37 protein-coding genes and 5 pseudogenes (1 of these 42 cut by a window edge) are annotated in these 57,671 nt (G+C 70.7%); 23 read left to right on the forward strand and 19 right to left on the reverse strand.

Features of this window, described 5'->3' with window-relative positions; all coding sequences use genetic code 11:
• Positions 1–294: 294 nt before the first annotated feature.
• Positions 295–1,206, reverse strand: coding sequence for a hypothetical protein (locus tag ACWCYO_RS09870; protein WP_449783905.1), 912 nt, complete (start codon positions 1,204–1,206; stop codon positions 295–297).
• A gap of 1 nt (position 1,207) precedes the next feature.
• On the opposite strand from ACWCYO_RS09870, the gene ACWCYO_RS09875 reads away from it, so the two are divergent.
• Both ACWCYO_RS09875 and ACWCYO_RS09880 read left to right on the forward strand, forming a co-directional pair.
• Positions 1,208–1,519, forward strand: coding sequence for a CAP domain-containing protein (locus tag ACWCYO_RS09875; protein WP_270142923.1), 312 nt, complete (start codon positions 1,208–1,210; stop codon positions 1,517–1,519).
• 109 nt (positions 1,520–1,628) lie between these two features.
• Positions 1,629–3,152 (forward strand): sigma-70 family RNA polymerase sigma factor, encoded by a 1,524-nt coding sequence (locus ACWCYO_RS09880; RefSeq protein ID WP_449783906.1) that lies wholly within the window; start codon positions 1,629–1,631, stop codon positions 3,150–3,152.
• Between the two features lie 1,853 nt (positions 3,153–5,005).
• Here ACWCYO_RS09880 and ACWCYO_RS09885 read toward each other — a convergent pair.
• A complete protein-coding gene (locus ACWCYO_RS09885) occupies positions 5,006–7,819 on the reverse strand; it encodes an ATP-binding protein (protein WP_449783907.1) in 2,814 nt (937 codons plus the stop codon).
• Between the two features lie 632 nt (positions 7,820–8,451).
• Positions 8,452–10,995 (reverse strand): class III lanthionine synthetase LanKC, encoded by a 2,544-nt coding sequence (gene lanKC, locus ACWCYO_RS09890; protein ID WP_449783908.1) that lies wholly within the window; start codon positions 10,993–10,995, stop codon positions 8,452–8,454.
• 330 nt (positions 10,996–11,325) lie between these two features.
• Here lanKC and ACWCYO_RS09895 point away from each other — a divergent pair, with 330 nt between their 5' ends.
• The 3 genes from ACWCYO_RS09895 to ACWCYO_RS09905 all read left to right on the forward strand — a co-directional run bounded on the left by ACWCYO_RS09895 (position 11,326) and on the right by ACWCYO_RS09905 (position 15,258).
• Positions 11,326–11,754 carry a DUF4258 domain-containing protein gene (locus ACWCYO_RS09895; RefSeq protein WP_449783909.1) on the forward strand — a complete coding sequence of 143 codons (429 nt, stop codon included), beginning with the start codon at positions 11,326–11,328 and terminating at the stop codon, positions 11,752–11,754.
• A 12-nt stretch (positions 11,755–11,766) separates the two neighbouring features.
• The gene (locus ACWCYO_RS09900; RefSeq protein ID WP_449783910.1) at positions 11,767–13,284 is read left to right on the forward strand and encodes an AfsR/SARP family transcriptional regulator; all 1,518 of its coding nucleotides are present in this window, start codon (positions 11,767–11,769) and stop codon (positions 13,282–13,284) included.
• A 741-nt stretch (positions 13,285–14,025) separates the two neighbouring features.
• Positions 14,026–15,258 (forward strand): IS110 family transposase, encoded by a 1,233-nt coding sequence (locus tag ACWCYO_RS09905; RefSeq protein ID WP_449783938.1) that lies wholly within the window; start codon positions 14,026–14,028, stop codon positions 15,256–15,258.
• A gap of 739 nt (positions 15,259–15,997) precedes the next feature.
• Here the strand turns inward: ACWCYO_RS09905 and ACWCYO_RS09910 are convergent.
• Together ACWCYO_RS09910 and ACWCYO_RS09915 are read right to left on the reverse strand one after the other, a co-directional pair.
• Positions 15,998–16,345, reverse strand: a complete 348-nt coding sequence (locus ACWCYO_RS09910) for a hypothetical protein (RefSeq protein WP_449783911.1) — start codon at positions 16,343–16,345, stop codon at positions 15,998–16,000.
• Positions 16,346–16,897: 552 nt separating this feature from the next.
• Positions 16,898–17,812 (reverse strand): ribosome-inactivating family protein, encoded by a 915-nt coding sequence (locus tag ACWCYO_RS09915; protein ID WP_270142935.1) that lies wholly within the window; start codon positions 17,810–17,812, stop codon positions 16,898–16,900.
• A 498-nt stretch (positions 17,813–18,310) separates the two neighbouring features.
• Between ACWCYO_RS09915 and ACWCYO_RS09920 the strand changes: the two genes are divergently transcribed.
• Positions 18,311–19,389 (forward strand): IS630 family transposase gene (locus ACWCYO_RS09920; RefSeq protein WP_449783912.1). Its coding sequence is split into 2 segments (ribosomal slippage): positions 18,311–18,812 and positions 18,812–19,389, totalling 1,080 coding nucleotides; the frame shifts between segments, so codons are not numbered across the junction.
• 360 nt (positions 19,390–19,749) lie between these two features.
• Here the strand turns inward: ACWCYO_RS09920 and ACWCYO_RS09925 are convergent.
• The gene (locus ACWCYO_RS09925; RefSeq protein ID WP_449783913.1) at positions 19,750–22,452 is read right to left on the reverse strand and encodes a glycosyl hydrolase; all 2,703 of its coding nucleotides are present in this window, start codon (positions 22,450–22,452) and stop codon (positions 19,750–19,752) included.
• Positions 22,453–22,767: 315 nt separating this feature from the next.
• On the opposite strand from ACWCYO_RS09925, the gene ACWCYO_RS09930 reads away from it, so the two are divergent.
• Both ACWCYO_RS09930 and ACWCYO_RS09935 read left to right on the forward strand, forming a co-directional pair.
• Positions 22,768–25,284 (forward strand): WD40/YVTN/BNR-like repeat-containing protein, encoded by a 2,517-nt coding sequence (locus tag ACWCYO_RS09930; protein ID WP_270142937.1) that lies wholly within the window; start codon positions 22,768–22,770, stop codon positions 25,282–25,284.
• A gap of 128 nt (positions 25,285–25,412) precedes the next feature.
• On the forward strand, positions 25,413–25,823 hold the full coding sequence (locus ACWCYO_RS09935; RefSeq protein WP_449783914.1) for a hypothetical protein: 411 nt from the start codon (positions 25,413–25,415) through the stop codon (positions 25,821–25,823).
• A gap of 43 nt (positions 25,824–25,866) precedes the next feature.
• On the opposite strand, the gene ACWCYO_RS09940 is transcribed toward ACWCYO_RS09935, so the two are convergent.
• The 5 genes from ACWCYO_RS09940 to ACWCYO_RS09960 all read right to left on the reverse strand — a co-directional run bounded on the left by ACWCYO_RS09940 (position 25,867) and on the right by ACWCYO_RS09960 (position 33,060).
• Complete coding sequence (locus ACWCYO_RS09940; protein WP_449783915.1) at positions 25,867–27,789, reverse strand: sialidase family protein; 1,923 nt, start codon at positions 27,787–27,789, stop codon at positions 25,867–25,869.
• A gap of 101 nt (positions 27,790–27,890) precedes the next feature.
• Complete coding sequence (locus ACWCYO_RS09945; RefSeq protein WP_449783916.1) at positions 27,891–30,170, reverse strand: hypothetical protein; 2,280 nt, start codon at positions 30,168–30,170, stop codon at positions 27,891–27,893.
• 264 nt (positions 30,171–30,434) lie between these two features.
• Positions 30,435–31,334 (reverse strand): M56 family metallopeptidase, encoded by a 900-nt coding sequence (locus tag ACWCYO_RS09950; protein WP_449783917.1) that lies wholly within the window; start codon positions 31,332–31,334, stop codon positions 30,435–30,437.
• A 23-nt stretch (positions 31,335–31,357) separates the two neighbouring features.
• A complete protein-coding gene (locus tag ACWCYO_RS09955) occupies positions 31,358–31,720 on the reverse strand; it encodes a BlaI/MecI/CopY family transcriptional regulator (RefSeq protein ID WP_449783918.1) in 363 nt (120 codons plus the stop codon).
• A 74-nt stretch (positions 31,721–31,794) separates the two neighbouring features.
• Entirely contained in the window at positions 31,795–33,060 is a 1,266-nt protein-coding gene (locus ACWCYO_RS09960; RefSeq protein WP_449783919.1) for an MFS transporter, read from the reverse strand.
• A gap of 249 nt (positions 33,061–33,309) precedes the next feature.
• Here ACWCYO_RS09960 and ACWCYO_RS09965 point away from each other — a divergent pair, with 249 nt between their 5' ends.
• The 6 genes from ACWCYO_RS09965 to ACWCYO_RS09990 all read left to right on the forward strand — a co-directional run bounded on the left by ACWCYO_RS09965 (position 33,310) and on the right by ACWCYO_RS09990 (position 42,061).
• Positions 33,310–33,849, forward strand: a complete 540-nt coding sequence (locus tag ACWCYO_RS09965) for a Chromate resistance protein ChrB (RefSeq protein ID WP_380420278.1) — start codon at positions 33,310–33,312, stop codon at positions 33,847–33,849.
• 161 nt (positions 33,850–34,010) lie between these two features.
• The gene (locus tag ACWCYO_RS09970) at positions 34,011–35,300 is read left to right on the forward strand and encodes a tyrosine-type recombinase/integrase (RefSeq protein WP_449783920.1); all 1,290 of its coding nucleotides are present in this window, start codon (positions 34,011–34,013) and stop codon (positions 35,298–35,300) included.
• A 1,182-nt stretch (positions 35,301–36,482) separates the two neighbouring features.
• Positions 36,483–37,727 carry a PP2C family protein-serine/threonine phosphatase gene (locus tag ACWCYO_RS09975; RefSeq protein WP_449783939.1) on the forward strand — a complete coding sequence of 415 codons (1,245 nt, stop codon included), beginning with the start codon at positions 36,483–36,485 and terminating at the stop codon, positions 37,725–37,727.
• Positions 37,728–38,029: 302 nt separating this feature from the next.
• Positions 38,030–38,506, forward strand: coding sequence for a DUF5994 family protein (locus ACWCYO_RS09980; RefSeq protein WP_449783921.1), 477 nt, complete (start codon positions 38,030–38,032; stop codon positions 38,504–38,506).
• 1,236 nt (positions 38,507–39,742) lie between these two features.
• Positions 39,743–41,611 (forward strand): APC family permease, encoded by a 1,869-nt coding sequence (locus ACWCYO_RS09985; protein ID WP_449783940.1) that lies wholly within the window; start codon positions 39,743–39,745, stop codon positions 41,609–41,611.
• A 237-nt stretch (positions 41,612–41,848) separates the two neighbouring features.
• Positions 41,849–42,061, forward strand: a complete 213-nt coding sequence (locus ACWCYO_RS09990) for a hypothetical protein (RefSeq protein ID WP_449783922.1) — start codon at positions 41,849–41,851, stop codon at positions 42,059–42,061.
• Between the two features lie 154 nt (positions 42,062–42,215).
• Here ACWCYO_RS09990 and dnaK read toward each other — a convergent pair.
• A pseudogene (dnaK, locus tag ACWCYO_RS09995) lies at positions 42,216–44,071 on the reverse strand (molecular chaperone DnaK).
• Positions 44,072–44,303: 232 nt separating this feature from the next.
• Here dnaK and ACWCYO_RS10000 point away from each other — a divergent pair.
• From ACWCYO_RS10000 to ACWCYO_RS10010, 3 genes and pseudogenes are all read left to right on the forward strand, one after another.
• Positions 44,304–44,432, forward strand: a pseudogene (locus tag ACWCYO_RS10000) (serine/threonine-protein phosphatase); the annotation flags it as partial.
• A gap of 155 nt (positions 44,433–44,587) precedes the next feature.
• Complete coding sequence (locus ACWCYO_RS10005) at positions 44,588–45,079, forward strand: DUF5994 family protein (protein WP_449783923.1); 492 nt, start codon at positions 44,588–44,590, stop codon at positions 45,077–45,079.
• Positions 45,080–45,132: 53 nt separating this feature from the next.
• Entirely contained in the window at positions 45,133–45,381 is a 249-nt protein-coding gene (locus ACWCYO_RS10010) for a hypothetical protein (protein ID WP_449783924.1), read from the forward strand.
• On the opposite strand, the gene ACWCYO_RS10015 is transcribed toward ACWCYO_RS10010, so the two are convergent.
• The 3 genes and pseudogenes from ACWCYO_RS10015 to ACWCYO_RS10025 all read right to left on the reverse strand — a co-directional run bounded on the left by ACWCYO_RS10015 (position 45,354) and on the right by ACWCYO_RS10025 (position 46,129).
• Positions 45,354–45,890, reverse strand: coding sequence for a DDE-type integrase/transposase/recombinase (locus tag ACWCYO_RS10015; protein WP_449783925.1), 537 nt, complete (start codon positions 45,888–45,890; stop codon positions 45,354–45,356). The two genes, ACWCYO_RS10010 and ACWCYO_RS10015, sit on opposite strands and share 28 nt — an antisense overlap.
• 21 nt (positions 45,891–45,911) lie before the next feature.
• A pseudogene (locus tag ACWCYO_RS10020) lies at positions 45,912–46,010 on the reverse strand (hypothetical protein); the annotation flags it as partial.
• Complete coding sequence (locus ACWCYO_RS10025; RefSeq protein WP_449783926.1) at positions 46,007–46,129, reverse strand: hypothetical protein; 123 nt, start codon at positions 46,127–46,129, stop codon at positions 46,007–46,009. The pseudogene ACWCYO_RS10020 and the gene ACWCYO_RS10025, both read right to left, overlap by 4 nt.
• 161 nt (positions 46,130–46,290) lie before the next feature.
• Here ACWCYO_RS10025 and ACWCYO_RS10030 point away from each other — a divergent pair.
• Both ACWCYO_RS10030 and ACWCYO_RS10035 read left to right on the forward strand, forming a co-directional pair.
• Positions 46,291–46,573 (forward strand): annotated as a pseudogene (locus ACWCYO_RS10030) (integrase core domain-containing protein); the annotation flags it as partial.
• Positions 46,574–47,663: 1,090 nt separating this feature from the next.
• A complete protein-coding gene (locus ACWCYO_RS10035; protein ID WP_449783927.1) occupies positions 47,664–48,920 on the forward strand; it encodes a tyrosine-type recombinase/integrase in 1,257 nt (418 codons plus the stop codon).
• Between the two features lie 147 nt (positions 48,921–49,067).
• Here the strand turns inward: ACWCYO_RS10035 and ACWCYO_RS10040 are convergent, their stop codons facing one another.
• Both ACWCYO_RS10040 and ACWCYO_RS10045 read right to left on the reverse strand, forming a co-directional pair.
• Entirely contained in the window at positions 49,068–49,367 is a 300-nt protein-coding gene (locus ACWCYO_RS10040; protein WP_449783928.1) for a DUF4193 domain-containing protein, read from the reverse strand.
• A gap of 793 nt (positions 49,368–50,160) precedes the next feature.
• Positions 50,161–50,364: a cold-shock protein gene (locus ACWCYO_RS10045; RefSeq protein WP_224277403.1), complete on the reverse strand. Its 204-nt coding sequence runs from the start codon at positions 50,362–50,364 to the stop codon at positions 50,161–50,163.
• A 341-nt stretch (positions 50,365–50,705) separates the two neighbouring features.
• Between ACWCYO_RS10045 and ACWCYO_RS10050 the strand changes: the two genes are divergently transcribed.
• Positions 50,706–51,116 carry a hypothetical protein gene (locus ACWCYO_RS10050; protein WP_449783929.1) on the forward strand — a complete coding sequence of 137 codons (411 nt, stop codon included), beginning with the start codon at positions 50,706–50,708 and terminating at the stop codon, positions 51,114–51,116.
• 595 nt (positions 51,117–51,711) lie between these two features.
• Here ACWCYO_RS10050 and ACWCYO_RS10055 read toward each other — a convergent pair.
• Positions 51,712–53,283: an IS1182 family transposase gene (locus ACWCYO_RS10055; RefSeq protein ID WP_449783930.1), complete on the reverse strand. Its 1,572-nt coding sequence runs from the start codon at positions 53,281–53,283 to the stop codon at positions 51,712–51,714.
• A 363-nt stretch (positions 53,284–53,646) separates the two neighbouring features.
• Here ACWCYO_RS10055 and ACWCYO_RS10060 point away from each other — a divergent pair, with 363 nt between their 5' ends.
• Positions 53,647–53,838: a hypothetical protein gene (locus ACWCYO_RS10060; RefSeq protein WP_449783931.1), complete on the forward strand. Its 192-nt coding sequence runs from the start codon at positions 53,647–53,649 to the stop codon at positions 53,836–53,838.
• A gap of 972 nt (positions 53,839–54,810) precedes the next feature.
• Here ACWCYO_RS10060 and ACWCYO_RS10065 read toward each other — a convergent pair.
• Positions 54,811–54,961, reverse strand: a pseudogene (locus ACWCYO_RS10065) (transposase); the annotation flags it as partial.
• Positions 54,962–55,225: 264 nt separating this feature from the next.
• Between ACWCYO_RS10065 and ACWCYO_RS10070 the strand changes: the two are divergent.
• Both ACWCYO_RS10070 and ACWCYO_RS10075 read left to right on the forward strand, forming a co-directional pair.
• Positions 55,226–56,383, forward strand: coding sequence for a hypothetical protein (locus tag ACWCYO_RS10070; RefSeq protein WP_449783932.1), 1,158 nt, complete (start codon positions 55,226–55,228; stop codon positions 56,381–56,383).
• Positions 56,384–56,599: 216 nt separating this feature from the next.
• Positions 56,600–57,671, forward strand: a protein-coding gene (locus tag ACWCYO_RS10075; protein WP_449783941.1) for an IS630 family transposase whose coding sequence is annotated in 2 segments (ribosomal slippage) — positions 56,600–57,101 and positions 57,101–57,671 — 1,080 coding nt in all; it runs 7 nt beyond the window's last position. Because the reading frame shifts where the segments join, the coding sequence is not laid out codon by codon here.

Below are 57,671 nucleotides of genomic sequence, written 5' to 3' on the forward strand. Positions count from 1 at the left end.
CTCGGCACGGACACCCGCCCGGCGACCACCGCGTGGCTGGTCCGGGCCCGACGACCAGGTACCTTCCACGTGCGAGCTGTGGCGCGGGCGGTGGCCGGCACCGACAGCGTGCTGCCGGGCGTTGACTCGCAACCAGCAGGTCGTTCTGACCGTGGGCAGCGAGCGCTGGTCCGCCGACACTGCGTCTTGTCCCGCTGCGCAACGCGGCCGCCACCGGGACCGGCCGTGTCGGCGCAACCACGGCCGCGAAGTCCATCTGCGGGGCCGAGGACCCGGTTCAGCCGGTCCAGCAGCTCACCCGTCGAGCCACCGTCCCGCCAGGAGATCCCCACCCACCGCCACGGCGTCCGCCCGACCACTGCCACGAGGTGTGACCGGGCAGACCGTGCGCCTCCATTCCGCGGTCCGCTCCTCGTCGCCCTGGCCGGGTGCGTCATCGCGGATCTGCCGGCGAAACAGGGGCCTGGCGGACGGGGCGGAGTTGGAGTGCGAAAACCGCTTTTCGGATTTTGTTATCGAGGCCCGGTTCGTCGGTCTCCTGGGGGTCGGCGTGAACGACGCGTCGACGAGGAGCGAAGGCGGATCCATGAGCAGTGAGTTCGAGACCGTGGTGATCGATGCGGTGGCGTCCGAGCCGGACGCTGCGGGAGGTGGCCGCTCGGGGATGGCGCGGCACGAGCGCGGGCGTGGTCGGCGGAGGGCTGCGCGGCCACGTGGGAAGGCGGCGGTTGCCGGAGCGGTGGGGCTGGTCGCGGTCACGGGTGGGGTGCTCGCTGCCGCGGCGTCCTCCGGGGGTGGAGCCGCTTCGCCGTCCGCCGCGGCCGGGGTGTTGTCGCCGGGGCCCGGTGTCACGTTCGTTTCCTCGGCCCAGCCGACCAGTACGCCGAGCTGGGCGGTCACTGCGACCGCGACCGCGAGTGCCACGGCGACCCCGACAGCGAATCCGTCGACGCCCCCGCCGACGACCAGCATGCCGAGCGCTACGCCTACCGTTCGGAAGGCGCAGGCGAGGCCGACGAGCGGTGCTCCGGCGATCCCGGCGAGCAGTGCCCCGGCGGTCCCGACGGCCCCCAAGCCCACCAGTCCCGCCACGCACAGCGCGCCGGTCGCGGGAACACCGGCGACCGGTACCGCTGCCCAGTTCGCCCAGCAGATCGTCGACGCGGTCAACGCCGAACGCGCCAAGGCCGGCTGCAAGCCGCTCACCGTGAACGCGAAGCTGCAGGCCGTGGCGCAGGAGCACTCCGACGACATGGCCGCCCGCAACTACTACGAGCACGACACCCCGGAAGGCGTCGACCCCGGCACCCGGATAACCAACGCCGGGTACGGCTGGCAGAACTGGGGCGAGAACATCTACGAGAGCCCGAAGGACCCCGCCACGGCCATGGACGGCTGGATGAAGAGTCCCGCACACCGCGACAACATCCTGGACTGCGTCTTCACGGAGACCGGTGTCGGCGTGAACCTCAGCGCCAACGGGCCCTGGTGGACCGAGGACTTCGCCCGTCCCCAGTGAGCGGACGGTGAGCCCCACCGCCGGCTCGATTTCTGTCATTCCCACCCTCTCGCCGGGGTCTCACATGGCGCGGGAGGAACGATCACCCAGTTGAGGACGACGGACGCTGATGAACAGTGAAAGCGGCAGCAAGACGGTCGCCGCGGCGCAGGCAGGGAACGCGGCGGCCCGGGAACGGTTGATAGCCGACCACCTTCCGCTGATCTACAACATCGTCGGCCGCGCGCTGGACGGCCATGCCGACGTGGACGACGTGGTGCAGGAAACCATGCTCCGCGTCGTCAACTCCCTGGACACGCTGCGCGAGCCGTCCTCCTTCCGGTCCTGGCTGGTGGCGGTGGCGATGAACGAGGTCCGTCGGCGCTGGACGGCACGGAAGGCGGCACCCGTGCCGGGCCTGCAGGAACTGACGCAGGTCGTCGATCCAGCCGCCGACTTCGTGGACCTGACCATCCTGCGGCTCGGCCTGACGGGCCAGCGCAGGGAGGTCGCCGAAGCCACCCGCTGGCTGGACGAGCGCGAGCGCGACCTGCTCTCCCTCTGGTGGCTGGAGACCGGCGGTGAGCTCACCCGGGCCGAACTGGCGACAGCCCTCAACCTCACACCGCAGCACACCGCCGTACGGGTCCAGCGGATGAAGGAACAACTGGAGATCGGCCGCCTGGTGGTGCGAGTACTCGCCGCCGACCCGCCGTGCGCCGAACTGTCGGCGCTCACCACGGCCTGGGACGGGAAGCCGGCCGTACTGTGGCGCAAACGCATCGCCAGGCACGCCCGGAACTGTCCGCACTGCGCGGGGCACCAGCACAGTCTGGTACCGGTCGAGGGACTGCTCGCCGGCCTCCCGCTGCTGCTCCCCGCACCGCACCTGGCCGCCTCACCGCACCTGGCCGCGTTCGCCACCACGGCCGCGCAGCAGGCACTCTCCCGCACAGCGCGCGCGACGACACGCTCGGCCGCCCCGACACGCAGGCTCCACCCGCGCCATGGGCGGGCGGTCAGGACTGCCAAGGCAGCCACGGGAGTCGCAGCCGCCTTGACCGTCCTCGCCGGAGTGCAGATCCTCCGACCCGGCCCCGACCACACCACGCCCGCTCCCGCGGTCGCGGTCACGCCCGCATCCCCGGCGCCGGCCCCCACCAGGCCATCTCCCGCACCAACCGTCACCGAACCCCAGTCCCCGCCCGCCACCACCACTCCTCCTCGCCAGGCCACGCCCACCCCGACCCCCTCCACGCCCACACCCCAGAAGACACTCGAACAGCAACTCGTCGACCTGATCAACATCCGACGGGCGAAGAACGGCTGCAGGCCGCTGCGCGTCAACCAGCGCCTGCACACGGCCGCCCAAGGGCATTCCGACGACATGGCCGTCGCCGGCTACTTCGACCACGTCGACCCGCGCGGCAACCACGCCGACGGCCGCATGACCGCCTCCGGCTACCAGTGGAGTGTGTGGGCCGAGAACCTCGACCGGGACACGAACTCGCCGAACACCGTGCTGAAGGACTGGTCGGACGGCGCGATCCACCAGCAGAACATGCTCGACTGCCAGTACACCGACGCCGGCGTCGGCACCGCCCCCACCCCGAACGGCCTGCTCTGGACCCTCGACCTGGGCAGCCCAGGCTGACAGCCCTACCAGTCCGCCATTCGCATGCCACTCTCAGCGGGCCAGGAACGTCCGTCGAGCCGTCAGCATGCGCGAAGACGCACTCGTACGGGGTGCCGCGGAACTCAGTCCACAACTCGCGCCCGGACGCCCGGTCCGAGGCGAGCAGTTGGAAGAAGTCGTTGCGGCCGCCGCGCCTGGCCGTGTGCCAGTCAACAGCTTGAGTCCGACCGCTCGGACGTCGCTCCTCCGGTCCCGGTCCGGGACGTCGTGGTAGGCGAGGCGCAGGAGCTCGGCGCAGCTCGCCTCCATCGGCGCGGGAGATGGCGATGGATTCCTGGCGCTACGTCAGGAATTCTCGCCTGCCCCCTACGTCGCCTACATCTTCAACGAAGGCGGCTGCGGCTGCGGCTGCGGCTGCGGCTGCGGCTGCGGCTGCGGCTGCCTCATCGTCGCTCGACCCACCCGGCCCTCGGGCAGCAACTGGACCTGTCGGCGCGCACTTGACCGACGGCAGATACGTCAAGTGCGAAGCCTCCGGCCAGAAGGTTCGATCACGGCGAGCAACCATCGCACCCATAGCAGTGATCGATAAATCCGACATAGAACCCGAAGCGGCGCATATGATCGCCAGCTAACGGCTCGCGCAGCCCGCAGCGCCACCAATGAACCGTGGAAACCGTGAGACGAATGTGAGAGGCAGGCTCCACAACACACCAAAGGCCGCTCCCTCACGAAGGAGGAAACGGCCTCTGACCTGCGACAACGGGGCGAACCCCAGTCGGGACGACAGGATTTGAACCTGCGACCCCTTGACCCCCAGGGGGTTCAACTAGTGTCGACAGCCGAGGCCTCACGGCCTCGGCTTTCTTGTTGCTCAAGTGCACTGAAAACCAGGGAAGTTGAAACTCGTCATGGAGATCCACGATCGGCAGAGCCAGAACCCGTCGGATGCCCAGGCTGGTTTTAAGTTCGTACATAGATGCCCGCTATCGCCTACGGGCGCTCATGGGCGCTCATGGGCGCTCATGGGCGCTCACCAGGCGCAGTCCCAAACTGGTCCCCAAATGGTCCCCAGGCCCCCGACCCGCCTTTGTCACCGCGAGTGACAGTAATCTGTCGACCCTTCAGCAGGCCCCCTCTGCCGACCGCCGCAGCCCGTCCTGCATTGCCCCTGGCCAGACGAGGCGGTCCGGTCGGATCAGGGTCGACCACCCACTGGATTCGGATAGTGATCTTTCGGACGGCGTGTCGTCTTGAGCGTCTCCTCGCCATGCGGTTCTGACGTGCTTCGCGCACCGCCCGACGCGCTCTGCCGCCACACCCGACACAGCAGCCACTCTTGCCTCAGATTCACCACCCAGTCCGGGAGAAGGGGAAGTTCGTGGAACAGCGTGCGCAGCGAGGCAGGGTGTATCGGCGGTGTGGGTGCCGGGAGGAGGGCGGGCGGCAGTTGGGTGCGTGGTGTGTGCGGTTGTTGGAGGAGGCCGAGGTCGCGGCCTATCTCGCCGGGATCCGGCCGGAGTTGCTGACGCCGACCCGTCCGGTCGCGGCCAGGGGTCACGCCGCCCGCGCTGGAAGTTCTCCGCCTGCTGCGCGGCTTCGGCCGCAGCCGCCGCGAGCGCGCTGCCGCCCGGGGGCTGACGAACGCGTCGATCGGTCTGCTGCCGCCCTGGGCCCGGGCCGAACTCGCTGTCCGGCGGACCTCGTTGGTCCGTATGGTCTGGGACCGCCCGCCGGCGCGGGCCGGCGGCCGGGTCATGGTCCGGGCCTGCGGTCCCTCACCGATCCGCGCCGCCACCCACGCCCGGGCCGCCGCCGCGCCCCGGGCAGCGGGGACCTGACGCACCCCCGGGGCCCGCGCGGCCGCGCCGTCACAGTCCGGCCAGGATCTCCTTGGCCTGGGCGGACTCCGGCAGGCCGATCGAGGTCAGGAGTTCCACCGCCTCCGTCAGCCGTTGCCGCGCCAGGTCCCGTTCACCTGCCGCCTCGAACGCGGTGCCCACCAGGCGGAGCGCACGGGCCTCCGCTGCCCGCCAACCGAGCCGGCGGGCAACGGCCACGGCTCGCTCGCCGCACTCCGCGGCGTCCGAGGCCCGGTTCGCGGCCAGGAGGGCGGCGGTCTCCGACACCCCGTTCAGGACCTCGAACGCGGGGTACCCGTTGCGGGCCCCGAGTTCCGCACTCTGCCGGTGCCGGGCGACGGCCTCCTCGAACTCCCCGAGGTGCCGGGTCACCACTCCCAGCTGGTACAGGGCGTGGGCGTGCCCGAAGTGGTCCTTCGACGCCCGGACGCTCTCCAGGGCGGCCCGACAGGTCGTCGCCGCGTCGTCCAGCCGGCCCAGCCGCAGCAGCGAACTAACGCTGTTCAGCAGCGAGTTGCCGACTCCCCAGGCGTTGCCGCAGTCCTCGCCGACGGCGATCGCCCGGCGGAATCCGGCCTCGGCCCGTTCCCAGTCGCCCTGGCACTGCCACACCAGGGCCTGCCGGGTGAGCGTCTCGGTGCGCACGGCCTCGTCCCCGACCATGAGCATCGCCTGTTCCGCCTGGTGGAGCGTCTTCTCGGCCTCGTCGAAGCGGCCCACCATGGTCAGGGCGCTTCCGAGCGCGTGCCCGATGCGTCCCGCCGCCCGCAGGTGCCCCTGCTCCTCGGCGACGTCCAGGATCCTGCGGGCCGGGGAGACCAGGCAGTCCCACCGGAACGAGCGGTCCAGGAGCGGTTCGAGGGCGAGCACCAGATTGGCGACCGGACCGATGGCCGCGGGCGCGGCTTCCAGCACCTGTTCGGCGACGGCGAGCAGGGTCGAGGGCTCGGGCAGGCCCCGGGGCGGTCCGTCGTCGGGGGCGGTGTGCGACGGGCCGGGCGGCGCGGCGGGCAGCAGCAGGCCGACGAGCGGATGGCCCGGACGGTGCCGGGCGTAGGCGGCGCAGGCCAGGGTCAGGAAGTGGTCCAGCAGCCGGGTGAGGGCCGCCGCCCGTTCCTCGGGCCGGTCCTGCTCCTCCGACCGCGCCGCCGCGAACTCCCGGAGCAGGTCGTGGAAGCGGTAGGTATCGGGGACCGGTGTTTCGAGCAGTCCGAGGTCGGCCAGCCGCTCCAGACATCGCCCGGTCTCGGCCGGCGGCAGCCCGGCGAGCGCTGCCGCGCCTTCGGTGTCGGTGGTCGGCTGCCGCGGTATCGCCATGAGCCGGAACAGCCGGGCCTCCTCGTCGCCGAGCAGGTCGTAGCTGTGCCGGAAGCAGGTGGCCAGCCCGTCCGCGCCGCCGGCGGGCGCGTCCATGGCCCAGCGGGACCCGTCGAGCAGGCGGACCATGTCGGACAGCGACCACGCGGGCCGGGCCACCAGGCGGGATCCGGCGAGCCGCAGCGCCAGCGGCAGCCCTCCGCACCGGGTGGCCAGTGCCGCGGCCGCTTCCGGCTCCGCCGCGACACGTTCGAGTCCGGCGATCCGGCGGAACAGGGCCAGCGCCTTGTTGGTGGGCAGCACGTCGAGCCGCAGCTGCGGTGCGGCCGGCAGTTCCGGGATCGTGGTGCGGCTGGTCACCACCACCGCACAGTCCGGTGTGCCCGGCAGCAGCGCCTCGATCTGGGGGTAGTTCCGGGCGTCGTCGAGCACCACCAGGATCCGGCGCCCCGCCAGCCTGGTCCGATAGAGCGCCGCACGCCCCTCCTGGTCGTCGGGGATCACGGAGTCCGCCACACCGAGCGCCCGAAGGAAGCCGGCCAGGACCACGGCGGGGTCGGCCGGGTCCTCCCGCATGCCCCGGAGGTTGGCGTAAAGCTGTCCGTCGGGAAAGTGCCCGCGCAGCCGCTGGGCCGCGTGGACGGCGAGCGTGGTCTTTCCGACGCCTCCCATGCCGCTGACGGCAGCGATCATCAGGCCCTCGGCGCTGGTCGGCGTCAGCGCCTCCACCAGCGTCCGCATCTCCTCGTCGCGTCCGGTGAAGTCACCTGGCACGTAGGGAAGTTGCGCCGGAGGTGGCAGTGCCGCAGCGAGCCCGTCAGCCTTCTCCGGTGCTCGCCGCGAAGGCGGGGAGTCGGCCACGGTCCGTACGGTTCCGTTCCGGCCGCTGTGCGCCCGCGCGGTGTCGAGCAGCAGGTCCAGCCGGCCGTCGCCAGGGTGTTCCTCGCACAGCGCGGTCAGCTCGGGGATCAGCCGGGCGTGGTGCCCCAGTTGCAGGTCGAGTTCGATCCGCTCCAGCAGAACGGCCAGGCGCAGCTCGGACAGGCGCTCGCGGTGGATGCGGGCGTGCGGGCCCGGCAGCCCCGCCAGGGGGACGCCCCGCCACCAGGTCAGCGCGCGTGCCAGCAGTTCTGCCGCGGCGCCCGGCCCGTCGGTGGTGAGCCGGGCGCGGGCCCGGGCCACCTGCTCCTCGAACGCGTCGAGGTCCAGGGCGCCGGGTGCGACGCGCAAGGCGTAGGACTTTCCATGGGTGGCGATCTCGGGCCCGAGCGCGTGGCGCAGCCGGTGGACGTAGAGCCGTACCGTGCCCGCCGCGGCGCGGGGCGGCTCCTCGCCCCACAGGCCGTCGATCAGTTCGTCGAGCCCCACCGTCGTGTTGCGCCGCAGCAGCAACATGGCCAGCAGCGCGCGCTGTTGGGGGGGCCCGACGGGAAGCGGATTCTCACCCCGCAGCACCCCGACCGTTCCCAGCACGGTGTAGCACGGCCCGGACGGCATGCCGGTCATCGGCGTCGACTCCCTCGTTCCCCCGTACCCGGCGATGGCGGACGGCCGGGACGGAAACCTTAACAAGTCGCCGTTCCGGATCAGGACCGTGTGCGATCGGGAGCTGACGGAAAGTCGGGATTCCGGAGGGAGCGTGCGGTGCCCCAAGTCGGCCTGCCGGTGGCCGGAATGGGAAGAACAGGCCGCGGGGCTGGACCCCGCGGCCTGTGGTACTTCGTGACCGATCTCACCGTCTCCGGTGAGTACGGTGCGTCAGCCCACGAAGCTGGTGTTGTGGCACTGGAAGCTGGCGGTGCTCGCGAGCAGCACCTCGTTGTCCTCGTGGGCGTCGAGCTGCTGGAGGCTGAGGATCGACATGGGTACAACTCCTTCTGTTGGTCGGGGATTTCGCCGGGCCTGGTGAGGCCGACGGACTCCTGGGGGCCGGCGGTCCGCGGTGTCGGACCGCCGGCGAGGGGTGCGCAGGTCACCCGCTCAGATGGTGGTGCCGTGGCACGCCCAGCTGAGGGCGCTGGCCAGGAACGGCTCGTTGTCCTCGGAACCCTGGAGCTGCTGGAGGTTGAGGATGGACATGGTGGTCACCTCCTTCGGGTGGGTGGGGGTTGCGCCGCGCCGGTCGAGGCGCAGCGGGCTCAGGAGGCGGCGGAGGCCGGGGCCGTTCCGCCGAGCAGGGGAAGAAGAAGGTCGGTGCGGCGGTGGGCGGCGTCCATCGCCAGGAGCACGCCGGCCGACCCGGTGGCGAGGTCCATCGACAGCCGGACCAGGTGGTCCCCGGGGAAACCGAGGCCTTCGCCGTGGGGGACGGAGTGCCGCCACAGCTCGCGCAGGTGGCCCTGGAGCGCGGTGTCGTCCGCGCCGTCCTGCCCGGCGGCCGCCAGGAAGTACAGCAGGCCGGCACGGCCGTTGAGGAGGCCGGGGAAGACGGTGAACCCGCAGTGCGCCGCCTTGCGGATCGCCCGGAGGGCATCGGTGAAGCCGGGATCGGCGCGGTGCTCGAGGTAGGCGGAGAGGGCGAGCCCGATGCCGGTGGTGCCGGTGCCGAGGTAGATGACGGACCGCCAGCCGTCGTTGACCTGGAGGGATCCGCCGACGTCCTCGCACTGCACGAGGTCGAGGCGCAGCGCCTTCTCGGCCAGGTCGAGGTAGCCCGGTTCGCCGGTGCGTTCGTGCAGGCGGACGAGGAACAGGGCGGATCCGGCCGCCCCGGTCGTGAGGCCCGCGCCCGGGCGGGCGCCGCCCGGGCGGGCGAGGGCGGCTTCGATCCGGGCGGCGATCCGGGCGGCGTGGTCGAGGTGGCCGCCGTCACCGCTGCGGCGGTGGAACCCGAGGACGGTCAGGCCGGTGCCGGGCAGGCCGGTCAGCAGGCCGAGGCCGGTCGGCTCGACGGTGCGGTCGAGGATCCGGCCCATGATGTCCGCGGCTTCGTCGCGCCGTCCGAGGAGGTCCAGGACGGTGGCCGCCCCACAGGAGCCGTTGAACAGGCCGACCGGTGCGGTGGCGAGGTTGCGCAGGGTCGCGGCCGTGAGCCAGTCGGTCCAGGCCGGGTCGACGGCGTGGCCCGTCGCGTGGAGGGCGTACAGGACGCCCGCGGCTCCGTGGGACAGGCTGGTGCCGCCGCCCTCCTGCGACCCCTCGGGGGCGTTGGGGAAGAGCCGGTCGGTCCGCTCCGGGGTGGCCGAGGCGACGAGCGCCGCGACGAGCCGTGCCCGGTTCTCCTCCCCGTCCGCGTCGGCGGGACCGGCCGCGCGGACCGCTGCCGGTACGGTGGTCCCGGCGATGGCCGCCATGGCCGCCGCGGCGTCCCGGGCGTGGCCGACGGGCAACGGGAAGCGTTCGTGCGCCCACCGTGCGAGCTGGGCGGGCTTGGCCGGATCGAGGCCTGCCAGCGCTCCCAGCGGGACGAACTGCCCCAACCGCAGGGCGGCCAGTCCGTAGGCGTCGACGTCGGTGCCGGTGACATGGGCGGGTGCGGCGAACCCGGGTGCGCCCAGCAGGCCCGTGCGCGGCTCGCCCACCCGGTGGGCGGCCTCCAGGTCGATGAAGGTGACGGAGCCGTCCGGGCGCACGATGACGTTGTTGGGGTGGAGGTCGCCGAAGACGATCCCGGCCCGGTGGACGACGGCCGTCGCCGCGGCGACCCTGTCGAGGACGTCCAGCGCCCAGCGGGTGTACTCCTCGTACGCGGCCGGATCGGCGTCCGGACGCACCAGCGGCTGGCGCAGCACCCCGGCCTTCGCCAGCGGCTCGCCGTCGATGTACTCCTGGATCAGGAAGTGGTGCTCCCAGTAGGTCCGGTAGCCCAGCACGCGCGGTACGAGGCCGGTGCCGGCCAGCGCGGTGAGCATCCGGTGTTCCCGCTGGAGCCGGGCCACCGCGTCGAGCCCCTCCGCGTCGAGTCCGGCCAGCGGCCGGGCCTCCTTCAGGACGACCAGGTCGCCGCCGGCCCGGTCCTTGGCCAGGTAGACCCCGCCTCCGTTGGAGAAGTGCAGCGGCCGGACGATCTCGTACGGCAGGTCCACGTGGCTGATCTCGGCGAACCGGTCGATGCGTTCCCGGACGAAGTCGGGCACCGGTGCCCAGTCGGGCGGGGTGAACGCGGCGGTGCGCGGATCGTGCACCGGCGTGCCGTCCGGCCGGGCGATGGCCGGTACCGGGGCGTCGCCCCCGACGGGGGCCCACCGCGCGGCGAAGGCCCCGTAGCGCACGAACACCGGGCTGCGCTCGCTCCAGCGCAGGTCGGACAGGATGTAGGGGCCCTGCTGTCCGTCCAGCGCGGCCGTGAGCTCGTCCAGCAGGGCCTTCAACTCGCCGTCGTCCGCGGGGTAGACGGTGATGAACTTCCCCGAGGAACCCCGGTGGGAGTACTTGGAATTGAACGCCGACAGCAGCTGGGCGCTGCGCAGGTACTTGAAGGCGGCGCGGCGGGCGGTGCAGACGGCGGCGGCCGCGTCCAGGACCTGCTGGGCGGCGGGCACAGCGGCCGACACGTGAATCTTCCACCCCTGTAAGGGCAACGGCCGGCCGAAGGAGACCCGTGTCCACACGTCCTCGTCGGTCTCCCGGCGGGTGCCATCGCCGACCGGCGGCGGTGTCCAGCGGGAGCCCCCGTCCCGGAGGCGCTGCGGTGCCTCGAAGAACACCGGGTCGGCGAGGCAGTAGGCGTGTATCTCTTCCATGTTCATCGTCTTCCCCCTCCCCGGGAGTGCGGTTCGGCCGCACGTGCGGTCCGGCGTGGAGCGCGGTCCGGCCGCAGGTGCGGTCGGGCCTGTAGCGCGGTCCGGCCTGGAGTGCGTAGGGCCGCCGTCGGCGGTCCCCGGAGGAGGACCACCGGAGCGCCGGGCTCGGACACCACCTTGCGACGGCCCGATCCATCGCCGATGAGCGCCCGGTTAGCGTCGGCCGCGGACCCCGTTAACCGCCCGCTGATCGCCCGTGGACCGGCGCCGGTCACCTTGATCACGGCGGCCGATGGGCCGTGCATGCACCGAACGGACAGTGGAGTCATCGTGAACAGTTCGAAGCGTCTTCGCCTCATGGCCGTCAGCGCCGTCACCGCCGCGGTTGCGGCGGTCGCCGGGCCGGCACTGGCCGTACCGGCGTTCGCGGCTCAGCCCACCGGGCAGGTCGCGCTCGTGAACCCGCCCACCCGGGGCGGGCACGAGCCCACCTTCGCCGACTGCGGCTCCGACCACGCTCCCGGCTCGTTCGACCGGATCAGCCAGCACGCCGAGCAGCGGATGAAGGATCGCGACGTGAGCGAGGACGAGCTCCGGAACGCCGTCCGCATCAACGCCAAGGACGCCTGGTGCCAGACGAATGGCAACTGGCACTACTCGCTCGGCATGGCCGGTGGTCAACTGGAGGTCATCATCGGCGCCAACAGGGGACAGTGGGTCGTCGTCACCGTCTTCTGGAAGGGTGAGCCGAACATCTAGCGACGGGGAGCGATGAAGCCCGGATTCCGGCTGCTGGGGGCCACGGGCGTACGGCTGGGAGACCAGCCGGTACGCCCGGGCCCGCCGCAGCAACAGGCACTGCTCGCCATGCTGCTGCTGCGCGGCGGACGGACCGTCACCGCGCGCGAACTGGTCGCCGGCGTCTGGGGGCAGGACGCCCCGGCCCGTGCGCTGCGCTCCGTACGCACCTACGCCTGGGCGCTGCGCGCACTGCTGGAGCCGGACCGTTCACCGCGGGAGCCGAGCACCCTCCTGCGCTCGGACGGGGACGGCTACGCACTCCGGGTGCCGGACGACGCGCTGGACGTCACGGTCTTCGAACGGCTGCTGGGCGTCGCCCGCGAAGCCCGCGCCCACGGCGACCTCGCCTCGGCCCACCGCTCCCTGGGCGAGGCCCTCGCCCTGTGGGGCGGGGAGCCGTTCACCGGCGTGCCCGGCCCCCACGCCGAGCGCGAGCGGACCAGGCTCGTCCGCCTGCGGTTGGAGGCCCAGGAGCAGTACTTCGATTGCGCCCTCGACCTGGGCATGCACGGCCGGGTCCTGCCGGAGCTGTCCGCGCTCGCCCGGGAGCACCCCCTCGACGAGCACCTCCAGGGCCTGCTGATGCGCGCCCTCGACAGCTGCGGGCGGCAGGCCGAGGCCCTGAAGGTGTACGGCGACACCCGCCGGCTGCTCGCCGCGGAACTCGGCGTCCCGCCCGGGCGCGAACTCACCGGCGTCCGCGACGGGTTGGCCACCGACGGGCGAGCGGCCAGTTCCGGCCCGCCCGCCACGCCCCGGTCACCGGCCGCGGGCGGAGGGCCCACCGGCCGGGAGGGGGCGACGGTCGAGCTGGAACGGACGCTCACCGACCCCCGACGCCACCGGGTGCCGGTCGCCGTGATCACCGGAGCCGGCGGAACCGGCAAGACGACGCTGGCGACGCGGGTGGCGCACCGGGTCGCCGCCCACTTCCCCGACGGACGGCTGTCCGTCGACCTGCGCGGGTCGCACCCCACACGGCTCCCCGAGGGCGACGTCCTAGCCCGACTCCTCCGCTCCCTCGGGGTCCCGCCCGAGGACGTCCCCGTCGAGACGGAGCAACGGGCCGCCCTGTACCGGTCCATGCTCGGCGGACGGCGCATCCTGATCATCCTGGACGACGCCGCGGACGCGGCGCAGGTCGCCCCCTTGCTGCCCGGCTCGCCCGGCTGCGCCGCCGTGGTCACGGCCCGCAGCCGGGCCTTCGTCCTGCCCGGCGCCACCCAGCTGGCACTCCCGGCACGGCCCGGGCCGGCGACCGATCGCCGCCGGCAGCTGCCGCCCCGCCTCGCCCTCGCCCTGGACTCGCTCGCCGGCAGCGGAGCGCCGACCCTCCCGATCGAGCTGGTCGGCAGGCTGCTGGGCACCGACCGGGAGGAGGCGGAGCACATCGCCGAGTCCCTGGTGGACGCCGGGCTACTGGACAGCCCCGGCTACCGCATGTACCGCATCGCTTGCCCCGATGCGCCGTCGCCGGACGGCAGTTGACCCGGTGGCGGCCACCCGGCGAGCGGCCGAGCACGCCGCCGCGGACGGCGGCGCTCAGGCCGCGGGGGTGTCGAACAGGTACGCGCGGGAGGCCGGGACCTCGGCGCGCAGGGCGGGCAGGTCCCGGCACCCGCTACCGGTGATGCGCTCGCCCGCGACGTTGTTGTCGAACAGGTTGCGCCCCAGACCGCCAACGCCACGCGTGGCGTTGGCGGTCTCCGCGACTCCCTCGTAACAGTTGCGATCCTCAGCCGCCCCGCAGGAAGACCGCCATCACTCATGAGGAGGCCGACGCCTCCATCGAGATGATGCTGCGATCCTCGGTCCCCCTGAAAGGCAGCCGCCACACCAGCGCCAGTGAGCACGCGTGTCATTTGGGTCTCGTTACGATCCTCGGCCGCCCGGGAGGGCGACCGCCACCAGTGCCTGGCCGCACAACTGGTTGTAGAGCTGGCTGTTGCGATCCTCGGCCGCCCGGGAGGGCGACCGCCACGCCGCCTAATGGGAGCTACCGGGTTGTAGAAGACTCGGTGCCGTAGCCGCCAGCAGGTGAGCACTCTCGCCGCCGGAGCCGTTCGAGCTCTGAGGTCAGACCGTGCCCCGGCTGGTCGGCCGGGAGGCCAGACCGCTGATGGGGTGGCGTGCCCGCCCGCGAGGGCGTGAGCACTGGATCCATTAGGCCGCGCGCCGTGCCTTCCGCAGGCTGCTCGACGAAGTGAACGACCTGACAGGGAGGGCATGTTGCTGCTGATCGGCGATGACTGGGCCGAAGATCATCACGATGTCGAGATCCAGGACGAGTCCGGCCGCCGGCTCGCCGCCGCGCGGCTGCCGGAGGGCGTGGAGGGCATCGCGAAACTCCACGAACTCCTCGCCCGCCATGGCGGCGAGAACCTGGACGCGGCCAGGGTGGTCGTCGGGATCGAGACCGACCGCGGCTCGTGGGTGCAGGCCCTGATCGCCTCCGGCTACCAGGTATACGCAATCAACCCGCGACAGGTCGCCCGGTTCAAAGAGCGGTACGCCACGTCCGGGGCCAAGAGCGACAAGGGCGACGCGCACGCACTGGCCGACATGGTCCGCATCGACCGCGACCAGCTGCGGCCCATCGCCGGCGACAGCGGCCAGGCCCAAGCCGTCAAGGTCGTCGCCCGCGCCCACCAAACTCTGATCTGGGAACGCACCCGCACCTTCCAGCGACTGCGGAGCACGCTGCGCGAGTACTTCCCCGCAGCCCTCACGGCCTACGCCGAACTGGCGCTGACCAGCACGGACGCGCTCGAACTGCTCATCAAGGCGCCCACCCCCGCGACGGCCGCGAAGCTGACCCGTCCCCAGATCATCTCGGTCCTGGCCCGGGCCCGGCGCCGGAACCGGGATGCGAAAGCGGCGGCGATCCAGGCCGCGCTGCGCGAGCCGCAGCTCGGCCTGCCCGAGCCGGTCACCGCCGCCTACGCGGCGGCCGCCGCCGCCCACGCGCGCCTACTGATCACGCTGAACGAGCAGATCACCGAGATGGAAGGGCAGGTGAAGGCCCATTTTCTCGCGCACCCGGACGCTGAGATCTACCTGTCGATGCCCGGCATCGCGGAGATCACCGGTGCCCGGGTGCTCGCCGAGTTCGGAGACGACGCCACCCGCTACGCGTCCGCCAAGGCCCGCAAGAACTACGCCGGCACCAGCCCCGTCACCAGGGCCTCCGGCAAGAGCCACACCGTCCAAGCCCGCTACGTCCGCAACAACCGGCTCGCCGACGCGTTGCAGACGCAGGCGTTCTCCGCCCTGAGGGCTTCGCCCGGCGCCCGCGCCTACTACGACAAGCAGCGCGCCCGTGAGGCCGGCTACAACCCGGCCCTCAGGCAGGTCGGCAACCGCCTGGTCGGCATACTCCACGGCTGCCTCAAGACCCGCACCCTCTACGACGAGGCGACCGCCTGGTCACACCACGCCCACGACCAACCCATTGCCGCTTGACACCCAACGACATGGGGTGTCTGACCAGCGATAACTGGTGCTCCACCGCACGGCCATGAGGTACTCCAAGGACCCGAATGCACTTGATCCGGGCATTCGCTTCGGTGCGAAGCGCGTGTCGACTTCGGGTTCCGAACCGTGTCCGTTGCCTGTCGGCCGACGGCCGCGTGGTCCGGCCATGGGGAATCTGATCGGCATGAAGGACTCAAGTAGCAGTGTGACGCCGCTGTGGGCGCACAGCCGGAACCTATCAGGCCGGCGACACGCTCTGGAGGAGCACCTGCGCGGATCCGCCGTGCTGGCAGGGCAGTTCGCAACTACCTTCGGCGCCGGCGAGCTAGCCGAGTGCCTGGCATTGGTGCACACGTCGGCAAGGGATCCTGTCCCTGGCAGCACGGTCTGCACACCACCGAGGCCCGCGGCCGGAAGGTCGGCATTCCGCACAAGGAGGCGCGTGGCTGGCCGCGTCGCACGCCGGGCGTCCGTTCGCCGCCGTCGTACAAGGGCACCACGGCGGCCTGCCCGGATACCGGGACCTGCAGACGCTCATCGACTCGGCGAAGGCGCGAACTCACAAGGACCAGGTGGTGGGGACGCGATCTCGGGCCCGGATCCGGGAGGGCTACGATCTCGATGGCCCGCGTGCCTTCTACACCCACGACTTCTCCTTAGTACTGGTCACGTGCTCCCGATAGCGGCTCCCTTCGACGGCTTCGGACCGAACGAAGCCGCGACCGCCCTACGCAAGAACGTGAACCAGCTTGCGGACTTCATCAGCCAGCGAGCCTTCGACCGGGTCGTTCGGCACGGTCAGCACCCCGATGACCTGCCGCTCAGCGCCCGCATACGCCGACACCACCCGCTCGCCCGCAGGCGGCTGTCCGGCATTGATCGTCACCGCGGGCATCTCCGACGTCATCTCCGCGAGCACCTCGGCGACCGTCTTCCGCGCGATCCGCAGACGCTCCGGCCTCTCCCGGGCCAGCTCCAACTTGGCGGACACCGACGCGAGTTCGGCCGAGAACTCCTCCACCCGCACCCGGGCAGCCGCCTCGCGGGCTTCCAGCTCCTCGATCAACGAACCCACCAGCCGCCCTCCTCGCCACCACGGTAGAGACGAACAGCCCCGGGTACAGCCCCGATCAGCGTTCTCCCAGCTCAGCCGTTCCCTTTCAGAAGAACCGCACCCTTATGGGATCTCGAAGGTGGGCGGGTGCGGCTTTCAGGAGATTTGCATCCAACTCCCTTGGGTACAGCCCGGATCAAGGAACTGCTCCCGACCGCGCGGGCCTGCGCTTGCTGTCCGCAATCAACCGGCCTCTTCAGTATGGTGGCGCTGTGACGCAGGCTTTTGATGATGACCTGATTGGCGGTCGATATCGGCTTGTGCGCCAGGTGGGGCGGGGCGGGATGGGTACCGTCTGGCAGGCGCAGGACGAGCTGCTCGACCGGACCGTGGCGACTTCACGGCCGCCGCGGCGGCCGCGGTCCCCCTCACCCTGCTGGCCGTGACCGCGCGGGCCCGGTACACACCGCCGGAGGCGTGAGGGGGCGCCGTCGTCCTTCGCCAGTAGTCCGTTCGCCCTGCTGCACGCGCCGCCCGGACGGTGTTCCGAGCGGCGCGTGCGGAGGGGCGGGGTCAGAGCTCCTGGTGCCCGGGGTTGAACGAGGTGCCGACCACCGGAGTCAGCACTGTCCTGACGTAACGCCGGACGTCGCTCGCGTTGTTGATGCGAATGCCACCGATGGTCAGAGGCGCCGGGTGGGGGTTGTTGCCGAAACCGAGGTCGTTCCAGAAGAAGTTGGAGAGGGTGCCCCAGTTGTTCTCCATCTGCTGGAGCCAGGAGGGAATGCCGCTGCCCGAGTTGCCCCAGTCGGCCAGGACGTTGCGGAAGACACCCTCGAGGTCGTTGAAGCGGGCGGCTTCGGAGGTGAACTGGATGAGCAGCAGGAGGGCGCGGGCGGTCGTCTGCTGGTTGCTGCCGGCCGACCGCTGGTTGGCCAGGTCGAGGACGGCCTGGCGGATGCTCGAGAACGAGATGGGGGTGTTGGAACGGTCGCGGTGAGCCGCGCCGACCAGGGAGTTGTAGTTCCCGCCGAACGGCAGGTTCTGCCGTGCGGTGGGGATGGCCGCGCTGGCATGGATGTCGTTGAAGATGTAGGAAACGCCGGGCGTCGCCTGGGGTGAGTATCCCACCAGGTAGAGGTTGTCCGGGTTGATCCACAGGTCGACCGCCCGCTCGGTCCCGTGGTCGTCGACGGCGCTCAGTGAGACTCGGACGACCCCTTCGTTCTGCGAGGCGGCCTGGGCGACCTCCACCCCCTGCAGGGAGTTGCCGACCGCGGCGCGCAGGCTCGCCAGGAAGGTCGAGTAGGAGATGCGGAGGTTCGGGCTGGGAGCGTGGCCCAGGTTCAGCCAGACGTGGCTCACGGAGCCGTCGCCGGTCGACGCCGAGGCCGTTCCAGCGGGGCACAGCAGGCCGGCCGTGACCGCCAGTGCCAGAACCAGGCCCCCCACTGCCTGGCGCAGCGTCCGGCGGAGTCTCCCCAACATGTGCATGTCTGTCCGATCGTCAGCGTGAGCGCACCGGGCGGGCCCGGAGCGACGGAGGAAGCGGGCGAGCCGACCGGTGCTCCCCGCAACCCGCCGACGGGGTTGGGCGACCGGGCGGCGGTCGCCCTCGCACATGACGCTATGTCAGCAGGCCCATCGGACTTGATCGAGACGGAACGATCGTTCGCCGCACCGCGCACCGTTGGCAGGGCGCTACCGGGTGCCGCCGGGCGGCCCTCCCGGGCGCTGTTCATCAACTCGGCTGACCTGCACGGACCTCATGCTCCGTGAAGCCGGGGCCGCCGGTGGATCCTGTACCGCCGAGATCGGCGAGTTCGGTCGAACGTCCGCCGTCACACAGGGTGGCACAGCTCCCCCAGAGTGGCCCGGGCGACCGAGCCGAGCGCTCCGGTCTCGTCGGTACTGACTTCGGCGCGTCAGGGTGAATGGCCCCGAATTGCCTGACGGGCTCGGTGCGGTGGCTGTATCCGATGGTGTGTGAGATATGCGGATGGGGGCGGGCTGACCGCCGCGGGACGGCTGCGCCGGGAGTCAGTGCGGATGCAGGCAGCCGAGCTGTTCGAGCAGGACGTCAAGCCGCCGGAGGTGGCTCGACGTCTGCGGGTGAGCCCGAAGTCGGCTTACCAGTGGCACCAATTGTGGTGTGAGGGCGGTGTGCAGGCTCTGGCTTCTCGCGGCCCGAGCGGGTCGCGGTGTCGTCTGTCACCGCGCTGCCTGGAGAAACTGGCCGCGTATCTGGAGCAGGGTCCGGCTGCGCACGGCTGGGTGGAGGACCAGGTGTGGACCGCCGCGAGGGTGGCCACGCTGATCGGGAGGAAGTTCCACGTCTCCTACAGCGTCTCGGGTGCCACGAGGCTGATGCACCGGCTCGGCTTCAGCCCGCAGGTCCCCGCGCGCCGGGTGGCCGAGCGCGACGAGCAGGCCGTCACCGCGTGGAAGGAGGCGACCTGGGCGGAGGTAAAAGAGCGCGGGCGGCCTGCGGGGGCTACATCTGCTTCGAGGACGAGGCAGGATTCACCCGCAGACCGCCCAAAGGACGCACCTGGGGCCGACGAGGCCGCACGCCGGTTGTGACCGTCAGCGGCCGCCGCTCGGGACGCCTATCCGTGGCCGGGGTAATCGCCATGCGGCCGGGCTCGCGCACCCGACTGTGCCACCGCCTACGCACCCACCCCGCAGGCAGAGGCAAGCGCCGGAGCATGGGCGAGCGCGACTTCATCGCACTGATCGACGGCGTCCACCAGCTGGTCAAGGCACCGATCGTGCTGGTCTGGGACCGCCTGAACACCCACATTTCCCATGCCATGCGCGACTTGATCGCCGAGCGTGCCTGGCTGACGGTGTTCCTGCTCCCCGCCTATTCACCCGACCTCAACCCCGTCGAATGGGTCTGGGCCCACGTCGAACGCAGCCTCGCCAACCTCGCCGTGGTCGCCCTCGACCGACTCGAAGCCCTCGTGCGAAACCGGCTCAAACGCCTGCAGTACCGGCCCGACACCCTCGACGGCTTCATAGCCGGCACCGGCCTGACCCTCGACACCCCCGCCTCACCCTGACAAGCCGAAGTCACGTTCGTTTGGACGTCGAGGTCGCCCCGGCGTACGAGAAGGTGCTGGACGCGCTACAGGCGCGGGCCACCACCGTGGCCGAGGGCGGCGGGCAGTGAGCGGGGAAGCTCTGCGGTCGGGACAGGTCGCGACGACCTGACCACCATCCGCGAAGCCGTCGCGGCCGGCGTTCAGCTGGCGGACGGCGTCTCCTGCGACCCGACCTGTCACGTCATCGGCCCCGACGGCCGTGCGCTGGAGGGCATCGTCGCCGCCGGTGACGTCGCCGCCATAACGGACCGCCGGTGTGCGGACCGGTCATTCGACCAGTCCGCACACCGGCGGTGTCACTCGGGTCAGCGAGAAGGATCAGTCGTCCGTCTCGTCGTACCGACCGTGGCCGAGGCGGCGCAGGTCGAAGGACCAGATGCCGCGGCCGAAGGTGGCGGCGTAGAGCTTGCCGTCGGGGCCGATCTTGAGCTGCTGCACCGAGGTGGTGGGCAGGTTGCGGCCGAGCACCCTGAAGTCGGTGGCACCGGGCGCGCGGTAGAACGCGGCGAGGTCGGTACCGAGGGCGAGGCCGCCGTTCGGCAACAGCTTGATCGAGGTGGCGGGGACGTCTGGCAGGTTGGCCGAGACGTCCGTCCAGCTCGCACCGCCGTCACGGGTCTCGAAGAGGTGGCCGATCCCGGCGCCCGGGCCCTCGGTCCAGCTGCGGGAGAAGCCGCTGAACGCGACGAAGACGTGCTGGGCGTCGTTCTCGTCGACCGCGAAGGAGGAGACGTACCGGTTGGGCAGGGTGCCGTCGACGGGCAGGTTGAGCTGGTGCCAGCCGGTGCCGTCGGTGTTGCCGACAGCGATGCCGCGGGTGAAGCCCTGGTTGTTGCAGGGGCCGCACCAGCCCGCGTACACCGTGCCGTTGACGGTGGCCACGGCCGTGGCGACGTGGCCGGCGCCCAGGTCGTAGGCGGAGGTCCACTCGCTGCCGCTGCGGATCGCGTAGCCCTTGTGCTGCACCCAGACGTGCTGGCCGCCCGCGATCCAGGTATTGGTGTCCTTGGGGTCGGTGGTGATCGGGGCGATGAAGCGGGCGGCGCTGGTGGCCTTGTCGGGCGGTGCGACCTCGTAGGAGGTGGCCTTGCTCGGGTCCTTCGTCCAACTTCCGTCGTTCACCGCGCAGTTCTGGGTGACCCACATGTCCAGGTAGACGTACTCCTCGGCGATGTTGCAGCCGTTGGCCGGGTCGACCAGGGTGTCTCCGCCGTCGCCGCCGAAGTTGGAGCCCATCACCTTGTCGTGGGCGCGCAGGATCGATTCGCCGTTGTCCTGGAGCCCGCCGCTGACGATCACGCCCCGGCCGGAGCGGTCCGCCAGGTCCTTGCCGATGCCCACCGAGTAGTACTGCAGGGTGTCGATCGTCCCGTCGTTGAGGGACTTCCAGTCCTTGGCGTGACCGCCCGCGTCCAACTGCCCGTTGACCGGGCGGGTGTAGATGCCGCCGTCGTTGCCGACGTAGACGCTCGTCTTGCCCTGGTAGCTGCCGATGGCGACGGCGTGCTGGTCCGAGTGCGTCGTCGGCGAGCAGTCGCCGGTCTGCTTGGCGGGGTCGATGCTCCAGCACGGGAACGGGTTGTTCCAGTACGGGGCGATAGTGGCCCACTTGGCGCCGCCGTCGGTGGTCTCGAAGACCTCTTCCAGGCCCGCCCAGACGTGGTCCGGGTTGGCCGGGTCGACCTGGAGGAACTGGTTGTACCAGGACTGGATGCCCGGCTGGTAGCCCGCGTCCTGGAGCGCCGAGCCGGAGCCCTTGAGCTTGTCCTTGTCCGCGATCAGGGCCCACGGGCCGGCCGGGGAACCGGACTTGGAGACGTAGATCCCCTTGAGGCCGGTGTCCGGGTTGTGCGCCATGACGTCCGGCGACTGGTCGATCGCGTAGTAGCGCGAGCCGTCCGCCGAGCGCGCGAAGGTCACGTTGCCGACGTTGGCAGCGTCCGTCGGCAGGTCACCCAGCGAGGCCACCCGCTGCCAACTGCCGTCGGCCGCCTTGCTGTAGAAGCCGTTGTAGGTGTCGCCGCCACGCCAGCCGACCGCCAGGATCACCTTGGACGGGTCCTTGGAGTCGATGGCGATGTCGTTGGCGATGTTCTTGTACGGCGCGCTCGGGTCGCTCGCCTTCGCACCGCCGGGCAGGTAATCGGGGTTGGGCGCGAACTCCATGGTCCACGGGCCGGACAGATCGGTGGTGGAGTGGCTCCACACGCCCCGGTTGGTTGCCGCCCACACCTTGTCCCCGGCGAAGCGCAGCTGGTGGATCGTGGTGGACTCCAGCTCGGCGCCGCCGACCCGGTTCCCGGGCTGGAACTTGCCGTGCTTCGGGTCGGACAGCACGTACACACCGGTGCCGACGTACGAGGTCGCGCCGGTGTTGGACTCACCGGTGGCGTACCAGAGCCGCCCGCCGCCGTCCAGGTTCAGGGTACCGGTGGACAGCGTGGGCAACTTGTCGGCGATCGGCTCCCAGTGGCCGCCGCCGGTGCGGGAGCGGAACACGCCGCCGTTGGCGCCGCCCGCGTAGACGTAGCCGTCGGAGTCGGCCGCGATGCCGGTGATCCGGCCCGTGACGAAGCCGGCGCCGCCGCTGGAGTTGGAGTTGACGTCGCGGTAGCGCGGGTCGTCGCCGTTGTACGGCTTGTTCGTCACGTGGTCCCAGGAACCGCCGGTGTGCGGCAGCGACTGGAGCTGGGCCCAGGCCGCGCCGTACGCGCCCGGCGCGACGACGCCGGGGGCGGTGCGGGCCTCGGTGTACTGCGCGGTGCCCTCGGCTGAGTTCTCCGCCTCGTCGCTGCCGCCGTCGCCACCGGTCTCGGCCTTGGCGGAGAAGGTGTGGCCGCCCGCCGGCTTGCCCGTGACCTTCTGGGCGTGCCTCTGGCCGGCCTCGGTCAGGCGCTGCACCGGGTTCGGCTGGGTTCCGGGCTGTGCGACGGGTGCGGCCATGGCCTGAGTGGCGGTCAGGCCGAGCGCGGTGAGCGTGACGGCGCTCAGCAGCAGCCGTCGTCGTTGCCTGTTCGGCACGGTGCGTCCTCCCCTGGGCGGCCGGGGCGCGCGGTCGCACTCCCGGCGGATCAGTGCGAAGCCTGGCTGGTGCAATGGCACTGCGTGAAGGGGGTTCGCGTAACGAATGATTAAAACTCAATTCTGTGAAATCGGTTAAAAGCAACGGAATACCCCGAGGTCGCAACCGGTCCTCAACCGGCTGGGGTTCAAACTCGCGCATCGTTCGCATCCGATATCTAACGCATCTGCAAATACTCCTGCACAGCTCTTCCTTGACATGATCAAAGACGGCAGGTTAGGGCCGCACTTCCGCGTCATCCGTGAGGAGCCCCGATGAGTTCAGCCAGGCGCCGCGCAACCCGCGTAGCCCTGAGCGCGGCCCTGCCCGCTCTGCTGCTGTTCAACGCGATACCCGGCCACGCCGCCCCGGCCGACCCCACCCCCGGCGCCGTCATCACCGACGGCTCCGCCCTGCCGCCGTTCGGCCCCGAGGCGTTCGGCGACGAGGACGGCGGCGAAGGGGGCAGTGAGAGCGCCGACATCCTGGCCGCCGATGCCGCGTACAGCGCCGTCCGCACCGCCCCCGGTACGACGGTCAGTTCGGAGGCCCTCGCCGCCGGCCGCCAGAGCGCCAACGGCATGCCCACCAGCGCCGGCCGCTGGAGCGAGTTCTCCAGCGCGCCGTACAACACCGCGGACCACTCGTACGAGCTAGGCCCGCACATGGCCGGCCACGGGGTCGCCTCCGGCCGGATCACCTCGCTGGCCGTGGACGGGCAGTACCTGTACGCCGGTGCCGCCGGGGGCGGTGTCTGGCGTTCGACCGACCAGGGCGCCCACTGGAGCCCGGTCTTCGACCAGCAGGACACGCTCTCCATCGGCGCGGTCGCGGTCAACCCGGCCGACCACTCGCTGTGGGTCGGCACCGGCGAGGCGAACAGTAACGCCGACGGCATCGCGGGCGGCGGCATCTACCGTTCCACGGACCACGGACAGACCTTCCAGCTGGTCGGCAACCGGGTCGCCAACAGCATGGTGTTCCGGATCTCCTTCGCCGAGAACAACCAGGTCTACGTCGCCACCAATCAGGGCCTGCTGAAGCACCCGTCGAAGCAGATCCGCAGCCCCTGGCAGACGGTGCTCAAGCCGGACCCCAACCCGACCGGCTCGCCGTACCGCACCTCCTTCGTCACCGACGTGCGCGTGCGGCCCGGCAGCCACGGCCAGACGGTCGTCGCCGCCCTCGGCTGGCGCGGCGGCACCAAGGCCGACGACCTGCAGTACAACGGCTTCTACGTCTCCAACGACGCGGGCGCGACCTGGACCAAGGCCACCCCCGGCGGCGACCTCGACGCGAGCCGTTTCGGCCGCACCACCTTCGACTGGACCCCGGACGGCAGCAAGCTCTACGCCGTCGTGGAGGACCCGACCAACGTCAGCCTGGGCGGCGTCTTCTCTGCCGACTCCGGTGACATCAACGGCTCCTGGACCAAGCTCGCCGACGCCGCCAAGCTCAAGGCCTCCGGCGGCCGCGCCGGCACCCCGGGCGCGCAGGCCTGGTACGACCAGTACGTCACCGTCGACCCGGCCGACCCGAACCACGTCTACCTCGGCCTGGAGGACATCTACGAGACCTCCGACGGCGGCAAGAGCTGGGACACCATCGGGCCGTACTGGAACTACGACCTGCCCTGCTACGACGACGACCCGGCCAAGAACACCTGCCCGAACACCACCCACCCAGACCAGCACGCGGCCGTCGTCGCCCCCGACGGCACCGCGTACTTCGGCAACGACGGCGGCGTCTGGTCCCGCCCGGCCGCCCTGCGCAAGGTCGTCCAGTGGACTGACCGCAACGCCACCCTGCGCACCCTGCAGTACTTCTACGGCGGCCTCGGCGCCTCCCCCGACGGCAAGGGCGACATCGCCTGGGGCGGCCTGCAGGACAACGGCTACTCCGTCCTCACCCCGGGCAGCGACCACATGGCCGAGCCCAAGGGCGGCGACGGCTTCGACGTCGTCGTCGACCCGAAGAACGGCAACCGGGTGGTCGCCGAGTACACCAACCTCGCGATGGCCAAGTCCGATGACGGCGGCCACAGCTGGTACTACGTGACGCCCAACTGCAAGCAGAACAAGACCAGCCCGTGCGAGACCGACGGCCGCTTCAACGCGCCGTTCTCCGCCGACCCCGGCAACGCCGACCACTGGGTCGCCGGTGGCCGCTACGTCTGGGACAACCAGGGCAAGGGCTGGGACACCACCTGCTGGCAGCAGGTCTGCGACTGGAAGCCCGTCCGCGACCTCGGCGCGGGCAACGCCTCCACCGCCGTCGCCGTCTCCGGTTCGACCACCTACGTCGGCTGGTGCGGCACCGGCAACGGCTGCAACCCCGGCGCGGCCACGCCGTTCACCTCCGGCATCGACACCAACTACGGCGGCACCTGGCACCGGATCAGCGCCCCCGAGCTGCCGAACCGCTTCGTCACCGGCCTGACCGTCGACCCGGCCGACGCCGGCCACGTCTACGCGGTCTACGGTTCGTACAGCCGCCACTGGATCGACGGCGCCGGCGTGGGCCACGTCTTCGAGTCCCGCGACGGCGGCGCACACTGGACGGACATCAGCGGCAACCTGCCGGACGCACCGTTCAGCGTGGTGAAGCTCTGGAAGGGCCAGGTCGTCGTCGGCGGCGACGTCGGCGTGTTCGTGGCCGACGGCTCCGGCTGCTGGCGCCGCCTCGGCACCGGCCTGCCGAACGCCTCCGTCTCCGACCTGACCGTCTCCCCCGACGGCAGCTACCTGATGGCCGCCACCCACGGCCGCGGCCTGTGGAAGATCACCGGCTGACGGTATGTCCCACGTGCGGCCCACCAGCCATCGTCGGCTGGTGGGCCGCGCGCACACCTGCGGAACCGGACGGGCGCCGCTGTCGTCCCATGACCGCATCGTCCGCCAGAACCGGGAGACCTCACCTCATGCACCGACCCAGAGCCGTGGGGATCGCCGTCCTCATCCTCATCGCGCTCGGCACCGCCTCGGCCTGCGATGCGGACAAGGGCGACAGCAACCAGCCCTCCAGCCCGCCCCCGGCCACCACCGCCGTCACGGCACCACCTTCGACGGCGGGCCCGACGACCACTCCGGCGGCCCCGGGCACCAGCACAGCGACCGTTTCACCGACCGTCCCGGCGGCCCCTGGCGCAGCCACCCCCGCTCCGCCACGAACCAGCCCGGTCGACACGCCCCCGCCCGCGACCCACGCAGCCACGCCCCCGCCCGCAGCCGCCACCACCCCGTCGCCCGCACCGACGCAGTCCGTCGACGTCGAGAACCCGACCGACCTGGACCACGGCGCCCCCGGCGCTCCCACCCGCCCCGCGCACTGACACGGCGGCCAGCCCACCCCCATGGTGGGCCGGCCGCCGTCGGTCAGTTCCGCACGGGCGGCCGGAGGCTCAAGGCGTGGTCACCCGCGGCGGACAGCACCGGGCCGGTCACCGCCCGCACTGCGCCGCCGGTCACCGGCAGGCCGCCCTGGACGGCATACATCGCCTCGTCGAAGGCCTGCCCGCCTGTGGGCGCCTTGCCGACGGCGAAGATCGCGACCGCTTTGCCGTTCACCACCGAGGTGGAGAGGTAGTCGCCGACCATGCTGCCCTGGGTCGTCGAGGCGATCTGGGAGAGCGCCATCGGCCCGGCAACCGCCTGCGGGGCGCTCCAGCTGGTGCCGCCGTTGGCGGAGGAGACGTAGCCGACCTCCAACTGGCAGCTGCTGGCCGTGCAGTTGGCGTTCGGGTAGAAGTAGTAGTACAGCCCGATCTTGGCCGTCGCGCCGGAGGTGGCGTGGTCGACGCCGAAGCCCGGGATGAAGTGGTCGACGGTACTGGTGGTGGCGTCGATCGGAACCCGGGTGACGGCGGACCAGGTGGTGCCGTCGGTCGAGGTGGCGTACACGATGTCGTTGGCCGGGCAGCCGGAGCGGAAACGGCAGTCCTGCCAGGCGACGTAGACCTTCCCGCTCGCATCGATCTCGGCCGAGGGCAGGCCCTCGCCGTCGCGCAGGTTGCCCGCCACACCGTGCGAGGAGACGTTGGCGACCAGCACGGTGGAGCCCCACGAGGCACCGCCGTTGGTGGAGGTGAAGGACCGGATCGAGCTGCCGTTGGTGGAGAACGGCACGACCACGGTGCCGTTCGGCTGCACCAGCGGCTGCCCGCCGAGCCCGGTGTTCGACCCGCCGGGGCTCGCGGGCGTGGACCAGGTCGCACCGCCGTCCCGCGAGGTCGACATGATCACCGCGTTGCCGGAGGAGGTGATGTCGACCTCGATGTAGCAGTTGCCGTAGTAGGGGCTGGTCGTGGAGTTGTCGCAGACGATCCATTCCTTGTCGTAGCCCTGACCGTCGTTGCCGACGGCCATCACCGGGTTCTGCCAGGTCAGCCCGTCGGCGGAGCGGCTGACGCTCACACCGGCGCCATTGGCGTTCGCGTCGATGACCAGGCCGGTGACCATCCAGGTACCGTGCCTCGCGTCGTACGCCACCGACGGGTCGGAGACCCGGGCCCAGCTGCCGCCGCCCTGGTAGGTGGTGATGCCGGGGAGCATGCCGTGCTGCCAGGTGCTGCCGCCGTCGGTGGAGGTGTTCCAGCTGATGTCCGAGGAGCCGCCGTCGGTGAACCTCCCCACCTGGGAGGAGGAGACGATGGTGCTGCCGTAGGCGAAGGTGTCCGGCTCCAGCTCGGTGGCATGCTGGCTGCTGCTGTTGGTGAACGGGTCGGTACTGACCTGCAGCAGGCTCGGCCCGGGCTGCGCGGTCGTGACGGTCACGTCGTCGTAGAGCGTGTACGTGGCGTCGCCCGCGTAGTTGTCGTCCTTGCTGGAGAGCGTCAGCGTGTACCCGTGCCCGGCTGTCAGGGCGGCGCTGATCTGCTGCCAACCGGCGTCGCTGGTGCAGGTCTTGGGGAGTACGGTCGCGGTGGTGCCGGTCGTCGTGTCCTGGAGCGTCGCCGTGGCCCAGTCGTAGGTCACGGTGTCCGGGCAGGTCACGTCGTACCAGAAGGACAGCGTGCTGCTGCCGCTCGGTGCGGTGAAGGACTGGCTGATCGAGGAGGTGCCGTTGGTGGGCGAGGTGCTGCCGAGCATGGCGGCGTAACTGCCGCTGTGCGCACCGTTGGTGGTCACGCTGGTGGCCGGGCCGCTCGCCGTCCAGCCGGACAGGCTGCCGGTCTCGAAGTCGCCGTTGGTCAGCGTGGTCGCGGCGCCGGCGGTGCCCACGGCGCCGGCCGTGAGCAGTGCCACCGACGCTGCGGCGGCGAAGGCGCGCCGCCAGGTGTGGAGGAAGAGCCGTTTCATCCAGTGCTCCTGAGTCGCGGGCCGGGCGGGCGTGCCGGGCCCGGCCGGTGGGGGACGTGCGCTGGTGGTGCGGATCTCGCGGGTGAAGCGGTGTGGGCCGGTCAGGAGAGCGTGACGTCGTCGTACTTGGTGGAGGTGGCGTCACCGGTCCAGTTGTCGTCGTGGTTGACGAGGGTGAGGGTGTAGGAGTGTCCGGCAGTGACGGCGGCGGTCTTCTGCACCCAACCCGAAGACGAAACGCACGTCTTGGCGAGCAGCGTGGTGGTCGTCCCGGTGGTGTTGTCCTTCAGGGTGGCCGTCGCCCAGTCGTAGGTGACGGTGTCCGGGCAGGTCACGTTGTACCAGAAGGACAGCGTGCTGGTGCCGGACGGCGCGGTGAAGGTCTGCGTGACGGACGAGTCACCGTTGGTCGGCGAGGTCGAGCCGAGCAGGGCGGCGTAACTGCCGCTGTGCGGGCCGCTGGTGGTCACGCCGGCGGCCGGGCCGCCTGCCGTCCAGCCGGACAGGCTGCCGATCTCGAACCCGCCGTTGGTGACGCCGCCGGTCGGGCCGCCGGTGACCGTGAGGGCGTACGCGGCGCTGTGGGTGACGGAGGTGCCGGTGCCGGTGACGGTGATGTTGTACGTCCCGGACGGGGTGGAGGAGGAGGTGGTGACGGTCATCGTGGCCGAGCCGCCGGAGGTGACGGAGGCCGGGTTGAAGCTCGCGCTCGCCCCGGCCGGCAGGCCCGAGGCACTCAGGTTGACGGTCTGGGCACTGCCCGAGGTGGTCCCGGTGGAGACCGTGCTGGTGGCTGAGGAGCCCGCGGCAACGCTGCCCGAGGCCGGGTCGAGCGACATCGAGAAGTCGTTCGCCGCGGTGCCGCAGCCGGGCAGGGTGAAGGAGGAGATGCGGGTCGCCCAGTTGAAGCTGCCGGTCGCCGGCTCGTACTCGTCGGTGTACCAGAAGGTGCAGTCGTCGACGGGGTCGACGGCCATCGAGGTGTAGTCGCCCCAGCGCGAGTAGGAGGTCTGCGAGCCGGCCCCGGTGATGGCCGTGACCTCGCCCTGCGTCATGGTGCCCGGCGCGTCGCCCGCGAGCCGTCCGGTGTAGCGGATGGAGGGGTGGGTGGCGGAGGAGGACTGGGAGTAGCCGAGGGCGGTGTTGCCGGCCTTGTCCTGGGCGATCGAGCCCATCCAGCGGTAGGTGGAGTCCGGCGCGTAGGTGCCCTGCTGGTAGACGGTCGGGTTGCCGCCCGACATGCGCAGCTCGTACCACCGAGAGCCCACTGAACTCCCGGCGGTGACGGAGTGGTTGACGACCATCGACTCGTGGTCGCCGTAGTTGCGGTACGCCAGGCGGAACATCACCCGGTCGGAGAGCGAGTCCAGCTGCTGGGTGGTGCCGCCCTGCGGGATACAGGTGCCAGAGGTGCCGCAGGCGGTGGTGTAGGCGGCGACGGTGAGCGAAGTCGGCCCCGTGAAAGTGGAGTTAGCCGGGGTCGCCCAGTCGACGTGGAATTTCCAGTACGCCAGCGAGGTCGCCGTGGTTCCCAAGCCCACCAGCGTCGCGGGCTCACCGGCCGGCGGCGCCGTCGCACCGTCCAGGTCGGAGGCGAGCAGCCCGCCGTAGGAGGACGAGGTGGTGTAGCACTGCTGGGTGGCGGCGGCGCCGGTAAGCATGCTCGCGCGGTCCATCGCGCAGGCCTGGGCGTTCAGGAAGGAGCCCGCCGGGGTGAACATGTTGTAGGTGACGTAGTAGCCGTCCGGCCACACCGAGAGCTTCGGATAGTCCGGGAAGTTGGCGAACTGGTACGCGTACCGGTTGTACGTCCCGGTCGCGTCCGCGCTCGTGGAGACGGCCATGCACTCGAAGTACGGGCCGGAGGAGGACGAGACGTTCGCGAACTGGGTGACCACCCAGCGGCTCGCCAGCGTGTCCCAACGCACCACCGCGTCACCGTCGTTGGTGGACTGGCAGTAGCCGCCGAAGCCGGACCACAGGGTGCTGGTGTTGGTCGGGGCGAGGATCGTGGCGCCCGTCTTGGAGTACACGGCGTAGGCGGTGTTCACCGTCTCCACGATCTGGGTGGAGCCGACGGCGGCGTTCGGGTCCGGCGGCACGCCCGTCACGGAGTAGTTCGCCGAGCCGATCCCGTCGAAGCTCGCGCCGGTGGACGGGACGGACGGCCCGCCGGGCGTGCGCTGCACCACCGGGTCGGGGACGTGCGAGGCCGGCGGGTGCGGCAGCCGCTCCTCGTGGTCCTTGCCCTTGTGCTTCGGGCCGGGCGCGATGGTGGCGGCCGCCGCCAGGTCCCGCAGCGGAGCCGAGGTGTCGTGGTGGACGGCGGCACCGGAGTCGGCGGACTGCCCGGCGGGCGGGGCCGCCGGGGCCGCATGCACCGGGGAAGTCCCTAGCCAGAGGCCGGGCAGCGCGGCGAAGAGGGCCGCCAGCGCGGCGGTCCGTCCTCTTCGCGCGGTTCGCAGGAGCGAGCGTGACACTGAACATCCTTTCGACAGCCGGGAATCGCCCGACAGGTAAGGGGGTGAAGGACGTTCACGCAGAAGTGTGCGCGTGTTCGCAACTCGGAAGTGTGAAGGCGGACATGACATCGCACAAGATGTGCGACCAAAACTCACGCGGCGGCAACTCGCCGGTTACCCGCCTTATGGCACAAGGGCGTTGACGCAACGGACGAGCGCCACACCCACATCCGCCAAGGCCACGAAGGTCACGAGCACCGCCCCGGCGGCCGGCCACGCCCGGCACCAGCGGCTCGCCGGACGCTCCCCGTTCAGCGCGGCCACCCGCGCAGTGACCCGGTGGCGCAGGTAGGTCAGGGCCGGGGGCGGCGCGGGCAGGTCGGCGGTGGCGAGGGCCGCCCGGGCCAGCGAACGCATGGCGAGCCGACGTGAGCCGACCCGCTCCGCGGCGACCTCGTCCGCCCAGCGCTCGATGCCGAACGCGACCTCGTCCCTGAGCCGGGCGAGCAGGGGATTGATCACGACCGCGATCTGCGCCACGGCGGCGTACCGATGGTGCCGATGCGTCAGATGCGCTCGTTCATGGGCGAGCAGGACGGCACGCTCCTCGGCGGACAGCGTGCGCAGCATCCCGGTGGTCACCACGATCCGCCCCGGCCTGCCGGGCAGGGCATAGGCATCCGCGCGGTCGTCGGTCACCACGATCAGGTCACCCGCAGCCGGAGCCCCGCGCACCACCCCCAGGGCCCGCCTCGCGGTCGCATGCCGCCGCCACGCGAACGACAGGCGCACCGCGACGACGCCGAGCACGACCGCGGCCAGCACGCCGAGGCCCCCCGGAACCGGATCGGCCGCCGCCAGCACCCGCGGATCTCCGTCCAGGCGCGACCGCACCTGCGGGACGTTCATCAGCCCCGCGAAGGCCAGGACGGACAGCCCCCACAGAGTGGCCGCCCCGGCCGTCGCGGCGAGACAGGTGAGCACCCGGACCTCAGCCGCCGGAGCGAGGTGGCGAGAGACCGCCGACCCCACCACCGCCAACGCGACAGGAGCGAGCAGCAGCAGGTGAACGGTGAAGTACACGGGCGGCTCCCCGCATCGCAGTCCTACTCGCCGGCGTCGAGCAGGTCTCGCAGTGCCCGCTCGTCCTCCGGGTCCAGCCCGGCGACGAAGTGCTGAAGGACCGCCATGCGGTCGACGCCACGAGCCAGCGCCTGGTTCATCCGGGAGGCGACCTCGTCCGCCGGCCCCCGACGCGGCTCGTAGGCGTGCGCCCGGCCGGATCGCTCCCGGTCGAGCAGACCCTTGCCGTACAGTCGGCCCAGCACGGTGAGCACCGTCTTGTACACCAACCCCGGATCGCCGAGCGCCTCATGGACCTGTGCGGCCGTCATCGGATGCTCCCCGGCCCACAGGACGCCCATCACCTCGGCCTCCAGCGCGCCGTGATCCCGTCGCTCGCTGCCCACGCTCCCCCTCCGTCCCACGCGGCACGACCAGCCTCCACCGCCGCCGACGGGACTCTGCCCGTCCACGGCGGTCGTCATGCGGCCACACCGTCCGACGTGAAGGGTCCGCCACGGCCCGGACGCGTGAGCGCGAGCAGGAGGAGGGCTGCGGCCTGGATCGCGACGGAGACGGTGATCAGCACGGGGATCGAGTACGCGTAGAGGGCTCCGGCGAGTACGCCGCCGACCAGAGTCGCGCCTCCCACCACGGCGGCGAACAGGCCGTAGGCGGTGGCCCGGCGCCCGGGCGGGACGAGGTCGGCAACGGTGGCGCGCAGGGTCGATTCCTGGACGCCCATCGCGGCGCCCCACAGCAACGCGCCGGCCACGACCGCGGCGAGCGTGTCGGTGAAGGCCAGCGCCGGGACGGCGGCGGCCAGCAGCGGCAACACCGCCAGGGTCCGGGCGCCGTACCGGTCGTAGGCCCAGCCGGTGGCCAGGGCGGCGACCGCGTCGGCGGCCATGGCGGCGGCGTACAGCACCGGCACGGCGGCGGTGGACAGCAGATGGCGTTCGACCACGTGGTAGGAGAGCACGCCGAACGTGGCGAAGCCGGCCAGGGTGGCGGCGCTGAAACCGGCGTACAGCCAGAAGGCGCTCGGCAAGGGCTGGGCGCCCGCCGCCCCGGACCGGGCACCGGATACGGCAGTCGGCTCGGGTGTGTCGGGGCTCTCGTACGCGGCTGGCTCCGGGACGCGAAGGCGCAGCCAGACCAGCAGGGCCAGGGCGACGACGCCGGGCGCGGCCAGCACGCCGAGGGCGGGGGCGTAGTCGCCGCCGGTGACCGCGAGGACGCCGGCGACGGTGAGCGGGCCGATCAGCGCGCCGATCTGGTCCATCGCCTCGTGCACGGCAAAGCCCCGGCCGCGCCCGGTGGCGGCGGTCGCGTGGGAGAGCAGGGTGTCCTTCGCCGGCGAGCGCACGGCCTTGCCGACGCGTTCGGCGATCACCAGCGCACTCGCCACTCCCAGGGTGCCGGCCAGACCGAGGAACGGGACGGTGACCACGGTCAGCGCGTACCCGGCGATCGTCCAGGCCCAGAAGCGGCGGGTACGGTCGGCCAGCGGCCCGGAGCCCAGGCGCAGGACGAGGGCGGCCGCCTCACCGACACCGGTGACGACGCCGACCACCAGGGCGGAGGCGCCCAGCGAGGCCAACAGCGGCCCGGTGACCGAGCGGGCGCCCTCGTAGACGAAGTCCATCAGCAGGCTGACCGTGCCGAACGCCGTCACGAAGCGCCACGGCCGCATCCGTGGGGCACCGGTCCGGCCGGATGCCGGGTGGCTGGTGGTTGCGTTCACGCGGCGACCTCCACGGCGAGGGGCTCGCCGCTGCTGCTGCCGAGCACGTTGTCGCTGATCACCCGCATGATTCACCAGTTCCTGACCGGCTCACGGCGCTCCCCGGTGGAGCAGGCCGGCTTTTGCCGTTCGCCGCTGAATGTAACAGTCGTTAGATTTTCTGAGCAACGCCGTCGAATCCCATTGACGGGGTACCCGCCGCGATGCCCCTCGCGCCGGCGGCGCCGCACGGCAGGAGAGACTGAGCGGGTGAGTGAAACCGTGACCTGGCTGCTTCTGGCCTACCGCGTCCCCAGCGAACCCAGCCGGCTGCGCGCCACCGTCTGGCGCCGGCTGAAAGCCCTCGGCGCGATCTACGTCCAGAACTCGGTGGCCGCCCTGCCCGAGGACCCGACGGCCGAACGCGCCCTGCGCGCGCTGCGCGCCGAGATCGGCCAGCTGGGCGGCACCGCCCAGCTGCTGCGCGCCGACGCCCTGGCCGGCGGGGCGGACCTGGTGGCGGCCTACAACACGGCCCGGGACGAGGAGTACACCGAGATCGTCGCGCGCTGCCGCGACTTCCTCGCCGAGATCGAGCGGGAGACGGCCGAGGAGCACTTCACGTACGGCGAGCTGGAGGAGAACGACGAGGATCTGACCAAGCTGCGCGGCTGGTTCGACAAGGTCGCCGCCCGCGACCGCCTCCGCGCATCCGGGCGCGAGGCCACCGTCCAGGCGCTCGCCGAGTGCGCGAAGGCACTCGACGGCTTCGCAGACGCCGTCTACGCCGCCGACACCGACGGAACCTGATCCCACAGAACGCACTTGTCGCCACGACAAGGGATCGTCCCAGGTCAGAACACCATTCACCCGTTTGTGGGTACGGCGTGCGCGCGGGGGTTCACCACCTGCTGACGCCTGCCGGGAGAGCATAAGCATGACTGTTCGCACACCCGCAGGAAGTGATCACCATGCGCTCCGCAGCCCACGCCGGGCACGTCTACCGCCGGTGCGGCTGCCGCGACCAGGGTGGCAAGCAGCTCGGAGCCCACTGCCCCGAGCTCGCCACCGATCCCGATCACGGCACCTGGACCTTCTCCCTCGACCTCCCCTCCCCCGACCACCGCCGCAACAACGTCCGCCGCGGCGGCTACCCCACCGCCGAAGCAGCCCGAGCAGGACTTCGCCGGATGATCGATGGCCAGGCCGCCGGCTACAGCGCCGACCCCAACCAGACCCTCGCCGACTACCTCACGAGCTGGCTCAAGGACAAGCAGCTCGTCCTCAAGCCCACCACCTACGTCCGCTACCGCGACTACGTCACCAACGACCTCGTCCCCGCCCTCGGCACGATCAGGCTCGACGACCTCGGCCACTCCCACATCGCCGCCTTCACCCACACCCAACTCGCCGCCGGACGCGGCAAGGTCACCGTCCACCGCTGCCTCGCCACGCTCTCCAGCGCCCTCGGCGACGCCGTCCGCCACCGCCGACTCCCCTACAACCCCGCCCGCCCCACCGTCATCCCAAGGCCCGCGGCGGCAGAACGGCAGATCTGGACCGTGCAGGACGCGATCCGGTTCCTGAACTGTTGCCGAGCCACCGACCCGGCCTTCGCCGACCTCATCGAAGTCCTCATCGGCACCGGCATCCGCAAAGGCGAGGCACTCGCCCTGCATTGGGACGACGTCTACCTGCCCGAACGCGTCCTCTACATCCGCCACACGCTCTCCGCGATCGACAACAACCGTCTGATCCTCACCTCACCGAAGACCCGCTCCAGCAAGGACTGGGTCGCCCTCTCCCCACGCGTCGCCATCGCACTGCGCCACCGCGCCGAGGACACGGACCCGTCGCTCTCCCCCGCGGACCACGGCGGCTTCGTCTTCCACCACCCCGACGGACGCCCCCTCCACCCCGCCTACGTCCTCAACCACTTCCACGACCTCTGCCGCGAGTTCGGCGTTCCCCGCACCACCGTCCACGACCTTCGCCACCTCGCAGCCACCATCTCCATCACCGCCGGCGTCCCCCTCACCATCGTCTCCAAGACCCTCCGGCACGCCACCCTGTCCACCACCGCGAACATCTACGGCCACCTCACCACCCAGGCCGCCCGCGACGCCGTCGACACCATCGACCGTGCCCTCACGTCAGCCGGCCCTATCGAAATCCCCGGCCCGCGCACACCCGGGGATCACACCACCCGAGTACACAACCAGAGGGTCGCCACCAGAACCCAGCAACGGAAGGCGAGTTGAGACACCGCACCCCTGACGTGATCAGCTCGGGCGAGATTCCGCCCTCACAATGCACTCACAAGGCCCAGAAAACGCGTCAAGGCCGCTCCCACCTCACGGTGGAAACGGCCTACGACCTGCAGTTCTGCAAGTCGGGACGACAGGATTTGAACCTGCGACCCCTTGACCCCCAGCGGTCGAAAGAGTGTCCGACAGGTGCTCACCAGTCCGGATCTCGCAGGTCAGGGCCTATCTCGTCCACCCCGCATGACGCCTGATACCACCTCATGACATCCAGTCCGTGAGAGGCGCGTGAGAGGCAGCGCGCGAGCGGGAGTTCGAAAGTGATTTGCCTCACCCTCTGATGGTAAGACTTGTTCCGCTCTCTCCAGGGGCCCTCATGTCGTTCCTCGTCACGGCGCGGCTGCGGCTGTCGACTCCGGATCAAACGATCCTGCACCGCTCACCAACAGACAGCAGATGGGAAGCTGCGGCCAAGAACACGCCAATCCGCAGGTTACCGCCCGCCTCAAGACGCCGAATCCAAATAGCCCACTCGAGGGCTAGCAGGCGAATCTTCTACGGCACCGCACCCTCCGCGCCGGGCGCTCCGCCCCCGCTGCACCAGCCTCCGCCACCTACTTCACCACCGCCCGGCATCAGCGATGGCCCGGCACACAGCGCCGCCCCCAGAAAAGGCCGTCCCCGCATCTCTGCGGGGACGGCCTTCCGGCCTGCGTACGCAACGCCGACCGGGACAACAGGATCTGAATCCGCGCCCCCCTGACGCCCATCACCCTATGATATTCCCGCCGAAAGGGCGGACATTTTTGCGATCACGAGTCGCAGAATCAGGGATCCTGCCTCACTGATCTGCATATTCGCCTCCTCGCGATCGCCCTACCGGTAACTTCTCCCGGCACTTTCCAGTGTACTCCGCACTGCGAGAATTCGAGCCCGCCGTGCACATAAATTATTATTTTGAAGATTCCCATGCGTAACGTTCGACCGAAAAGTCATCCGAGAGACACCTTGCGCCGTACCCACGGCGACAAGATCCATCCTGGCTGAGGTGTCGCAGGGTGAGGTCCAGTGCCATGCTGGGACAAGGGAAATTCCGGTGAGGCGTGCGCCGATCCACGTAGAGGCAAGGCGAGGAAGCCGGCCGAGGAAGAGGACTGCTGCGGGGAAACCGAGGTGCCCATGGCGGAATTCGCGCGGGAGAGCCGCACGGCTGCGGTGGACCGGTCGGAAGGATTCGGTGAGCGGCTGCTGGGGCATATGCTGGACCGGGCTCACGAGGTACCGCCCCAGCTCATCGCTCCGCTGGTGGCCGAAGAGGTGCGCACGATCGGTGGCCGGGACGTCTCGATCCTTCTCCAGGACTACGGCCAACTCATGCTCGTGCCGCTCCCCGGCAGGGGCCTCGCCGTTGGGGATCCGGTGCCCATTGACGCTTCCCGGGCCGGCGAGGTCTTCCTCCGTGCCACCCCTGCCGAGCACCCGCAGGCTGACGGCATACGAATGTTCCTGCCGCTCCTCGACGGCAGCGACGAGGTCGGGGTGCTCGCCGTCACCCTCGACAGCGTCGATGACAATGACCGCCGGTTGCTACGCCGTCTCGCCGGACTGGTCGCCGACATGCTGGTCACCAAGAACGGCTACACGGACCAGTTCTTCCAGGCGCGGCGTCGCGAGCCGATGAGCGTGGCGGCGGAGATCCAGTGGTCGCTGCTGCCCCCGCTGGCGATGAACACCCCGCAGGTCGCAGTCGCCGGGATCCTGGAGCCCGCCTACAACATCGCCGGCGACAGCCTGGACTACGCCCTCAACGACGACATCCTGCATCTGGCCATGATCGACGCGATGGGCCACGGCTTGAACGCCGCCGTCCTGGCGACCGTCGCCGTGGGCGCCTACCGGCATGCCAGGCGCGCCGGCGTCGGGCTCGCCGAACTGTACGCGTTCATGGACGCCGCCATCGACCAGCAATTCGGCCCAGACCACTTCGTCACAGCGCAGATGATGCGACTCGACATCGGAACAGGCCACCTGCAATGGGTCAACGCCGGCCACCCAGCCCCCCTGCTGATCCGCGACCACCGGGTCATCCAGGCCCTGGACAGCCCCGGAACCCTGCCGGTCGGCTTCGGCGGTGACACACCACAGATCAGCGAGCGGAAGCTCCGGCGCGGCGACCGGGTGCTGTTCTACACCGACGGCCTCGTCGAGGAACACCAGACCGGAGGAGAGCAGTTCGGCGAGGAACGCCTGATCGCCGTCATCGAGCGCGTCGGGCCCGCCAGTGGCGGGGTGCAGGAGATGGTACGGGACCTCTCCCACACCCTGATGCGGGAGAGAGGTGGGACCACAACCGATGACGCCAGCCTCTTCCTGGTCGAGTGGCGCGGCGGCACCGCCGATCACCTCGCCATACCAGAACGGTAGGCGGCCCCTCAGTGAGACCGGCCGCAGCCCCGCCCGGCGGGACAGCGCGCACACGCTGCGCCCGTGCGTACATGCGTTGTTCGGACGTTGCCGGCAACTCCCGTCGGCGCGCCGATCCGGCCTTCACGGGAGACGAAGGTCGACCGACGGCGACCCACCGACCGGCCCCTGCTCGCCCCGGAGGTCAGGGCTGTGGCCGGACTGTACGGTGGAAGAACTCACCGTCCACGGCCTGCGGATTACTGCGGTGCCGTGGCGGCAGCACCAGGCCCTCCACAACGAGCCCGAGGCGGGTGTTCGACATGGCCGCGACCTCCGATCCCACCGCCGCCCGGCCACCAGAGCCAGAACCCCCGGTCCGCATCTCCCTGACACCCGAGGGCGCCACCCGGGGCCGGCTGGACGGGGCCTGGTGGCCGCGCTCGCACGACCTCCTGCGCGAGCTGCCCCCGCTGGCGGCAGCACTGGACCCCACGTGGGGGAAGATCACCCGTGTCACCGTGAATCCGACGCACTGGCCGGTCATCCCCCGACGCGTCCCGGTCGCAGGCCACGTCATCCACGTCGGGTGGTTCGAACAGGAGCAGGACGCGGACGAGGTGATGGTGTGCTCCTTCATCCCTCTGCGCCTGGAGCTCCTGGTGATTCCCCCCGAGGCCGAGGCCTCCGCCGCCGAGTGGCTGATGACGGCGGCGTCCGACCCGGCCAACACCCGCACCGGCACCGACCTCCTGACAGCCGCAGGTGTGCCGACCGCAGACCTACGGGCCGACGGGTGACAACGATCGGCAGAGGACGAAATCATTCCGTTCGCCGCCGGGCCCGACTCCGACTTCCCCCCGTCGGCTCCCGCACCCGTCGGCACCACGGATCATGCAGGCAGAGCGCGGACATCGCCCGGGCATGCGCCGCCGCGCGCCCAGATCATGCCTTGCTCCTCGGCAGCCTCGCAGTCGATGATCGGAGCCGCACCGCACGGAGGGACGTCCGGCCCAGGCACCGGTGATGCGGCGCGCCGCGCCGGTCCCTCTGGCCGCGGCTGGTCCCGCTACTCGCGTGACCACTCGGTTTCGGCCTGAGGCTCGCCGACCGAGTGTCGCCCCTCCCAGGCTCGGACCCTGATCGCCCGGGGGCCGGGAGCTGGGCTGGAGAGGGTGCGGACGAACACGTCCCGAAGGTGATTCGCCGCCTGCTGCGGCGGCCCGTCGTACTCCAGGGGGTTCGGCATGGGAGCGCCGTCCTGCTGGGACCAGCGGCCGTCGTCGTCCTGGGTCTCGAGTATCCACCGGTAGTACCGCATCCTGGCCTCCCACTCCGACGAGCCCGTGCCAGAACACGACCGTAGGGGCTGGACAGGCCGCCCGCGACCGGGGCACTTCCACCAGCACCGCCGCGCGGCCGGTGATCGCACCGAGTCGCCCGGTCGGTGCACCGGGCGAGTGCAGCGCGCACGCCCCCGATAGGGAATGGGAGACGCCCACAGACCTCGGAGGTCGCTGGTGTTCGAAGCAGGTGACATCCGGGAATGGCGAGGCCACGACGTGCTCGACGCCGCCCGCCGTGCCGAGCATGCGGCGGCCCGGCGTGTGCCTTGCCCCGGGCAGGGGACGCCATGCGTAACACTGTGTGCTGTGTCGAGTACAAGTCCGGACGATGGCGGTGCCCGGGAAGGCGGCGCGTCGAGCCCCGACGCCCTGCTGTCGGCGCTCGATGCGGAGCAGCTCGGGGTGTTGCGCCGGGTGGGGCTTGAGTGGGGTCGGGTTGCCGGGGATCCGCAGGCATGGCGACGTGCGCTGCCGGTGGATCCGGATCTCGGTCGGTATCCCGCTCCTTCGGAGATCGTGCCGGTCCGCTTCGGTCGTTTCGTGCGGGTCGCCGCGGTTGGCGGACGACCACCGGCGGTTGAGGCGACCAGCGAGGACACACGGACTTCCCGGCTCGGCCGGGTCGGTTCCAGGGTCCGGCACGTGGTGCTCGGGGCTCCGCTGAGGAGCACCGCGATCGCGCATGAGCGGATGCGCAAGCTGGTGGCGTTGCCGGTGCTCTCCGCCGACGCGCTCTCCTCGGTCGCGTACGGACCTGAGGCGATGCTGGCCGTCCTCGTCCTCGCTGGTGGCGCCGGGTTGCGGTACTCGGTGCCGGTCGCCGTGACGATCGTGTTCCTGATGCTCGCGGTCGGGGTGTCCTACCGTCAGACGATCCGCGCCTATCCGCACGGCGGTGGTTCGTACATCGTCGCCACCGCCAACCTGGGCCGCGTTCCCGGGCTGGTGGCCGCCGCCGGACTGGTGACCGACTACATCCTCACGGTCGCGGTCTCGATCGCCTCCGGGATGGCGGCGGTCACCTCGGCGATCCCCTCGCTCGAACCCGACATCGTGCCGATCGGCGTCGCCGTGATCGCTGTGCTGCTCGCCGGCAACCTGCGCGGTGTGCGGCAGGCGGGTGCGCTGTTCGCCGCACCGACGTACGCCTTCGTCCTCACGGTCCTCACACTCGTCGCCGTGGGTCTGTCCGATGCGGCCGGCCACGGTTTCCACCCGACGGCGACACCACAGCCGACCGCGACCGAAGGCATCAGCCTGCTCCTGGTCCTGCGTGCCTTCGCCTCCGGCTCGACGGCGATGACAGGCATCGAGGCGATCTCCAACGCGGTGCCCGCCTTCCAGCCGACCGAGTGGCGCAACGCCCGCACGACACTGACCTGGATGATCGGTCTGCTCGTCGCACTGTTCGCGGGCACCATCGCTCTGGTCCACCTCGACGGCGTCGTGCCCCGCGCTAACGAGACGGTGCTCTCACAGCTCGCCCATCGCACCTTCGGCTCGGGTTTCTTCTACGTCTTCACTCAGGCCGCCACCGCGGCGATCCTGCTCCTCGCCGCCAACACCGCCTACAACGACTTCCCCCGCGTCCTGTACCTGCTGGCCCGCGACAGCCAGGCACCGCGGATCTTCCTGCGGCTGGGCGACCGCCTGGCCTTCAGCAACGGGATCATCCTGCTCTCCGTCGCGGCGGCGGCGATCTACACGGCGTTCGGCGGCAAGACCGGCCCCCTGATCCCGCTCTATGCCGTCGGCGTCTTCCTCGCCTTCACACTGTCACAGACAGGCATGGTCGTGCACTGGTGGCGCCTGCGCGACCGCCACTGGCGCAAGAGCCTGGCCTTCAACGCCACCGGCGCCCTGCTCTCGGCGATCGTCTTCGTCACCGCCGGCATCACGAAGTTCACCGAGGGCGCCTGGTTCGCCGTGCTCACGGTGGGACTGTTCCTCCTGGTGACGACACGAATCCGGCACCACTACGACACGGTCGGCGCGGCGATCGCCCTGCATCCCCATGCCGTCGAAGTCCCCAGCCGCACCATCACACCTCCGAGTTCGGGGGACGGCGCGACACGAGCCACCGCACGGACACCGGGCGCCGCGCCCGGGGCGCCGTCCGAGACCACGGCCGAAGCGGAGAGCGAGGAGACTCCCGAGGAGATCCACCCCCTGTCGATCGTGCCGATCGCCTCACTGAACCTGGCCGGCATGCGAACGCTGGCCTACGCCGCCTCGCTCCAGCAACCCGTCCTCGCGCTCCACATCAGCCCCAGCGCGGACGAGGCACAACGCTTCCGCGCGTACTGGAACCAGTGGGGCGACCACCTGCCGCTGAAGATCCTCCTCTCCCCCTACCGCGCGATCGTCGCACCACTGGTCAACTACATCGAATCGCTGCACCACCAGCGCCCGGACCTCACCCTGACCGTCATCCTCCCGGAGATCGTCGTACGGCACCGGCGCCACCGTCTCCTGCACAACCGGCTCGCGGCCAGGCTACGGAGAGCGCTGCGCCCCCTGCCGAAGGTCGTCGTCACGACCGTCCCGTTCCACGTGTAGGACAGCGGCGGCACCGAGCAGCCCGACGCGTCCGACCGCGCACAGCGGCACATCCGCTTCGTCGGGCCACCGGGACGGTTCCTCGTCCGCCCCGGAAAAGCCGACCCTCGGCAAGGGCGGGCGCAACGGATAGTCGGCCCCGGGCCGACCAGGGCACGGAGGTGGACACCAGGCCCCTTGGGCGGGCATGACAGGGCTCCGATGGTGGACCCGGGCGCAAACCTGGACAATCAGGTCATGGCAGGCCTTGAGGCGAACCCCGGAACAGTGCATCTCGCCCATGGGGCGGGATACGTCAGCCCCGGCGTTGCGCTCGGCGAGTCGGTCGAGGGAATTGTCCGTATCGACGAGCACGGATGGGTGCACGTTACTCAGAAGGACGGATCCCGGGTGTCGTTCCCGCCGCACGCTGTGGAACGCATCGACTGGGGCGAGCCCGCTTCCCAGTAGGGCTCGGTCAGGTCTGTTTTCGCGCGGGTACGTCGCGGTGAGCAGGTGGGGCGGGCGCCGGACGGGCGGGGCGGGTTGTCGTGACTGGAGGGTGGCCGCTGTCACGGATGACGCCCCCGGGGCGGTCGTCCCGGGCCCGGATCGGCGGGCCGGCTCATCCGGTTTCTCCTTTCGGGGTCTGGTCGTCGACGATCTCCGCATCGACGACCTCTTCCTCATCGCCGCTCTGCGTCGGGCCGGTGCCGGCCGAGGCTTGCGGGCCGCCGGCCTGGGCGTAGAGGGCGGTGCCGATCTTCTGTGCGACGGTGGCCGCGCGCTCCATCGAGGTGCGGACGGCCGGGCTGTCCTCGCCCTTGAGCTTGGCCTTCAGGTCCGCCAGGGCCTCGTTCACCTCGGACGTGACGTCTGACGGGATCTTGTCCGGGTTGTCCTGGAGGAGTTTCTCGGTGGAGTAGACGAGGTGTTCGGCCTGGTTGCGGGTCTCGGCGGCCTCCTTGCGGCGACGGTCCTCCTCGGCGTGCTGCTCGGCCTCGCGCATCATGCGCTCGATGTCCTGCTTGGGCAGGGAGGAGCCGCCGGTGACGGTCATCCTCTGTTCCCGTCCGGTGCCGAGGTCCTTGGCCGCGACGTGCATGATGCCGTTGGCGTCGATGTCGAAGGTGACCTCGATCTGCGGCAGGCCGCGCGGCGCCGGCGGCAGGCCGGTCAGCTCGAACATGCCGAGCTTCTTGTTGTACGCGGCGATCTCGCGCTCGCCCTGGTAGACCTGGATCTGCACGGACGGCTGGTTGTCCTCGGCCGTGGTGAAGATCTCGGAGCGCCGGGTGGGGATCGTGGTGTTGCGCTCGATCAGCCTGGTCATGATGCCGCCCTTGGTCTCGATGCCGAGGGACAGCGGAGTGACGTCCAGCAGCAGGACGTCCTTGACCTCGCCCTTGAGGACACCGGCCTGCAGGGAGGCGCCGATGGCGACGACCTCGTCCGGATTGACGCCCTTGTGCGGGTCCTTGCCGGTCAGCTCCTTCACCAGGCCGGTGACGGCCGGCATACGGGTCGAGCCGCCGACGAGGATGACGTGGTCGATGCCGGACACCTTGATCCCGGCGTCGTTCACCGCCTGGTGGAACGGGGTCTTGCAGCGTTCCAGCAGGTCGGCGGTGAGCTGCTGGAACTGGGCGCGGGTGAGCTTCTCCTCCAGGTGCAGCGGGCCCTCGGCGGAGGCCGTGATGTACGGCAGGTTGATCGTCGTCTCGCTCGTCGAGACAGCTCGATCTTGGCCTTCTCGGCGGCCTCGCGCAGCCGCTGCGCGGCCATCTTGTCCTTCGACAGGTCGATGCCGTAGCCGTTCTTGAACTGCTGGACGAGGTGGTCGACGATCTTCTGGTCCCAGTCGTCGCCGCCGAGGTGGGTGTCGCCGTTGGTGGCTTTCACCTCCACCACGCCCTCGCCGATCTCCAGCAGGGAGACGTCGAAGGTGCCGCCGCCGAGGTCGAAGACCAGGATCGTCTGGTCACTCTCCTTGTCCAGCCCGTACGCGAGGGCCGCGGCGGTCGGCTCGTTGACGATGCGCAGCACCTTCAGGCCGGCGATCTCCCCGGCTTCCTTGGTGGCGGTGCGCTGGGAGTCGTTGAAGTAGGCGGGGACGGTGACGACGGCGTCGGTGACGTCTTCGCCGAGGTATGCCTCGGCGTCGCGCTTGAGCTTCTGCAGTACACGGGCGGAGATCTCCTGCGCGGTGTACCGCTTTCCCTCGACGTCGCCGGTGTCGGGGAAGCGCCAGTGCGGGTCGCCCACGTGGCGTTTGACGGAGCGGGCGGTGCGGTCCACGTTCGTGACGGCCTGGCGTTTGGCGACTTCGCCGACCAGCACGTCGCCACCCTTGGCGAACGCCACGACTGACGGGGTGGTGCGCGCCCCTTCCGCGTTGGGGATGACGGTGGGCTCGCCGCCCTCCAGGACACAGACGACGGAGTTCGTGGTGCCCAGATCGATACCGACGGAGCGAGCCATCGCGGCGCCTCCTCCCGCACGAGCGGATTCCCGGGCCAACCCCCTCTTCCTCACTCGTAAAACGTGAGTTGCGCGGTGTCAAGGGCTGGCGGGAGTCCCATTGGCGGGGGCCTGCGGCGACCGCCTGCACTGTTGATGCGATGGGAGTGTCGGGCCACCCGCCGGGGGGCGGGAGGGGCCCGAACGCTCGGTGGTGAGGAGGTTCGCCATGACTTCCGCACTGCGGTACACGGTCAACCGCGTCGAGCGCTCGCAGGCCGGGGTGCGGGCCGGGGTGCGCGCTCTCTCCCACGCCCTGAAGGAGAAGCGGGGCGGTCGTACGAGTGACGACGCGACCCTGTTCCTGATCGAGTGGCGCTGAGACACCCGCACCCCGCCGCGGCGCTCCTGAGCGGTCGGATCGGTCCGGCGCGGGTGGAGTACCGTGGGGATATCGGGGCGGCCCGAGCCGCCGCGCCCTGAGGGTCGGCCCTCGTTCAGCGGGCTCGGCCCGCGCCTGCGGACAGGTGGCGAGCCATGTCGGACGAAACCGGTGCTTCGCACTACGGGCTTCTGCCGGACCGGTTCCGGCATGCCGCGAAGCCGGGGACGGTCCTGTTGCGCCTGGAGACCACCCGGTCACGCGAAGGTGCGCTCGACGGCGCGTGGTGGCCACATTCACGGGACATCAGCGCCGAACTTCCCGGCCTGGTCCGCGCGTTGACCGAACACCTCGGCCCCGTCGCGAGCGTCGGCCTGGACACGGAAGCCTGGGACGACGTCCCGGCCCGCCTGGTCGTCGACGGCCGGTCGGTGCACATCGACCGGTACCCGGTCGGCGACGACACCGTGATCATCACGCGGGGCGACCGCGATCACTTCAGTCTGCTCGTCGTCCCCCCGCAGGCGAGCCAGGAGGCGGCCCTGGCCGCGATGGCCCGCGCGGTCGAGGCCGGCGGAACCGACTCGGCACGGCAGATCCTCATCGCCACCGGCATCGGTCCCGAGCCACCGGCCGAAGCGTCCTGAGGGACGGCCTCGTGCGCGGGCTCCTCGGGCAGACAGGAAGGCAGGACGGAGAGATGTCCGTCTACGTGAAACTTTCGGCCGACGCCCGGGCGCCGGCGGAGCCGTCGAAGGGGCCGCTGGACCTGCAGTACGAGGACGGCACGGACGACGGCGTCACCTTCGAGTACGACCTGCATCCGAGTGGCGCGCTGCGCGTCCTGCGGGTCTTCGAGGACACGCCGCACCGGATCGAGGCGTGCTTCAGTGCCGGGGCGTGGCTCCAGGTCGTGGGCACCTACCTGCGAAGCGGCTCCGAGTACTGACGGCGATCCGCGGCTGCGGGCGAACCGAAGGCCCTCGGCGGCGGTTGCCCCGGTCGCTCAGCGGTGCGCGGACCGGCCTCCGTGCCGGAACCGGACGGCGGAGAGGACCAGTGCGACGGCCAGCCCGACGATGCCGATGAACAGCAGGTAGAGCAGGCCCTTGGCGACGACGCCGACCAGCCGAGCATGATCGCCACGATGATCAGGAAGAGCACGATCTTCTGCCGCCACAGCGCCATCTCCAGCGCGTCCAGCGGCGGGTCGGCGCGCATGTGGGTGGCAATCTGCCAGCCCACGATCCGGCGCGAGTACGCGTCCAGGGCGAACGCAACGTAGACCCAGCCCGACCAGGTCCGGATGTAGGTCAGGTCGGCCAGCCACAGCTGGTGCGGGCGCTCGGCGGCGAACCGCCGGTTGACCAGGTCCGGCGGGCGCGGGGCCGCCGGCTCGGGGACGGTGGTGCGGCGGCGCTGTCCGCGGCCGACGCCCTCGATGCCAATCTCGCGCACCAGCCGCTCGACGGCGCACCGCGCGACCTGGTGGCCGGCCCGGACCAGGGCGCGGGTGACGCAGCGGGCGCCGTAGGTGCGGCCGGAGTCCTCCCACGCCGCTGTGACCAGCGGGATCAGCTCCTCGTCGCGGAGCCGGCGGTGAGGCGGTCGTCCCGCCCTCCGGCGTCGGCCTCGGCCTCGGCCTGGCGGGCCCAGGGCCGCAGAGCATCGTTGTGGATGCCGAGGTCACGGGCCACGTGAGCGACAGGCCGGCCGGTCGGCCGGACCCGCACACGGCACGCTCACGGAGCCCATCCGGGTACATACGTGGTGCCGGCACTGCTCGTGGTTCTCCCTACGCCTGGATCGCAACAAACCCAGACATCAGGGACTCCATGAAAGCCAGAGCAGCTCAGCCCGGATGCCGCGCATGAACTCCATCATGGAGCGCTGGATACAGACCTGCCGGCGCGAACTGCTGGACAGCGCCCTCATCCGGGACCAGCGCCACCTGCTCCACACCCTGCGCAAGTTCGAGTCCTTCTACAACGGGCACCAACCGCACCGGGCCCTGGGCCAAACCGCCCCGCCCCCATCCACCACCCGAACCCATCACCGAAGCGGGGCAGATCAGACACCTGGAGATCCACCGACGAGACCGACTCGGCGGCACCCTCCACAAGTATCAACATGCAGCCTGAGCTGGGAGGGTGATCAATCGACACCCACAGCCTCATCACCGCCCGACTCATCCGGTGTTTGAGCAGCCGCAGGATCTGTCGGCGCGCACTTGATCGATGGCAAAAGCGTCAAATGCAAACCCACCAGCCAAAATCTGCGATCCCGGCGAACAACCATTGAACCCCTGCAGTGATCGACAGATCGGACATATATGCAGGACGGGCGCATAAAGCCACCAGCCCACGACGCCGATCAGCCTCCGGCCACGGCGTCGAACCACGAAACCGTGAGACGAATGTGAGAGGCAGGTCCCGGAGCACGCCGAAGGCCGCTTCCTCGTGAACGAGAAAACGGCCTCTGACCTGCGACTTTGGAGCGAACTCCAGTCGGGACGACAGGATTTGAACCTGCGACCCTTTGACCCCCAGCAGGAAGGGTTCTCCTTTTCCTGCCTGAAATGCGCTCGCACGCACGTCGTGCGTGTGCAGATTAGTGCGTTTCGCGCACCTCACGCGCCAGCGCGCATGACGCGTGGCCCCCAGCTGGTCCCCAGGTCAGGGGCTTGACGGAGGGTCCGAGTGGCGTTCATGTCTCCAGAGTAGCGCCACTCCGAGCGAGGATCCAGCGATTCCCGAGGATCGCCCAGAACTCATCGAACAGGGGCCCTGAACTGCCGGGAGAAATCAATCCGATCCGGGCCGAACGCCAGCCAGAAATTAGCCACCGAAAATCCCGGACTCACCCATTCCCTGCGGGCTCGCGGAATTCTCGGCGTTGCGTATTCCGGGGACCGGTCCGAAGCTCGGCGCCATCACACCGCGCCTGCTCCGGGTTGTACGAGCCCAACAACCCACGGCCGACGGGCAGACGCCTTCTCCCGGCACGCGGCCACTCTTCCGAGCAGCGACCCCGTGCGGGCCGATGCTGCGCGATCAAGCTGCCCTACCCACCGAACGTGCGCCGTGATCACCCTCGCGGCGTGTCGCCAGCGCGTGTCCCGGCCAGTCGATCTTGCCTGTGCTCCACGCCCCGCCCCGCGCGCTCTGCCGCCACACCCACCGCTACCGCAACTCTGGAAACGCCATCACCACTTGGTTCAAGGAGGAGCCCATGGCGCAGCGTCCCAAGCGAGGCAGGGTGTACCGGCGGTGCGGGTGCAAGGACGGCAACAGCGGGAAGCAGTTGGGTTCGTGGTGCCCGCGGCTGGCCGCCGACACCACGCATGGCCGGTGGACGTACGCGGTGGACCTGGCGCTGCAGGACGGCAAGCGCAGAACCCGGCGGCGGGGCGGGTTCGCCAGCCGGGCGGAGGCGGCCCGGGAGATGGCGCGGGTGCTGGATGCCGAGTACCGGGGCGTGTACGAGGACCGCACGCTGCGCGTCGGGCTGTTCCTGTACGAGTGGCTGGAAGCGAAGCGCCCGGCGCTGGCCCCGAACACCTGGGCAGGCTACCGGGCGTGCATCGAGCGCGACCTGGTCCCCGCGTTCGGCGGCATGCTGCTCGTCGACCTGCGGCCCAAGCACATCGACGCCTGGGTGAGTACGCAGCTCGCCGCCGGCCGCGGGCGCACCACCGTGCACCACGCGGTGGCCATGCTGCGCAACGCCCTGAACCACGCGGTGCGCACGTGGCGGCTGCGCTACAACCCGGCCAAACACTCCGTACCGCCCAAGCCCCGCGCCGCCGAGCGCACCTGCTGGACCCCCGATGAGGCCGCGGCCTTCCTGCGGCACAACACTGAGCACTACGCCGACCGGCTCACCGACCTGTTCGAGGTCATGCTCGGCACCGGCATGCGCCGCGGTGAGATCCTCGCCCTGCACTGGTCCGACGTCCATCTCATGGACCGCCAGCTCTACGTCCGCTGGACCCTGACGGCCGTGAACAACGGGAAGATCCACCTCGGCGAACCCAAGACCGAAGCCAGCCGCGCCTGGGTGAGCCTCTCCCCCAGAGCCATGGCAGCCCTCCACCGCCAGGCCGCCCTCCAGATGGCCGCCCACCCCGACGACCGCCTCGAAGGCCTGGTCTTCGCCCGCCCGGACGGCGAGCCCCTTCGGCCCCAGTGGGTCCTCGACCAACTCCGCAAACGCACCGCCGAACTGGACCTGCCGAAGATCGGTCTGCACGACCTGCGCCACACTGCGGCCAGCATCATGATCGCCGCGGGCATCCCCCTCGCCGTCGTCTCCAAGACCCTCCGTCACTCCAACCTCGCCATCACCGTCGACCTCTACGGCCACCTCCTCAAGGACTCCGCCGACGCCGCCGTCAAGGCACTCGCCTCCGCACTCGACCAGGCAGACGCCGAGGTGGCCGGAAAGACCGATCCCGCTGTCGATCACGGCTTCGGACAGGCGGCGTGAGCGGGCCGATCCTTCTCGCATCAGGCAGCAACTGAGCCGTCCATCGGCACCTGGCGTTGGTGGGTCGTGCGTCCGGTCTGGTTCGCCGTCCTGACCGCGGTACTCGTTGCACCGACACTGTCCGCGCAGTGGGCGCGGCGACCGCTGTCAGGGGGCGCAGTCGCGGCAGACCAACCCGCCCTGGCTGTCTGTGTGGGCGATCTGGCTGCGGTGGTGGACCATGTAGCAGGTCGCGCAGACGAACTCGTCCGGCTGCTCCGGCAGGACCTTGATGGTCAGATCCTCCCCGGAGAGGTCGGCTCCGGGGAGCTCCACGGTCTCGACCTCTTCGGTCCCGTCCAGGCCGGCCGCGCCGGGTCGCCGCTCCTCACGGCGGGACTTCAGCTCTTCGAGGCTCTCCTCGTTGTCGTCCTCGGTGCGCCGTGGGGCGTCGTAGTCCGTTGCCATAGTGATCGCTCCTCGCGTGGGTCGCAGAAGTCACCCGGTGAGGCCGGGTCGGCAGGGGCTCAAGCGGATGGGGCGCGGTCGGAGCCGCCATCCCGCGCGTCGGCGGCGATGGCGGGCCGCGCCGACGATCGTCGATGCCCGGTGCCCCGGGCCGGGGGTGTCGACGGGAGGATTGCTCCCGTCGAGCCTGGTGACGGTGGTGTCGCAGACCGGGCAGGCGTGTCGGTGCCAGCGCGGCGGCCACCAGGAGTCCCCCGATGCGTCGGGGTGTTGTGAGTCGGGTTGCGTGCCGCGGGTCGACAGCCCGCAGAGGGTGAACTGCGCCGGGGCGGGCGTACGGGCGGCGGCGTGGACCCGGACGACGGGTGCCTTCGGCCTGGCGGGCTGCTTGTCGGCTGTGAGGAGCCGTATGTTCGCCGACCCGTCCAGCTCCAGCAGTGCGATGAGATCCATATCCCCACCGTGACCCGCCCGGGCACCGTGTGCATCCGGTCGTTGGCGCGCGGGAGCACTGGGTAGGCGTGAGCATGCCAGGCTCGACCCCGCCGAAGCCGCCGAGCGCGCAGCTCCTGCCGGTCCTGGTGCCAGGGGACGTGGGTCAGGCCGCCGTTGCCCTCTGCGCCACCCATCGGCCCCAGCGCTCCAGCCCGGACGGGCCACCTGGCCCACGCCAATGTCAGCTCACCCTACGAATCTCCGGGTACGGCCACCAAGGAAGGTACGACTCGCGCGGCGGAGACAAAGAGGTGCCCCGCACACGGATCCGTGCGGGGCACCCGCTCATGTCTGGAGGTCAGGCGGGGCGGATGTGCTCCGCCTGCGGGCCCTTCTGGCCCTGCACGACGTCGAAGGTCACCTTCTGGCCCTCCTGGAGCTCACGGAAGCCCTGAGCGTCGATGTTGGAGTAGTGGGCGAACACGTCGGGGCCGCCGCCGTCCTGCTCGATGAAGCCGAAGCCCTTCTCGGCGTTGAACCACTTCACGGTGCCGGTCGCCATGCGCTTGCCCTTCGTGGGAACTGGTCGCGCCCACTGGTGCGGGCCCGGAGGTGATCGCCGCGGTCCGGAGAGGCGTCGAACAGCAAGAACGCCCACGGCATGTGACCGCGGGCGAGATCTTCGGAACCACGACTGCTTGATCGAAACGTTACACCGCGGGGGGTTCCGCGGCCAGGGAGGCGAGCCGGACACCGAGCGGCGTGGCTGCGGCACCCGTAGGCGCCTCGGTCGGTGCCGAGCCGCCGGCGGGCACGAACGGGGGCGAGACCACCGCGCCGAACAGGTGCGGGAGGCCTGGCGCCGGCAGACCCTGGGAGAGGGGCCGACCTCGAAGGAGTGCGATGACCGGTACCAGTGCCTCACGGGAACCGAGCGCCATGGTGCACATGTCGATCTCCGGTGCGCCACGTGCGGCGAACGTGATCGCCGACACGGTGGCGCAGTCATTCAAGGTGATCACTGTCCCTGGTCCTGGCACAGCGAGGGACTACGTCTCACCCGCCGATCAGGTGGCCCACACTCGCTGGCAGGTCGACACGTCAGCGCCGATCGCAGAAGCCGCCGCACGGCCGGTTGCCCGCGCAGGTACCGGTGCCGGCCCGGTGAAAGTGGAACTCGGCGGCCGAGCCGATGCCGTGGCCGAGGTCGATGCACTGATCCGCAACCGATTCCGCGCTGGACCGCCGGCGGGGTTCTCCCAGGCGTTCGAAGTGTGGCCGGAGAGTCCGCCGGACGCCACAGTCCAGCCATGACCGACGTGGCATGCGTCTGGCGCGGTGTCAGGCTCTGCCGCTCCAGGGGCCGACCGAGCCCGGTCACCTGGTCGAACCGAGCGGCATTCGATAATGGCCCGGCCGTGAGCTGCGCTCGTCGGAGCTACCGCCGCTGCGGCCCGGTAAGGAGCGGCACGAGGCGCGCCGTGGAGCCGTCGCCGCTGACAGAACAACCAGGAAGCTCCGAGCCGGGGCTTTCGGTGTCCGGGTGCACACCGGCCAAGGCGGGCGAACCTCGCCGCGGTGCCGTGCGGGCAGACGGAAACCTGCAAGGTGGGCTCCCTTCGCCGGCATTGTCCGGATCAGGTAATGGAGGTCGCCTTCCGGTCTCACAGACCTTCCAGCCTCTCAGCCCGACCGTCGACAAACACCCCACGCGGAGCCTCCGCCCATCGCCCGGGACCGTCCGGTCGAACTCCCTCGCTCGCCCTGCAGGCCGATTCCCACGGTACCCTCGCCCCCGCCCGGCACCAGGGCCGAACGGCCCCATCGCTGCCCGGTTGACCAGGCTAGAAGTTTGCTGAAGATCTTGCTGGCGGCGGGGCTGTCCCGGTTGGGGGCAGCCCCGCCTGCGCTATGTGGGTGCGGGGGTGATGGTCCAGGTGTCGCCTGTGTGGGTGAGTCCGAGGTTGATCAGTCGGCGGAGGTTGAGGGCGGCGGCGCGGTTGTGGAGCCAGGTGTTGTTCTTCAGGACGCCTCGGTAGGGGACGCGGCGGTTGCCGCGGGCGGTGAGCCAGGCGATGGCTCGTTCGACCGGTGGCCGCCAGCGGCGGTACTCGGTCTGCCAGTTGGGGTCGGTTGCGTTCTGGCGGGCGGCTTTGAGGCGGTTGTACTGGGGGTGGACGTTGAAGGTGCGGCCGGTCTTGGAGCGGGTGCAGCGTTCACGCAGAGGGCAGGTGCGGCAGAGGGTCTTGAACTGGGCCTGGCGGTTGCCGTTTGCGAGGCGGCGGCCGAGGGCTTTGGTGTGGCCGGCCGGGCAGGTGACGGTGCCTGCGGTGGTGTCGACGTGGAAGTCGTCGGTGGTGAAGCCGCCCGGGACGGCGGGCCGTAGCGGCGGTGGTTTGATGATCAGGGTGTGGCCGTCGGCTTCGAGGGCTTCGCGCAGGTCGCCGGTGCCGTAGGCGGTGTCGCCGAGAACGGTCAGGTCTTCGGTCTCGTCGGCGAGCAGGTCCTGCGCGACGGCCGCTTCGTGGTTGTCGGCCCCGCTGCCCTGGGCGAGTTCGACCTCGGTGAGCAGGCCGGTCTCGGGCTCGAACGCGGCGTGGGCGCGGAAGCCGTCCTGGTGGCGGGTTCGGTTTTTGTGGATGTGCCTGGCCTCGGGGTCGACGGTGGACACGATGCGGTCGTGGGCGGTCCCCTGGGTGATTCGCCAACGGCCGCCGCGCCCGTCGTCGGCAGGTTCGACGTCCTGTCCGGCGACCAGGGCCAGCAGGCCGACCGCGTCGGCGGCCTTCTCGTCGAGCTGCCGCTCGGGCAGGCGGCCGAGCAGGTTGAGCGCGTCGGTGACCAGGGCGTCCACGAGTGCGGCGCGGGCGGCCTCGTCGTTCCAGGCGATGCGGGGCTTGCCCGGGTCGGTGTAGTCGTGCGCGGTGCACCAGGTGGCGGCAACCCGCTCCGCGCCGGGCACGTCGCGGATGACCCGGCGGATCACGGCGACGAGCTGGGTGACGGTGTCCTGGGTGGCGACCGCGTCGTCCAGCACGGTGGAGTCCAGGGCCCGCCGGTGCTTGCCCTTGAGGACGCCGGTGGCCGCGACGACCTCCTTGACCTTGGTGAACAGCCGGTTCGGGTCCGCCGAGCGTTGCAGGCGCCGCCGGAAGTAGGTCAGCAGCGAGGGGTCGAACGCGGTGTCGTGCAGGCCGAGTCCGCAGGCGGCCTTCCAGCGGAGATCGCAACGCAGTTCCTGGACCGTGTCAAAGTCCGACAGTCCGTGCAGACTCTGCAGCACCACCGTCGCCGCGAGGACCTGCGGCGGCATGCTCGGCCGCCCGTTCGTCGACGGGTACATGTCCGCGAACATCGAGCCCGGGAACAAGGCCTCCCGATGCTCGGCCAGGAACGCGAACACACTCCCGGCCGGGATCAGCTCCCGGCAGGTCTCCCACACATCCGGCCCGACCAGCCCACCAACCCAGTCCCCCTGCATACACAGCAGTCTGGCCTCACCCGGATCGGGTGAGGCCAGAATCTGAAAGATTTTCAGTGATCTTCTAGCTGACCAAGCCGAGTAGCACCTCGGTGAATCCGCCGCGCCCCCTGATTGCTCACCGCCGGGAGCGCCATGCCCTTGGCTGCGTCCAGCAGCGCGGCGGCCGCGTCATGCCGACGGGGCTTCGCGCCCGGACCGCCCGGCACCGCCCAGGAGTCACGATGCCCACCCTCGCGCCGCCCCTGGGGCCGCTCGCGCACGAGAGGCAGAACATCGCCGACGAATTGCGCACGATCGGCATGGTCTGGGAGCGCGAGCTGATCCGCTTCGCGCGCAACCACGCGGATCCTCTCCAGCTTCGTGCAGCCGATCGTCTTTCTGTCCGTCCTCGGCTACGGCATGTCCTCGCTGATCGGCACGCCCCGCGGCTTCGACCGCGGCGTGCTGGTGATCGTACGGCGGCCGCCTGTCATCACCGTCCTCCAGCAGCGGCTGCCCTCCCCGTGGCGCGGGCTCGTCCCGCAGCGCGGCGATGTCCGCGCGACCGGGTAGCCGGTAGACCTGCTCGGCGCCGAGCACGCTCACCTTCGCCACGGACAGCCTCATCGCCGGTCGGCCGTCGTAGGCGACCATCTTGTACGCCGAGTCCAGGTACGGGGCGTCTGCCGACACCCCGACCAGGGCGCCCACCGCGAACACGTCGTCGGCCAGCACGGTCCGCCCCTCCGGCACCACCCGCACCCCGCCAGGAGCCGCGAACTGCGCAGCAGGTCGACCGCACCCGCCACTTCGCGTGCCTCAGCACGTGTGGCCCGGTCGGCCTCCGCAGCAAGGGGTGGCCGGCCACTTCCCTACCGCGCCTGTGAGCAGTGCCATGGGAAGCGCTGGGGGACGTCCGGGTGCTGCCCAGAGCCTGTCGACCCACTCAACCCGGCGCGGCAGTGCCCCTCCCAGGGAGTACGGTGGCGCCTCTCCCGCCAGCGGCCCGCTACTGCGGCCACCCAGCGTGCCCCTCGGGGCTCCCCTGTCCGTCCGGCTCCCAGACATCGGCAACAACACGCACGGCACGCGTCGGCCCCGCATCTTCCTGGCCTTGCTTCAGAGCCCTGCCGACCAGGAAGTCGGCGTACTCCTGAGCGGACCCATCGAAATGGTCCGTGTACGGCAGAGCCGGCTGCGTGACCGTTTCGTTGCCCTCTGCCGAGAGCACGCGCACTCGCCATCTGTATCTCGCCATGGCGGCCTCCGTCGGATTCATGCCTCATCTCGACCGTATGACAATCGCGCCGAGGTGGCTCGGCGGGTGCCGGCGATGGCAGGTGCCCACCAATCCCCCACCATGCCGCCTCGTAAGGGCGCCAGCGGGGTGAAGTAGTCGACCTCCGGTTTCGAGCCGGTCCAGCAACGAATCGGGGGCCTTCGGCAGCTTGCCGCTCCCAACGGCCCCGTTCAGTGCCTCTCCGAAAACGTGCGTGCCCGGGCGGCCGCTGAGCATCATCCGCATCGCGCTCCCTCAGCCCGGTGAAGCACGTACAGCCAGCACTTCGTCCCCTCGCCGCCGGCCCATCCCGAGGATGTCGCGGCGCCCCTCGACGGTCACGGCCATCACGACGTAGACCGGCCGGCCGGCGACCTGCCCGTCACAGATCTTGACGTTGACAGCGTCCGCGAACACCAGCCGGAGCGCAGATCGAGTTCGCCACATCGAATGTGGACGCTGCGAGGGCGGGTTCCACAGCGAGCCAGCGACAGTCGAATACGCAGCCACCAGCCCCAAGGCACAGCCGACGCCCGACGGTGAGCCTCATCACCTGACACGTGGTCCAGGGTTCGCGGCAACGCTGCCCGCCCTGGTACGCGATGGGATGACAGGCCGGCGATCACGATGCAGCCGCCGAAGCGCAGTGGTATGACGGAGCCGAGCTGGAGGTTCTCTGCCATGACCCGCTACTGCGTCGACCCCGCCTGCCGTGAACTCATCGCCACCTGGGGGACCGGCGAGGGCGACCTCGCCACCCGGATCGCCACCGCCCCGGCAGACACCGACCCTGCCGCGCTGTCACGCCTGGCCCGCGCGCTCACCCAGCTGTCCACGGCAGCCTGGCGCACCTACACCCACCCGGCCAGTGCCGCCGACTCCCTCGAGGTGAACAGCGAGGGCTGGCGGTGGGAGCAGGAACGCGAGGCGTTCGAGGAGGTCGCAGGTGCCGTGGCAGCGCCGAACCTCCCCGAAGGCGGCATGCTCACCGTGTCCTACACCCCGGTGCTGGAATCCGCTCACCGCGTCGGACGCGCCCTGCACGCCCTGAACAACCCCGACCTAACACAAGCCGTCCGCGCCGAAACCGCCACGGAGCTGGCCGCGGTCGAGAGCGCCGAACTCGGCGACCTCACCGACCGGGCCCAGCAGGCCGTGCTGCTCAGCCGCGAGGACGCCTCCCCAGTGCAGGTCGCCGCCGCCGACCGGCTGTTCGAGGAGGATCCGTTCGGCTCGCCCGCCCTGTTCACCGATGTCGATCCGACCGCCGCAGCGGTGGCCGCGGCGCACTGGCTGCACGCCGCGGCCGAAGTCGCCTCCGCAGCCTCCGGCGCCACGCTCACCACAGTGGTCCAAGCCGCCGACGACATCGAGGCGCTCGCCCACGAGACGCCCACGATCGTCCTGGAACTGCTCGACGAGGGCGCCTCCCCACACGAGGCCGTCACCTCCCTGGTACGCGACGCCCTGCAGGTCGCGGACGGCATCCTGCCCGAACCCGACACCTTCCGCGAACAGCTCGACCAGACACAGGAAATGCTCACCGAATACGGCGACGATGCCGAGCTGGAACTGTCCGGGCTGCGCTTGACACCGCTGGACCCGCAGCGGCCGGCCCTCGACCTCCTCGAAGACCTGGTGGCCGGCATCCACGGCTGCTGGCTCATCCACGACGAATACACCGAGACCGCCGACCACGAGGACGACGACCTGGCGGCCCCCAGCGACCAGGAGTGGGACGAGGAGGCCGCCGAGGAACTGCACCGCCAACGCAGCCGCGGGCAGTTCGCCACCCTCGTCCGCGCCACCGCCGCACGCAACCACGACCGCCTCACCTGACCGATCGCCCCTCACTTCGAAACAGTCCGCACCGAGCCGGCCACGCCCCCAGCCCCCTCCGGAACGGGAAGCGGCCAGCGCCGCAGTGGCCGTCCGTTCCTCTTCTCATCTCCAGGCTGCGCTTCGACCCCACCCGCGATTACTGACTTCGGCTCGTCGGGGTGAATCTGTGCGAAGTGCCTGATGAGCGTGGAGCGGTGGCTGTATCCGTGGTGTGTGAGATATGCGGATGGGGGCGGGCTGACCGCCGCGGGACGTGAGCGCCGGGAAGTAGTTCGGATCCAGGCGGCCGAACTGTTCGAGCAGGAAGTCAAGCCGCCGGAAGTGGCGCGGCGTCTGCGGGTGAGCCCGAAGTCGGCCTACCAGTGGCACCAGTTGTGGCGGGATGGCGGTGTGCAGGCTCTGGCCTCTCGTGGCCCCAGCGGGGCGCGGTGCCGTCTGTCGTCGCGCTGCCTGGAGAAACTGGCCGCGTATCTGGAGCAGGGTCCGGCTGCGCACGGCTGGGTGGAGGACCAGGTGTGGACCGCGGCGAGGGTGGCCACGCTGATTGGCCGGAAGTTCCACGTTTCCTACAGCGTCTCGGGTGCCACGAGGCTGATGCACCGGCTCGGCTTCAGCCCGCAGGTTCCCGCGCGGCGGGTCGCCGAGCGGGACGAGCAGGCCGTCACGGCGTGGAGGGAGGCGACGTGGGAGGAGGTAAAAGGGCGCGGGCGGCCTGCGGGGGTTACATCTGCTTCGAGGACGAGGCAGGATTCACCCGTCGTCCGCCCAAAGGCCGCACCTGGGGCCGACGGGGCCGCACGCCGGTCGTGACGGTCAGCGGCCGGCGCTCGGGGCGCCTGTCGGTGGCCGGGCTGATCGCCATGCGGCCGGGCTCGCGCACCCGGTTGTGCCACCGCTTGCGCTCCCATCCCGCGGGCAGAGGCAAGCGCCGCAGCATGGGCGAGCGCGACTTCATCGCTCTGATCGACGGTGTCCACCAGCTGGTCAAGGCGCCGATCGTGCTGGTCTGGGACCGCCTGAACACCCACGTCTCCCACGCCATGCGCGATTTGATCGCCGAGCGTGCCTGGCTGACGGTGTTCCTGCTTCCCGCCTACTCGCCCGATCTCAACCCCGTCGAATGGGTCTGGGCACACGTCAAGCGCAGCCTAGCCAACCTCGCCGTGGTCGCCCTCGACCGACTCGAAGCCCTCGTACGCAACCGACTCAAACGTCTGCAGTACCGGCCCGACACCCTCGACGGCTTCATAGCCGGCACCGGCCTGACCCTCGACACCCCAACGTC

The organism is Kitasatospora sp. NPDC001683 (assembly GCF_053596495.1).

Bases quoted from the DNA above. Each gene is read 5' to 3' on its own strand.
- ACWCYO_RS09880 (WP_449783906.1), top strand. From the start codon at position 1,629: ATGAACAGTGAAAGCGGCAGCAAGACGGTCGCCGCGGCGCAGGCAGGG.
- ACWCYO_RS09885 (WP_449783907.1), bottom strand. From the start codon at position 7,819: ATGACCGGCATGCCGTCCGGGCCGTGCTACACCGTGCTGGGAACGGTC.
- lanKC (WP_449783908.1), bottom strand. From the start codon at position 10,995: ATGGAAGAGATACACGCCTACTGCCTCGCCGACCCGGTGTTCTTCGAG.
- ACWCYO_RS09900 (WP_449783910.1), top strand. From the start codon at position 11,767: ATGAAGCCCGGATTCCGGCTGCTGGGGGCCACGGGCGTACGGCTGGGA.
- ACWCYO_RS09915 (WP_270142935.1), bottom strand. From the start codon at position 17,812: ATGTTGGGGAGACTCCGCCGGACGCTGCGCCAGGCAGTGGGGGGCCTG.
- ACWCYO_RS09930 (WP_270142937.1), top strand. From the start codon at position 22,768: ATGAGTTCAGCCAGGCGCCGCGCAACCCGCGTAGCCCTGAGCGCGGCC.
- ACWCYO_RS09935 (WP_449783914.1), top strand. From the start codon at position 25,413: ATGCACCGACCCAGAGCCGTGGGGATCGCCGTCCTCATCCTCATCGCG.
- ACWCYO_RS09940 (WP_449783915.1), bottom strand. From the start codon at position 27,789: ATGAAACGGCTCTTCCTCCACACCTGGCGGCGCGCCTTCGCCGCCGCA.
- ACWCYO_RS09970 (WP_449783920.1), top strand. From the start codon at position 34,011: ATGCGCTCCGCAGCCCACGCCGGGCACGTCTACCGCCGGTGCGGCTGC.
- ACWCYO_RS09975 (WP_449783939.1), top strand. From the start codon at position 36,483: ATGGCGGAATTCGCGCGGGAGAGCCGCACGGCTGCGGTGGACCGGTCG.
- ACWCYO_RS09980 (WP_449783921.1), top strand. From the start codon at position 38,030: ATGGCCGCGACCTCCGATCCCACCGCCGCCCGGCCACCAGAGCCAGAA.
- ACWCYO_RS09985 (WP_449783940.1), top strand. From the start codon at position 39,743: ATGCGCAAGCTGGTGGCGTTGCCGGTGCTCTCCGCCGACGCGCTCTCC.
- ACWCYO_RS09990 (WP_449783922.1), top strand. From the start codon at position 41,849: ATGGCAGGCCTTGAGGCGAACCCCGGAACAGTGCATCTCGCCCATGGG.
- ACWCYO_RS10005 (WP_449783923.1), top strand. From the start codon at position 44,588: ATGTCGGACGAAACCGGTGCTTCGCACTACGGGCTTCTGCCGGACCGG.
- ACWCYO_RS10010 (WP_449783924.1), top strand. From the start codon at position 45,133: ATGTCCGTCTACGTGAAACTTTCGGCCGACGCCCGGGCGCCGGCGGAG.
- ACWCYO_RS10035 (WP_449783927.1), top strand. From the start codon at position 47,664: ATGGCGCAGCGTCCCAAGCGAGGCAGGGTGTACCGGCGGTGCGGGTGC.
- ACWCYO_RS10040 (WP_449783928.1), bottom strand. From the start codon at position 49,367: ATGGCAACGGACTACGACGCCCCACGGCGCACCGAGGACGACAACGAG.
- ACWCYO_RS10045 (WP_224277403.1), bottom strand. From the start codon at position 50,364: ATGGCGACCGGCACCGTGAAGTGGTTCAACGCCGAGAAGGGCTTCGGC.
- ACWCYO_RS10050 (WP_449783929.1), top strand. From the start codon at position 50,706: ATGACCGGTACCAGTGCCTCACGGGAACCGAGCGCCATGGTGCACATG.
- ACWCYO_RS10055 (WP_449783930.1), bottom strand. From the start codon at position 53,283: ATGCAGGGGGACTGGGTTGGTGGGCTGGTCGGGCCGGATGTGTGGGAG.
- ACWCYO_RS10070 (WP_449783932.1), top strand. From the start codon at position 55,226: ATGACCCGCTACTGCGTCGACCCCGCCTGCCGTGAACTCATCGCCACC.